General features: G+C 28.9%; 52 protein-coding genes and 1 riboswitch (2 of these 53 cut by a window edge). Of the genes, 41 read left to right on the forward strand and 11 right to left on the reverse strand.

The annotated features are described in order from the left end of the window. From uraA to J1C67_RS08535, 12 genes are all read left to right on the forward strand, one after another. A protein-coding gene (gene uraA / locus J1C67_RS08480; protein ID WP_167865876.1) for a uracil permease crosses the window boundary here: on the forward strand, window positions 1–672 show its 3' portion. 624 nt of this gene lie to the left of the window's left edge; the window shows 672 of its 1,296 coding nt (coding positions 625–1,296); its start codon lies beyond the left edge, outside the window; it ends in the stop codon at window positions 670–672. A 227-nt stretch (window positions 673–899) separates the two neighbouring features. After that, on the forward strand, window positions 900–1,664 hold the full coding sequence (locus J1C67_RS08485; protein WP_167865875.1) for a transporter substrate-binding domain-containing protein: 765 nt from the start codon (window positions 900–902) through the stop codon (window positions 1,662–1,664). Window positions 1,665–1,738: 74 nt separating this feature from the next. Next, window positions 1,739–2,389 (forward strand): amino acid ABC transporter permease, encoded by a 651-nt coding sequence (locus J1C67_RS08490; RefSeq protein ID WP_167865874.1) that lies wholly within the window; start codon window positions 1,739–1,741, stop codon window positions 2,387–2,389. Beyond that, on the forward strand, window positions 2,386–3,114 hold the full coding sequence (locus tag J1C67_RS08495) for an amino acid ABC transporter ATP-binding protein (RefSeq protein ID WP_089966920.1): 729 nt from the start codon (window positions 2,386–2,388) through the stop codon (window positions 3,112–3,114). Before J1C67_RS08490 ends, J1C67_RS08495 begins: the two co-directional genes overlap by 4 nt. Window positions 3,115–3,391: 277 nt before the next feature. Beyond that, window positions 3,392–4,288 (forward strand): ROK family protein, encoded by an 897-nt coding sequence (locus J1C67_RS08500; protein ID WP_167865873.1) that lies wholly within the window; start codon window positions 3,392–3,394, stop codon window positions 4,286–4,288. Window positions 4,289–4,383: 95 nt separating this feature from the next. Beyond that, window positions 4,384–5,115 carry a MurR/RpiR family transcriptional regulator gene (locus J1C67_RS08505; RefSeq protein WP_167865872.1) on the forward strand — a complete coding sequence of 244 codons (732 nt, stop codon included), beginning with the start codon at window positions 4,384–4,386 and terminating at the stop codon, window positions 5,113–5,115. 191 nt (window positions 5,116–5,306) lie between these two features. Next, window positions 5,307–6,746, forward strand: a complete 1,440-nt coding sequence (locus J1C67_RS08510) for a glycoside hydrolase family 1 protein (protein WP_167866087.1) — start codon at window positions 5,307–5,309, stop codon at window positions 6,744–6,746. Between the two features lie 67 nt (window positions 6,747–6,813). Beyond that, window positions 6,814–7,113 (forward strand): PTS sugar transporter subunit IIB, encoded by a 300-nt coding sequence (locus J1C67_RS08515; RefSeq protein WP_167865871.1) that lies wholly within the window; start codon window positions 6,814–6,816, stop codon window positions 7,111–7,113. 28 nt (window positions 7,114–7,141) lie between these two features. After that, window positions 7,142–8,491, forward strand: coding sequence for a PTS sugar transporter subunit IIC (locus tag J1C67_RS08520; protein ID WP_167865870.1), 1,350 nt, complete (start codon window positions 7,142–7,144; stop codon window positions 8,489–8,491). A gap of 14 nt (window positions 8,492–8,505) precedes the next feature. Beyond that, a complete protein-coding gene (locus J1C67_RS08525; protein WP_089966908.1) occupies window positions 8,506–8,820 on the forward strand; it encodes a PTS sugar transporter subunit IIA in 315 nt (104 codons plus the stop codon). 124 nt (window positions 8,821–8,944) lie between these two features. Beyond that, window positions 8,945–10,354, forward strand: a complete 1,410-nt coding sequence (locus J1C67_RS08530; protein ID WP_167865869.1) for a glycoside hydrolase family 1 protein — start codon at window positions 8,945–8,947, stop codon at window positions 10,352–10,354. A 134-nt stretch (window positions 10,355–10,488) separates the two neighbouring features. After that, window positions 10,489–11,049: a beta-class carbonic anhydrase gene (locus tag J1C67_RS08535; protein ID WP_167865868.1), complete on the forward strand. Its 561-nt coding sequence runs from the start codon at window positions 10,489–10,491 to the stop codon at window positions 11,047–11,049. A gap of 69 nt (window positions 11,050–11,118) precedes the next feature. Here J1C67_RS08535 and J1C67_RS08540 read toward each other — a convergent pair whose 3' ends face one another. Then, on the reverse strand, window positions 11,119–11,970 hold the full coding sequence (locus J1C67_RS08540) for an AraC family transcriptional regulator (protein ID WP_167865867.1): 852 nt from the start codon (window positions 11,968–11,970) through the stop codon (window positions 11,119–11,121). 190 nt (window positions 11,971–12,160) lie between these two features. Here J1C67_RS08540 and J1C67_RS08545 point away from each other — a divergent pair, with 190 nt between their 5' ends. The 7 genes from J1C67_RS08545 to J1C67_RS08575 all read left to right on the forward strand — a co-directional run bounded on the left by J1C67_RS08545 (window position 12,161) and on the right by J1C67_RS08575 (window position 24,121). Further along, window positions 12,161–13,054, forward strand: a complete 894-nt coding sequence (locus J1C67_RS08545) for a carbohydrate ABC transporter permease (protein ID WP_167865866.1) — start codon at window positions 12,161–12,163, stop codon at window positions 13,052–13,054. A 13-nt stretch (window positions 13,055–13,067) separates the two neighbouring features. Next, window positions 13,068–13,964, forward strand: coding sequence for a carbohydrate ABC transporter permease (locus J1C67_RS08550; RefSeq protein WP_167865865.1), 897 nt, complete (start codon window positions 13,068–13,070; stop codon window positions 13,962–13,964). Between the two features lie 14 nt (window positions 13,965–13,978). Further along, a complete protein-coding gene (gene gnpA, locus J1C67_RS08555; protein ID WP_167865864.1) occupies window positions 13,979–16,135 on the forward strand; it encodes a 1,3-beta-galactosyl-N-acetylhexosamine phosphorylase in 2,157 nt (718 codons plus the stop codon). A gap of 19 nt (window positions 16,136–16,154) precedes the next feature. Next, entirely contained in the window at window positions 16,155–16,313 is a 159-nt protein-coding gene (locus J1C67_RS08560; RefSeq protein ID WP_167865832.1) for a DUF6903 family protein, read from the forward strand. Between the two features lie 103 nt (window positions 16,314–16,416). Further along, the gene (locus J1C67_RS08565) at window positions 16,417–17,760 is read left to right on the forward strand and encodes a carbohydrate ABC transporter substrate-binding protein (protein WP_167865863.1); all 1,344 of its coding nucleotides are present in this window, start codon (window positions 16,417–16,419) and stop codon (window positions 17,758–17,760) included. Window positions 17,761–17,859: 99 nt separating this feature from the next. Next, the gene (locus J1C67_RS08570; RefSeq protein WP_167865862.1) at window positions 17,860–18,810 is read left to right on the forward strand and encodes an N-acetylglucosamine kinase; all 951 of its coding nucleotides are present in this window, start codon (window positions 17,860–17,862) and stop codon (window positions 18,808–18,810) included. A 28-nt stretch (window positions 18,811–18,838) separates the two neighbouring features. Then, complete coding sequence (locus tag J1C67_RS08575) at window positions 18,839–24,121, forward strand: endo-alpha-N-acetylgalactosaminidase family protein (RefSeq protein WP_167865861.1); 5,283 nt, start codon at window positions 18,839–18,841, stop codon at window positions 24,119–24,121. Between the two features lie 184 nt (window positions 24,122–24,305). On the opposite strand, the gene J1C67_RS08580 is transcribed toward J1C67_RS08575, so the two are convergent. Then, complete coding sequence (locus J1C67_RS08580) at window positions 24,306–24,935, reverse strand: hypothetical protein (protein WP_167865860.1); 630 nt, start codon at window positions 24,933–24,935, stop codon at window positions 24,306–24,308. Beyond that, window positions 24,932–25,156, reverse strand: coding sequence for a helix-turn-helix transcriptional regulator (locus J1C67_RS08585; protein WP_167865859.1), 225 nt, complete (start codon window positions 25,154–25,156; stop codon window positions 24,932–24,934). Before J1C67_RS08585 ends, J1C67_RS08580 begins: the two co-directional genes overlap by 4 nt. A 425-nt stretch (window positions 25,157–25,581) precedes the next feature. Here J1C67_RS08585 and J1C67_RS08590 point away from each other — a divergent pair, with 425 nt between their 5' ends. The 3 genes from J1C67_RS08590 to J1C67_RS08600 are packed head-to-tail and all read left to right on the forward strand — an operon-like array spanning window position 25,582 to window position 28,596. Further along, window positions 25,582–26,727: an HlyD family secretion protein gene (locus tag J1C67_RS08590; RefSeq protein WP_167865858.1), complete on the forward strand. Its 1,146-nt coding sequence runs from the start codon at window positions 25,582–25,584 to the stop codon at window positions 26,725–26,727. Next, window positions 26,727–27,398: an ABC transporter ATP-binding protein gene (locus J1C67_RS08595; RefSeq protein ID WP_167865857.1), complete on the forward strand. Its 672-nt coding sequence runs from the start codon at window positions 26,727–26,729 to the stop codon at window positions 27,396–27,398. Before J1C67_RS08590 ends, J1C67_RS08595 begins: the two co-directional genes overlap by 1 nt. 1 nt (window position 27,399) lies before the next feature. Beyond that, the gene (locus tag J1C67_RS08600) at window positions 27,400–28,596 is read left to right on the forward strand and encodes an ABC transporter permease (RefSeq protein ID WP_167865856.1); all 1,197 of its coding nucleotides are present in this window, start codon (window positions 27,400–27,402) and stop codon (window positions 28,594–28,596) included. A 113-nt stretch (window positions 28,597–28,709) separates the two neighbouring features. Here J1C67_RS08600 and J1C67_RS08605 read toward each other — a convergent pair whose 3' ends face one another. After that, window positions 28,710–30,533 (reverse strand): LTA synthase family protein, encoded by a 1,824-nt coding sequence (locus J1C67_RS08605; RefSeq protein ID WP_167865855.1) that lies wholly within the window; start codon window positions 30,531–30,533, stop codon window positions 28,710–28,712. A gap of 255 nt (window positions 30,534–30,788) precedes the next feature. On the opposite strand from J1C67_RS08605, the gene J1C67_RS08610 reads away from it, so the two are divergent. Beyond that, window positions 30,789–31,712 (forward strand): hypothetical protein, encoded by a 924-nt coding sequence (locus tag J1C67_RS08610; protein ID WP_167865854.1) that lies wholly within the window; start codon window positions 30,789–30,791, stop codon window positions 31,710–31,712. An 80-nt stretch (window positions 31,713–31,792) separates the two neighbouring features. Further along, window positions 31,793–32,773 carry a S66 family peptidase gene (locus J1C67_RS08615; protein WP_167865853.1) on the forward strand — a complete coding sequence of 327 codons (981 nt, stop codon included), beginning with the start codon at window positions 31,793–31,795 and terminating at the stop codon, window positions 32,771–32,773. A 163-nt stretch (window positions 32,774–32,936) separates the two neighbouring features. On the opposite strand, the gene J1C67_RS08620 is transcribed toward J1C67_RS08615, so the two are convergent. Then, on the reverse strand, window positions 32,937–33,656 hold the full coding sequence (locus J1C67_RS08620; RefSeq protein WP_167865852.1) for an SDR family oxidoreductase: 720 nt from the start codon (window positions 33,654–33,656) through the stop codon (window positions 32,937–32,939). Window positions 33,657–33,806: 150 nt separating this feature from the next. Here J1C67_RS08620 and J1C67_RS08625 point away from each other — a divergent pair, with 150 nt between their 5' ends. From J1C67_RS08625 to J1C67_RS08645, 5 genes are all read left to right on the forward strand, one after another. After that, window positions 33,807–34,151, forward strand: a complete 345-nt coding sequence (locus J1C67_RS08625) for a winged helix-turn-helix transcriptional regulator (RefSeq protein ID WP_089966885.1) — start codon at window positions 33,807–33,809, stop codon at window positions 34,149–34,151. Between the two features lie 223 nt (window positions 34,152–34,374). After that, window positions 34,375–34,512 (forward strand): hypothetical protein, encoded by a 138-nt coding sequence (locus J1C67_RS08630; RefSeq protein ID WP_167865851.1) that lies wholly within the window; start codon window positions 34,375–34,377, stop codon window positions 34,510–34,512. Window positions 34,513–34,809: 297 nt separating this feature from the next. Next, window positions 34,810–35,451: a hypothetical protein gene (locus J1C67_RS08635; protein ID WP_089966878.1), complete on the forward strand. Its 642-nt coding sequence runs from the start codon at window positions 34,810–34,812 to the stop codon at window positions 35,449–35,451. A gap of 34 nt (window positions 35,452–35,485) precedes the next feature. After that, a complete protein-coding gene (locus J1C67_RS08640) occupies window positions 35,486–36,001 on the forward strand; it encodes an AAA family ATPase (RefSeq protein ID WP_167865850.1) in 516 nt (171 codons plus the stop codon). A gap of 267 nt (window positions 36,002–36,268) precedes the next feature. Further along, on the forward strand, window positions 36,269–38,329 hold the full coding sequence (locus J1C67_RS08645; RefSeq protein ID WP_167865849.1) for a methyl-accepting chemotaxis protein: 2,061 nt from the start codon (window positions 36,269–36,271) through the stop codon (window positions 38,327–38,329). A 92-nt stretch (window positions 38,330–38,421) separates the two neighbouring features. Here the strand turns inward: J1C67_RS08645 and J1C67_RS08650 are convergent, their stop codons facing one another. The 4 genes from J1C67_RS08650 to J1C67_RS08665 form a co-directional block, all read right to left on the reverse strand. Further along, window positions 38,422–39,219 carry a TPM domain-containing protein gene (locus J1C67_RS08650; protein WP_089966874.1) on the reverse strand — a complete coding sequence of 266 codons (798 nt, stop codon included), beginning with the start codon at window positions 39,217–39,219 and terminating at the stop codon, window positions 38,422–38,424. Between the two features lie 2 nt (window positions 39,220–39,221). Beyond that, window positions 39,222–39,791, reverse strand: coding sequence for a LemA family protein (locus J1C67_RS08655; protein ID WP_089966872.1), 570 nt, complete (start codon window positions 39,789–39,791; stop codon window positions 39,222–39,224). 134 nt (window positions 39,792–39,925) lie between these two features. Then, window positions 39,926–40,270, reverse strand: coding sequence for a hypothetical protein (locus tag J1C67_RS08660; protein ID WP_089966870.1), 345 nt, complete (start codon window positions 40,268–40,270; stop codon window positions 39,926–39,928). A 2-nt stretch (window positions 40,271–40,272) separates the two neighbouring features. After that, on the reverse strand, window positions 40,273–41,514 hold the full coding sequence (locus J1C67_RS08665) for a DUF1576 domain-containing protein (RefSeq protein WP_089966869.1): 1,242 nt from the start codon (window positions 41,512–41,514) through the stop codon (window positions 40,273–40,275). Window positions 41,515–41,842: 328 nt separating this feature from the next. Between J1C67_RS08665 and J1C67_RS08670 the strand changes: the two genes are divergently transcribed. The 9 genes from J1C67_RS08670 (at window position 41,843) to J1C67_RS08710 (ending at window position 52,880) form a co-directional block, all read left to right on the forward strand. Next, window positions 41,843–42,517, forward strand: a complete 675-nt coding sequence (locus tag J1C67_RS08670) for a beta/alpha barrel domain-containing protein (RefSeq protein WP_089966867.1) — start codon at window positions 41,843–41,845, stop codon at window positions 42,515–42,517. Window positions 42,518–42,747: 230 nt separating this feature from the next. Beyond that, a complete protein-coding gene (asnB, locus tag J1C67_RS08675; protein ID WP_167865848.1) occupies window positions 42,748–44,586 on the forward strand; it encodes an asparagine synthase (glutamine-hydrolyzing) in 1,839 nt (612 codons plus the stop codon). A gap of 209 nt (window positions 44,587–44,795) precedes the next feature. Beyond that, window positions 44,796–45,209 carry a hypothetical protein gene (locus J1C67_RS08680; protein WP_089966862.1) on the forward strand — a complete coding sequence of 138 codons (414 nt, stop codon included), beginning with the start codon at window positions 44,796–44,798 and terminating at the stop codon, window positions 45,207–45,209. Window positions 45,210–45,308: 99 nt separating this feature from the next. Further along, window positions 45,309–45,475: riboswitch (Lysine riboswitch) on the forward strand. A 236-nt stretch (window positions 45,476–45,711) separates the two neighbouring features. Further along, complete coding sequence (lysA, locus tag J1C67_RS08685) at window positions 45,712–47,004, forward strand: diaminopimelate decarboxylase (RefSeq protein ID WP_167865847.1); 1,293 nt, start codon at window positions 45,712–45,714, stop codon at window positions 47,002–47,004. Window positions 47,005–47,275: 271 nt separating this feature from the next. Beyond that, a complete protein-coding gene (locus J1C67_RS08690) occupies window positions 47,276–47,497 on the forward strand; it encodes a DUF3006 domain-containing protein (RefSeq protein WP_089966858.1) in 222 nt (73 codons plus the stop codon). Next, on the forward strand, window positions 47,485–48,132 hold the full coding sequence (gene lepB, locus J1C67_RS08695) for a signal peptidase I (protein WP_242873942.1): 648 nt from the start codon (window positions 47,485–47,487) through the stop codon (window positions 48,130–48,132). Before J1C67_RS08690 ends, lepB (J1C67_RS08695) begins: the two co-directional genes overlap by 13 nt. Further along, window positions 48,133–48,696: a signal peptidase I gene (lepB, locus tag J1C67_RS08700; protein ID WP_089966854.1), complete on the forward strand. Its 564-nt coding sequence runs from the start codon at window positions 48,133–48,135 to the stop codon at window positions 48,694–48,696. A 16-nt stretch (window positions 48,697–48,712) separates the two neighbouring features. Continuing rightward, window positions 48,713–50,689: an ATP-dependent zinc metalloprotease FtsH gene (gene ftsH, locus J1C67_RS08705; RefSeq protein ID WP_435575590.1), complete on the forward strand. Its 1,977-nt coding sequence runs from the start codon at window positions 48,713–48,715 to the stop codon at window positions 50,687–50,689. An 88-nt stretch (window positions 50,690–50,777) separates the two neighbouring features. Beyond that, window positions 50,778–52,880, forward strand: a complete 2,103-nt coding sequence (locus J1C67_RS08710; RefSeq protein WP_167865846.1) for a HelD family protein — start codon at window positions 50,778–50,780, stop codon at window positions 52,878–52,880. A 158-nt stretch (window positions 52,881–53,038) separates the two neighbouring features. Here the strand turns inward: J1C67_RS08710 and J1C67_RS08715 are convergent, their stop codons facing one another. After that, on the reverse strand, window positions 53,039–54,121 hold the full coding sequence (locus J1C67_RS08715; protein WP_167865845.1) for a PRK06851 family protein: 1,083 nt from the start codon (window positions 54,119–54,121) through the stop codon (window positions 53,039–53,041). A gap of 400 nt (window positions 54,122–54,521) precedes the next feature. On the opposite strand from J1C67_RS08715, the gene J1C67_RS08720 reads away from it, so the two are divergent. The 3 genes from J1C67_RS08720 to J1C67_RS08730 are packed head-to-tail and all read left to right on the forward strand — an operon-like array spanning window position 54,522 to window position 56,794. Then, a complete protein-coding gene (locus tag J1C67_RS08720; protein ID WP_089966848.1) occupies window positions 54,522–55,364 on the forward strand; it encodes a transporter substrate-binding domain-containing protein in 843 nt (280 codons plus the stop codon). 40 nt (window positions 55,365–55,404) lie between these two features. Next, window positions 55,405–56,085 carry an amino acid ABC transporter permease gene (locus J1C67_RS08725; RefSeq protein ID WP_089966845.1) on the forward strand — a complete coding sequence of 227 codons (681 nt, stop codon included), beginning with the start codon at window positions 55,405–55,407 and terminating at the stop codon, window positions 56,083–56,085. After that, a complete protein-coding gene (locus J1C67_RS08730) occupies window positions 56,072–56,794 on the forward strand; it encodes an amino acid ABC transporter ATP-binding protein (RefSeq protein ID WP_089966843.1) in 723 nt (240 codons plus the stop codon). Before J1C67_RS08725 ends, J1C67_RS08730 begins: the two co-directional genes overlap by 14 nt. Window positions 56,795–57,114: 320 nt before the next feature. Here J1C67_RS08730 and J1C67_RS08735 read toward each other — a convergent pair whose 3' ends face one another. Further along, a protein-coding gene (locus J1C67_RS08735; protein WP_167865844.1) for a ferric reductase-like transmembrane domain-containing protein crosses the window boundary here: on the reverse strand, window positions 57,115–57,671 show its 3' portion. The gene runs 115 nt beyond the window's last position; only the last 557 of its 672 coding nucleotides appear in the window; the start codon falls outside the window, past its right edge — the gene reads right to left on this strand; it ends in the stop codon at window positions 57,115–57,117.

The following is a 57,671-nucleotide window of genomic DNA, read 5'->3' on the forward strand; positions in this document are numbered from 1 at the left end:
TATTTTATGGGGTTAGTGGATTTTTCAGCTATAAGTAATGCTAGCTTCTTCACAGTTCCTAATATAAAAATGGCAAAATTTGATGCTACAGTAATATTAACTATATTACCAGCTACATTTGTAGTTATAGTAGAGCATGTAGGTCATTTAAAGGTAACAAGTAGCATAATAGGAAGAGATTTGTCTAAAGATCCAGGTCTTCATAAATCTTTATTAGCAGATGGACTTTCAACTATGATATCAGGTATGTTTGGTTCAGTACCAACAACTACTTATGGTGAAAACATAGGAGTTATGGCTTTAACAAAAGTATATAGTGTATATGTAATTTGTGGAGCAGGACTACTATCAATAGTATTAGGTTTCTCAGGGAAGTTATCAGCTATAATAACTACAATACCAACACCGGTAATAGGTGGAGTAAGTTTCTTATTATTTGGTACTATAGCAACTTCAGGGTTAAGAACTTTTATTGAAGAAAAAGTTGACTTTGCAAAATCAAGAAATTTAATTCTTACATCTGTAATATTTATAGTAGGCTTAAGTGGAATAAGGATAAATATAGGATTCGTAGAGTTAAAGGGAATGGGACTTGCGACAGTAGTAGCAATGGTATTAGGTATATCATTTATGATTTTTGATAAACTAGGAATAATGAATGAAGAAGAATAAAATAAATTTCGACAAAAAAATTGATATATATATATAAGTAGTGTATAATGAAAGTAATATATAACAGAAGCAAAGGCGTTTCTTAAGTATAAAATACTTAGGACGTCTTTGCTTTTTTTTAGTGAAATTGCAGATTCTATAAGGGATTAGATAGTTATAAGCGACTAATAATCAGACTTAAAGGAAAGGCCTTTCATTTGAAAGCAGATAAAAAGGGGGACTTTATTATGAAAAAAACAAAATTATTAAAAATGGCTATGGCTATAGTTACTCTAGGAACATTACTAGTTGGATGTGGGGCAAAAGATTCAAGTGAAGGTACTAAGTATTTGATAGCAACAGATTCTAAATTTGCACCATTCTCGTTTGAAGAAAATGGAAATTATAAAGGGATTGATGTAGATATTTTAGCAGAAGTAGCAAAAGCAGCTGGTTTTGAATATGAATTAAAACCTATGGATTTTGGTGCAATAATTCCAGCAATCAAATCAAATCAAATAGATGCAGCAATAGCTGGTATGGGTATAACTGATGAAAGAAAAGAATCATTAGATTTCTCAGAACCATATTTTGAATCTGGTTTATCAATGGTTATTAAAGGTGATAACACTGAAATAAATGGAGTAGAAGATTTAAATGGTAAAACAGTTGCTGTTAAAAAGGGAACTGCAGGAGAGAAGTGGGCTTTAGATAATGAAAAAAATTATAATTTAAAAGTAAAACATTTTGAAGATTCACCATCAATATTCTTAGAGGTACAAGGCAGAAACTCAGATTTCTTACTAGATGATTATCCAGTAATAGCATATAAAGTTAAGGTTGATGCTAATAATGAATTAAAAATTGTTGGAGATAAAGTAACTACTTCAAATTATGGTTTTGCAGTTAATAAAGGAAAAAATACTGAGTTAATGACAAAATTCCAAGCTGGATTAAAAACTATAAAAGAAAATGGAAAGTATGACGAAATATTATCTAAGTATATAAAATAGATAAAACATATTAAGACACAAATGAAAATACTAAAATTAAAATTTTAAAGTTAGTATTGATGAGGGGGATAATGATGGAGTTTATGGAACTACTTAAAAGAAATTTACCAAGCTTGATATCGGGACTTGGAGTAACTATAAAAATCGCTATTGTTGCACTAATTATTGCAACAATAGTGGGTCTTATTTTAGGATTAATGAGTATATCAAAATCAAAAATATTAAGAGGAATATCTACTGTATATATCTATATAGTTAGAGGTACACCACTTATGATACAAGCTGTCTTCATATATTTTGGAGTTGCACAGGCTTTAGGAGCAAGATTTGACCCTGTTTTAGCAGGTATATTAGTACTTGGATTTAATGCTGCAGCATATCTTTCGGAAATATTTAGATCAGGGATTGATGCTGTAGATAAGGGACAGATGGAAGCTGCAAGAAGTTTAGGGTTAAGTAACTCAAGAGCTATGATAAAGGTAGTACTTCCACAAGCAGTTAAAATTATGATTCCATCAATTATGAACCAATTCATAATTGCAATTAAAGATACATCTATATTATCAGTTATTGGTATAAAAGAATTAATGCAAAGTGGACAAATAATAGTTGGGACAACCTATAAAGCTTTTGAGGTTTATGGACTTGTAGCAATAATGTATTTTGTTATTATTACAATATTGACACTAATTTCAAAGAGAGTTGAAAGGAGATTGGTATCATGATAATAAAGGTAGATAATTTAAGAAAGCATTATGGCCAACTAGAAGTGCTTAAGGATATCAGTTTAGAAGTAGCAGAAGGCGAAGTAGTTTGTATTATAGGACCATCGGGATCAGGGAAAAGTACACTACTAAGATGTTTAAATGCATTAGAAGAAGTTACTTCAGGAGAAGTTGTAGTTTTAGAACATAATATTCTTGAAAAAAAAGCTAACATTAATAAGCTTAGAGAAGATATTGGGATGGTGTTCCAAAGCTTTAATTTATTCCCTCATTTATCTGTTATAGAGAATATTGCTATGGCGCCTAAATTAATAAAAAAAATAGGCAAAGATGAAGCAGAAAAACAGGCAATAGAGCTATTAAAAAGGGTAGGATTAGAAGAGAAAAAAAATGAATATCCGAATAACTTATCTGGTGGACAAAAGCAAAGAGTTGCTATAGCTAGAGCCTTAGCTATGAACCCTAAAGTTATGCTTTTTGATGAACCTACATCTGCATTAGATCCAGAAATGGTTGGAGAAGTTCTTAATGTAATGAAGGATTTAGCAAAAGAAGGTATGACTATGATAGTTGTAACTCATGAAATGGGATTTGCAAGAGAAGTTTCAGATAGAGTAATATTTATGGATGGTGGATATATATTAGAAGATTCAACTCCAAAAGAGATTTTTACAAATGCTAAAAATGAAAGATGTATTGAATTTTTAAATAAAGTAATAAATTAGTAAAAAGGAGTTGTTTTAAACAGCTCCTTTTTATAATGATTTGAAATAGTTATCAAAATAATATTATTATATATATAAGGTTAGGAATGAAAAACAACTTGCTATCTAAAAAAAACAAATTACGAATTATCATAATTTGTTACTAAAAGAATATAAACCCTGTAAATATTTACTGAATGTGATATTGTGAAAATATATAAATGAATTTTACTAAGATACTATAAAATAACGGCTTGAATTTATTAAGAAACTATAATTAGTATTAAGGAGAATTATCATGGGAAAATATAATTTAGGAATTGATATCGGTGGAACTTTTATTAAATATGCATTAGTAGATAAAGAATATAATATTAAGGAGAAGTGGAAAGTAGAAACAGTAAAGTTTGATTGTAAGGATGAACTATATGATTATATATGCTTAAATATAAAAATGATAGATGAGATAGAACTAATAGGAATAAGTGCACCAGGACTTATTGATGAAAAGTCTAATGTTAAATCTTATGCGGCACCTAGTGTTTGTATTATGTATGGTACAAATATAAGTGAAGAAATAACAAACAGAACAAAGAAAACGGTTTCGGCTATAAATGATGCTAAATCAGCGGGGTTATGTGAATTGAAAATAGGAAATGCGAAAGGTAGTAAATCGTCAGCCTTCTTAATTTTAGGAACTGGAACTGGAGGGTGTGTATGTAATGAGACTGGAGTTATATTTGGACAAGATGCTTTTGCTGGTGAATTTCATAATCTACCATTTATAAATTTAAAAAGTGGACAAATAGATAGGCTAGGGGATTATGCATCAATAACAGCATTAATAGAAATATATAATGGTAAAGTAAATAAAGGAGAAGAGGTTAAATATGGGAATGATGTATGTAAAAGATATTTAGAGGGAAATGAAATAGCAGAAATTTCAGTTGAGGAATGGATAAATAATATAATAATTCAGTTAATAACTATAACTGTTTTTTATAATCCGGAAATTATATGTATAGGTGGAGGAATATCAGAGGAGGATTGGTTTATAGATATGGTAAGAGAAAAATATAATAAGACCTGTATAAATTTTTTTAACGTAGATATTATAACTACTAAAATAGATAGATGCAAGTATAATAATGATTCAAATATATTAGGAGCTATAATAAATACTTATAGACAATAACTAAATATTTATTTATATTACAATGGAGATAGATTATAAATAGTGCTTGAAAACATAGAGGAGTTTTATTATAAATATTATATTGAGGTGAATAGATGTTTAATTATGAGATTATACAAAGTTTAAATCATTTAGAGTTATCTGTATATGACTATATAATGAAGAATAGTAAAAAAGTAATGTATATGAGAATAAGAGAACTTGCAGATGAGGCACATGTATCTACTACTACTATTTTAAGGTTTTGTAAAAAATTAAAGTGTGAAGGGTTTTCTGAATTTAAAGTTAAATTTAAAATGTATATAGAAGAAGAAAATATTGAAAAGATAAGTGATGATACTTCAGAAATAATTAACTTTTTGAAGACAATAGAAAATAGTGATTTAGATAAAAGGTTAGATGAATTATGTGATTTAGTTAAAGTGGCAAGTAATATTATATTTATTGGAATAGGTTCTTCGGGAATATTATGTAAATATGCTGCTAGATATTTTTCTTCAATTGGTAAGTTTACAGTTCATATTGATGATCCGTTTTACCCAACGAATTTTAAACACTATGATAATTGTCTAATAATAGCTTTATCTGTATCGGGAGAAACACCAACTACAATTGATAATATAGTTAGGCTAAAAAGAGAAGGCTGCTCAATTGTAAGTATAACTAATAGTGAGAACTGTAGTATATCTAAAATGTCAGATTTAAATTTATCATATTATGTACAACAAGTTAAAGTTGGGTATAGTGATATAACAACTCAGTTACCTGTATTGTATATGATAGAGAGAATAGGAAAAAAATTATATAACGAATATAGAATTGAATAGTTAAATGCCTATGCTTTGAGTCTATTATTGACTTTAAGGTATAGGCATTTATTTGTTATATAAAAAAACACGATGGTACTTTTATGTATCAAATTATTAAGTGAGTAACATGTTTTTTAAGGTCGTGAAACTGATTACAAAGCTAATATTATATGTATAATAATATCATGACACAAAGAGGAGATGAAGAAATGATATATGAAAGCTTAGATAAATTTAGATGTGATTTCTTATGGGGATCAGCATCAGCAGCTTATCAAGTTGAAGGGGCATGGGATAAGGATGGAAAAGGTCCAAGTGTATGGGATATATATACTAAGGAACCTGGCACAACTTATAAAGATACAAATGGAGATATAGCAGTAGATAATTATAATAAATATAAAGAAGATGTAGCATTAATGGCAGAGATGGGATTAAAGGCTTATAGATTTTCAATTTCATGGAGTCGTATTTATCCGAAAGGTAGAGGCGAAGTAAATGAAGAAGGTTTAAAATTTTATAATAACTTAATAGATGAGTTAATAGAAAATAATATAGAACCAATAATAACAATATATCATTGGGATTTACCGCAACATCTACAAGATTTATATGGTGGTTGGGAATCAAGAGAGATAATAGAAGATTTTAATGATTATTGTGTAACACTTTATAAGCGATTTGGACATAAGGTTAAACATTGGGTTACATTAAACGAGCAAAATGTATTTATAGGATTAGGTTATATGACAGGACTACATCCTCCAGGCATTAAGGATAATAAAAGAATGTTACAAGCAAATCATATAGCAAGCCTTGCAAATGCAAAGGCAATTCAATCATTTAGAACTTATGTGCCAAATGGAATGGTAGGACCTAGTTTTGCTTATGGACCAACATATTCATATAGTTGCAAACCAGAAGATATCTTAGCGGCAGAAAATGCAGAAGATATAAATTGCAACTGGTGGCTGGATGTTTACTGTAAGGGTACATACCCATCATTTGCATTAAAATACTATGAGAGATTAGGGGTAGCTCCAGTAATTGAAGATGGTGATCTTGAATTATTAGAAAAGGGAAAGCCTGATTTTATAGGTATAAATTACTACAGAACAGCGACTGTACAAATGAATGAATTAAATGGTGTAGGCGTATCCAATAGTATGAACACTATTGGAAAAAAGGGTACATCAAAAGATAGTGGTATTCCAGGAGTTTATAAAAGTGTTAAGAATCCTAACTTAGAAGCAACTAATTGGGATTGGGAAATAGATCCTATAGGATTAAGAACTGGGTTAAGAAGGATAACAAGTAGATATGGATTACCTATATTAATTACAGAGAATGGGCTAGGTGAATTTGATACTTTAGAAGATGGTGAAGTGGTAAATGATGAGTATAGGATAGACTACTTAAGAGATCATATACAAGCTTGTAAAGAAGCGGTAACAGATGGAGTAGAACTTCTTGGATATTGTACCTGGTCATTTACAGATTTATTAAGTTGGTTAAATGGATACCAAAAGCGTTATGGATTTGTATATGTAGATAGAGAAGAAGATGATATTAAAGAGTTAAAGAGAATAAAGAAGAAAAGTTTTTACTGGTATAAAGAGGTTATAAACAGTAATGGAGAAAAGTTATAAATATTAATTTTAAATAGTCTAAATTTAGGTATTAAATATTAGAAAATAATTTTAAGGGGTTGGTATTATGAAAAAAATATTATTAGTATGTGCAGCGGGGATGTCAACAAGTTTATTAGTTAATAAAATGAAACAAGCAGCAAAAGAAATGGGTATAGAAGTAGGTATTGAGGCGTTACCTGTATCAGAATGTTCATCTGTAATTGATGAAGTTGATATAGTTCTTTTAGGGCCTCAAGTTCGTTTCCAAAAACCACAAGTAGATAAATTAGTTGATGGAAGAATACCTGTAGAGGTAATGGATATGAGATTATATGGAACTATGAATGGTAAGGCTATTTTAGAAAGCACACTAAGTAAGATTTAATAAATTATTAGAGGGAGGGGATTCTACAATGAATATTATGGATAAGTTCCAAGCTGGAATTGAAAAAATACTAGTACCTATTGCATCAAAGTTAAATGCACAAAGACACATTTGTGCAATACGGGATGCGTTTATATTAACATTCCCATTAACTATGGCAGGATCATTAATGATATTACTAAACTTCGTTTTATTATCACCGGATGGGTTCGTTGCAAAAATATTTAAATTAGGTGAAATATTCCCTAATTTATCAGATTATCAAGCTATTTTCAGTCCAGTATTAAAAGGGTCTACAGATATATTAGCAATTTTAGTAGTATTCTTAATAGCTAGAAACCTTGCAAAACAATTAAAAGCTGATGATTTATTATCAGGGTTAACAGCAGTTTCAGTTTACTTCATAATTTACCCAAATTATGTATCAGTAGAAGGTACAAACCATTTAGTTACAAAGTATATGGGAGCTCAAGGGTTATTTGTAGCTATTATAGTTGGATTAGTTGTCGGTGAGTTAATGTCTATATTATCAAAATCTGATAAATTAGAAATTAAAATGCCAGAGCAAGTACCTCCAGCGGTAGCAAGAACCTTCAAAGTATTATTACCAATAATTATAATAACTATTTCATTTTCAATACTTAACTTTATAATTCAAAAAGTTGCGCCAGGTGGGTTGCATGAATTAGTTTATAACGTAGTTCAAAAACCATTAACGTCATTAGGTAAAAATGTAGGATCCGTAATTGGATTCGCGCTTGTATCTCAATTACTTTGGATTATGGGAATACATGGACCAAACACTATAGCAGCAGTTCGTGATACTATGTTTGCAGAAGCTGGTAATGCAAATCTTGCATACGTTGCGTCAAATGGTAGTGCATGGGGAGCTCCATTCCCAGTAACTTGGGGTGGTTTAAATGATGCTTTCGCCAATTATGGAGGGTCAGGATGTACACTAGGTTTAATAATTGCAATATTTATATTTAGTAAAGCTCAAGATCAGAGAAGTATAGCAAAACTTTCATTTGCTCCAGGTTTATTTAATATTAATGAATCAATTATATTTGGATTACCTATAGTATTAAATCCAATTTATATAATTCCATTTATAATAACACCTATAGTAAATATTTTAATTGGATATACAGCAATTGTAATTCTCGAAATAATTCCACCAATAGCATATGGTGTGCCTTGGACAACACCAGGTCCGTTAATACCTTTCTTAGGAAGTGGTGGAAACTTTATGGCATTATTAGTAGGTATAGTATGTCTTGTAGTTAGTGTATGTATATATGCACCATTTGTAATAGCGTCAAGTAAAGCTACGCAAAAAGAAATGGAATTGAAAAGAGAAAAAGAACAAATTAGCTAGTAGGAGTGGTGAAAATGGAAGGAATGGAATTAATAGCATTTGAAATTATAAGCAACGTAGGAATGGCTAAATCATTAACTATTGAAGCATTAAGAGATGTTAGAAGTGGTAAGTATGAGGAAGCAGAAGGGAAACTAGCCGAGTCATTAGAATATATTACTAGGGGACATCATGCACATGCTTCATTAATACAAAAAGAAGCGGCAGGCGAAAAAACAGAGTTTTCATTAATATTAATGCATGCAGAAGATCAGATGATGAGTGCAGAAATTATTAAAAGTCTAGCTGAAGAAATGATAGAAATGTATAAGGACTTAAAGAAGTCATAATTTTAATAGGTAACTTAAAATATATAATTTATTTTAAGTTACCTATTTTTAAACACTTTAAATAAAATAATAGAGTAGGATATGTAGCCTATGATACAGAAGATATATAAAGGAGATAGTGAATATGAAACATAAGTTTAAAGAAGGATTTTATTGGGGAACAGCAATATCAGCACTACAAACAGAAGGAACTCATAGTGATGATGGAAAAGCAGATAGCACATTTGATGTATGGTTTAAAGATGAGCCAGAAAGATTTTTTGGAGGCGAAGGTAATGGCATAGCGGTAGATTTTTATCATATGTATAAAGATGATATAAAATTAATGAAAGAATTAAATCACAATTCATTTAGATTTTCTATTGCATGGTCTAGGTTAATACCCAATGGGGATGGAGTATTAAATGAAAAAGCTGTAGAGTTTTACAATGGCGTAATAGATGAATTATTAGCAAATGGAATAGAACCTTTTATATGTTTATTCCATTTTGATATGCCTTGGATAATGCAAGAGAAGGGTGGGTGGGAATCACTTGAAGTAGTTAATTATTTTGTTGAGTATGCTGGAATAGCATTTAAATTATTTGGAGATAGAGTTAAAAAATGGTTTACTCATAATGAACCAATAGTACCTATAGAAGGTTGTTATTTATATGGGTTCCATTATCCCAAAATAAATGATTTTAGAAGAGGCATAAAAGCTACATATTATACAATTTTATCTAATGCTAAAGCGGTTAAGAAGTTCAGAGAACTTAGAGAAAGAGGAGTTTTAAGCAAAGATAGTACTATAGGGGCTATTTTAAGCATGTCACCAGTTTATCCTAGGGATGAAAATGATGTAGAAGATGTTAAGGCAGCTAAAATATGTGAGCTATTCTTTACAAATAGTTTTTTAGATCCAATGGTAAAGGGGACATTTAATAAAGAATTATTAAAGTTACTTAAAACTCATAATTTATTATCGGAGTTTTATACAGAAGAAGAATTAACAATAATAAAAGAAAATACTATAGACTTTTTAGGGTTTAATTATTATTTCCCTAGAAGAGTTAAATCAAAGGATATTTTAAGTGAGGGAGAAGTAAATAATCCAGAATATTTCTTTGATCATTATGAATTACCGGAAAGATTATTTAATAAAGATAGGGGCTGGGAAATATATCCTAAGGGAGTTTATGATTTATTAATGCTATTAAAGGATGAGTACAGTAACATACCAGTTTATATATCAGAAAATGGTATAGGAAGACATAATGGAGATCAAGAAGATACAGATGAAAATGGATATATAAATGATGATGCAAGAATTGAATTTGTAAAAGGACATTTAAATTGGTTATGGGAGGCACAAGAATCCGGTTCAAATATTTGTGGATATCATATGTGGTCATTAATGGATAACTGGTCAATGTCAAATGCATTTAAAAATAAATATGGATTCTTATATGTGGATAGAGAAAATGGGTTAAAGAGATCAATTAAAAAGAGTGGTCATTGGATTGCTAAAGTAAGCGAAAATAACGGATTCTAGAATAAAAAATGGCAGAAGATATGTAAGTAAAGTATTATACATCAAAGCAAATATTATATTTATATTAAAAGTATAGGAAAGCAAACTGATTTATTGTAAAATAAGGATAAAGTCATAAAAGTGGAGGCGTCTTTATGAGTAAATTAAATGAAATATTAGAGTTTAATAATAGGTTTGTAGAAAATAAAGAATATGAACAGTATGCTACATCAAAGGATCCAAAAAAAAAGATAGTTATTTTATCTTGTATGGATACTAGACTTACAGATCTTCTGCCAAAAGCCTTAAACCTTAAAAATGGTGATGCTAAAATTGTAAAAAATGCAGGGGCCACGGTTATGCATCCTTTTGGGAGTATAATTAGAAGTATTATTGTTGCAATTTATGAGTTTAATGCAGATGAGATTTTGGTTGTTGGCCATCACGGTTGTGGAATGTGCAATTTAGATACTGATAATTTATTGAAAAAAGCAATTGATAGAGGAATACCACAGGAGTCTATAGATACACTTTTAAACGGTGGAATTGATGTTAAAAAATGGCTTCATGGCTTTGATTCTGTAGAAGAATCTATAAAAGATAGTGTTAATTTAATAAAAAAACATCCATTAATGCCAAAAGGAATATCTATTCATGGGCTTACAATAGATCCTAGAACTGGTAAACTTGAAGTGATTATTGATGGTTATAATTAAGATAAAGAATCTTCAAAAAATATAAAAAACAAGGTAAGTAATATAAATGTATTACTTACCTTGTTTTTATCATTTTAGTCTATAACTCCTTGGAGATTCGCCGGTCATTTTTTTAAAGGTCTGACTAAAATATGATGAATTTGAAAAACCAACTATTGTTGTAATATCTCTAACAGAGTAATTAGTAGTTTTTAGAAGGTTTTTAGATTCTTCAATACGTCTATTTATTACATAGTTAATTGGGGATAAGCCAACTTGTTTTGTAAAACTATGTACTAGGTGAAACTTATTAATGTAAGTAAGACCAGCAAGAAAATCTAATGTAATATCTTCGGAGTAGTGAGAATCAATATAATTTTTTATTTTCATACATTCTAAATTAAGCTTTTTTTGAGGTTCATCTTGAATAATAATGTTATTCTTAATTCCTCTTAATATTGTTATTATTAGCAATATTAAGAGGCTTTTACAAGCTATATCATAATTATATTCTTTAGTTGTTATCTCATAAATTAAAGGATTCAAATATTGTAATATGATATTTTTATCAGCATAATTTAGAATTGTATATAATTTAACGCTATCATTATCTTGTATTAATATTTTTGTTTCACTAAATGAAAGTAATAAATTATCAACTCCAAGAACAATATACTCTAATGGCTCCTTAAAAAAAGTGGATTTTTCAGTATGGAGACAATTTGGATTTATAATAATTAAGTCACCTTCAGAAACGTTTACAATTTTAGCGTCAAGATGAAAGCTTCCTCTACCGCTAGTTATAAAGAATATTTCTGTGAATGGATGGAAATGAGCAGTGCTATGCCAATCGTTTTCGAATTTTGATTTAGAAATATATAATAGCTCATAATTAACATTCAGCATGTTTTTATAATCTATTAAATATCGTGTGTTACTCATATTATTAAACCACCCCTTTTTTTTAACAATAAAAGGTTTTACTTCCTAATATTATAACATAATTTATTATTGTAGTATATTGTTATTAATAGCAATATTACTACAATTATTAGCAATAATGTTGTTGTGTAAAAGATTACACAAATGTACAATTTATGTATAGTTCAATTCTTAAAAAGGAGTGGGGGCAATGAAAAAGAAAAGCTCATCTAAAAATATTTTTATTGGGTGTTCAGTTATACCAGCATTAATATTATTCGTAGTTTTTATGGTTATACCAACTATAAATGTATTTTGGATGTCTCTATTTAAATGGGGCGGATTAACAAATAATAAGAAGTTTGTAGGGTTAGATAATTTTAAAATATTATTTCAAGATAAGAATTTTATAAAATCTTTTCAAAATACATTATTGTTATTAGTAGTAGTAACAATAATTACAATGGCATTAGCAATAATATCAGCAGCTATATTATCAAGAGAAGATATTAAATTTAAAAATTTATTTAGAGTAGTATTTTATTTACCTAACATACTTTCAGTAGTTGTTATATCAGCAATATTCTCGGCAATATTAGATCCTAACCAGGGTATATTAAATGCATCCCTAGATTTTTTAAATTTAGATTCATTAAAAAAAATGTGGCTAGGAGATCAAAAAGTAGTTATATGGTGTATAACTTTTGCAATGGTATGGCAAGCTGTTGGATATTATATGGTAATGTATATGGCGAGTATGTGTAGCATTCCAGAGAGTCTTTATGAGTCAGCAGAGTTAGATGGGGCATCAAAGGTTAAACAATTTTTTCAAATAACAATTCCATTAATATGGAATGTAATAAGAACTACATTAACATTTTTCATTATAAGTACAATAAATTTGAGCTTTCTATTTGTAAAGGTAATGACTTCCGGAGGTCCAGATGGTTCATCGGAAGTATTCTTAAGCTATATGTATAAACAAGCATACTCAAATTCAGCTTATGGATATGGGATGGCAATAGGTGTAATAATATTCCTATTCTCATTTGGATTATCTTTAGTAATTAACAAGATAACTAAAAGAGATGTAATACAATTTTAAAGGAGGAATTAATATGAAAAAGACATTAAAGAATATTTCAACAGATAAATTATTTAAGTTTTTCGTGTATTTATGTTTAACACTTTTTGCATTAAGTATATTAGTTCCTTTAGGATGGTCTATTTTAGCCGCATTCAAACAAAAATCTGAATTTTATGGTGATCCCTGGGCATTGCCAGCAGGATTTTATCTTGAAAACTTCAAAAAAGCATTTATTGATGCACAGATGGGAACATATTTTATAAACTCATTAATTGTAACGGGACTAGCTTTAGTTATTTTATTAGTAGTAGCTATACCAGCATCTTATGTATTATCAAGATTTGAGTTTAAGAGTAAAAAAATATTAAATATGATATTTTCAGCAGGATTATTTATAAATGTTAATTATATCGTAGTACCAATTTTTTTATTAGTAATAGATGGTGAAAAGTTGGTAAAAGAGATTTTTGCAATACCAATAGGTATGACTTTGTTTTTAGATAGCAGAATAGTAGTTGCAATAATTTATGCAGCCACAGCTCTACCATTTACAATATATCTATTATCAAGTTATTTAAAATCATTACCAAAAGCATATGAAGAAGCAGCACAAATAGATGGGTGCAGTTATTTAAAAACATTAACACATGTAATAATTCCAATGGCAAAGCCAAGTATTATAACCGTAATACTATTTAATTTCTTAGCTTTTTGGAATGAATATATAATTGCATTAACATTGTTACCGAATGGTGGAAAAACATTACCGTTAGGATTAATAAATTTAATGCAAGTGCAAAAAACAGCAACAGATTACGGTGCACTTTATGCAGGTTTAGTAATAGTTATGATACCAACAATAGTGCTTTACATTTTGGTTCAAAAGAAATTAACAGAAGGAATGACAGCAGGGGGAATTAAAGAGTGATGGAGGATACAATTATGAAAAAAGGAAGAGTAACTATTCCAACGGATGATAATTTTATAAAGGAGACCATTGATATAGTTGAAAAATGGGGGGCGGATGCCATTCGTGATTGTGATGGTTTTACGCTGCCAAAGGAAATAAAAGGAATAGCAGAGAAGGTATATTCAACTTACTTTGTAGCTCGTGGAGATAATAAGTGGGCAAAGGGAAATATAGAGGAACTGCAACAAACATATTTAATGACAAAGCATATTGTTGCAACGGAGGATATACTAGCTATTAATATAATGGCGGGATATTTTGACCAACAAGTAGAGCCGGATTCATATCATGATGTAAAAGAGTTCTGGGAAGTAATGGATAGAACAACTGGTGAGATAATTGAGCTAGATAAATGGACGTATAATAAAGAAAATAAAGAAGTAACTATAAAAGATGCGGAAAAATGGCATGAATATACAGTATCCTTCTTAGCTTATTGTTTATGGGATCCAACACAAATGTATAATCATATAACAAATAATTGGGGTGATAAGCCTCATGATATGCCTTTTGATGCGAGAAAGCCAAAAACTAATAAATATATTTATGAAGCTATGCATAAGTGGTTAGATGAGCATGAAGATATAGATGTAATAAGATTTACTACATTTTTTTATCACTTTACATTAGTGTTCAATAATTTAGCAAAAGAAAAATTTGTTGATTGGTTTGGATATAGTTCAAGTGTGAGTGCAGAGGCATTAAGAGAGTTTGAAAAAGAAAGAGGATATAAATTAAGACCAGAACATCTTGTAGACCAAGGATATTATAACTCAACATTTAGACTTCCTACTAAAGAATATTTAGATTACATGGATTTTCAACAACAATTTGTAGCTGAAAACGTAAAGAAATTAGTAGAAATAGTACATGAGCATGGAAGAGAAGCAATGATGTTCCTTGGGGATAACTGGATAGGTACAGAGCCTTATGGCAAATATTTTGAAAGTATTGGGTTAGATTCAGTTGTTGGATCAGTAGGTAATGGTACAACTTTAAGAATGATTTCAGAAATTCAAGGAGTTAAATATACAGAAGGAAGATTTTTACCATATTTCTTTCCAGATACTTTTTATGAAGGAAATGATCCAACTATAGAAGCTAGAGAAAATTGGATTACAGCTCGTAGAGCAATAATGAGAAAGCCAGTAGATAGAATCGGGTATGGTGGATATCTATCATTAGCATATAAGTTCCCTGAATTTATTGATTATATAGGGGGCGTATGTAATGAATTTAGAGAAACTTATAATATAATTGATGGTAATAAACCTTATTGTGGAATAAAGATTGGAATATTAAATTGTTGGGGTAAGGTAAGAAGCTGGCAAACTCACATGGTGGCTCATGCTTTATGGTATAAGCAAATATATAGCTATCTTGGAGTCACTGAATCATTAAGTGGTATGAGTGTAGATGTAGAATTTATAAGCTTTGATGATATAAAAAACAATGGAGTACCACAAGATATTGATGTAATTATTAATGCAGGTGATGCAGGAACAGCCTTTAGCGGTGGAGATAAATGGTTAGATACAGAAATAATTACTAAACTTAGAGAATGGATATATAATGGTGGCGGATTTGTGGGAATAGGAGAACCAACAGCTGCTTTAAATGAAGGTCATTTCTTCCAGTTAGCAGATGCTTTAGGCGTAGATAAGGAATTAGGATTTTCATTAAGCACAGATAAATACTATAAGACTGAATTAGATAAACACTTTATAACAGAAGATGTAATAGAACCTATTGATTTTGGCGAAAGTCAAAAAAATATCTATGCAACAAAAGAAAATACCGAAATAATTACTTATGAAAATGGAGAAGTATTAATGAGCGCAAACAGATATGGTAAAGGTCGCGCTGTATATATTGCAGGCTTACCATACTCACCTCAAAATTCACGTATTTTAATGAGAAGTTGTTATTATGCTGCAAATAAAGAAATCGAAATTAAAAAATGGTATGCGGACAATATTTATTGTGAAGTATCTGCATATTTAGCATCAAATAAGTATGCAGTTGTTAATAACTCAAGTGTTAAGCAAGAGGTTACTGTGTATAACGGGGAAGGCGTTGGAGAGAAGATGATATTAGAACCAGCAGAAATTAGATGGATGGAAATATAACATGTAGGGGGAATCTTAAGTGTTAAAGAAACTTATATATGCGGTGGTATTTATATTATCAATGGTATTAGTAGTTAAAGGAAATTTAATAGATGGATATACTGGTTTATTAACTATGATGATAGGTTTAATTGGAATATTATCAGAATTACATTTATATAACAAAAAATATCAATAGCAATATAATGGTATTTTAAAGCAAGAATAATATATGAAGAACGTTTACAAAGAAATATAATATATGTATAAATTATTATAAAAGGGAAAGGGAGGATATAATTATGAAAAAGAAAAAATTAGCAATTCTATTATGTGCATGTATGTTAGTAACAACATTAGCAGGCTGTGGAGATAGTGTTAAAACTAGCGGATCAGCAGATAATAAAGTACTTAAAATAGCAGCTTTTGAAGGTGGATACGGTAAAACACATTGGGAAAAGTTGAAAGAGAACTTTGAAAAGACACATAAAGGAGTTACTGTAGAATTAACAGTAGCACCAAATCTTGAAGAAGTTATAAGACCACAAATTCAAGCTGGTAACATACCAGATGTTGTATATTTAGCAACAAGTAGGAAAGATGCACTAACTGAAACTTTTATAAAAGAGCAATCATTACATGATTTATCAAATATGTTAGATAAAACAATTCCAGGAGAAAAAGTAAAAGTAAAAGATAAAATTCTTCCAGGGTTTTTAGAAACATCAGGAACAAATCCATATTCAGATGGAAAAACTTATTTAGCACCATTGTTCTATAGCCCAACAGGAATGTTTTACAATAAGGCGTTAATGAAAGAAAAGGGATATGATATTCCAAAAACTTGGGATGAAATGTTTACTTTAGGGGACAAAGCTAAAAAAGATGGGCTATCATTATTATCTTATTCAACATCAGGATATTTTGATTGTACATTAGGAGCAATGCTTGCATCGGCAGGTGGTGTAGATGCATTTAATGGAGCTATGAGTTATAAAGAAGGTTTCTGGAAGACTGATGAGGCTAAGCAAGTTTTAGATACAGTAGCAAAAATGAAAAATTACTTAGAGCCATCAGTTGTTGCAAATGCTAACAGCCAAGGATTTAAAAATAATCAACAATTAGTTTTAGATAATAAAGCATTATTTATTCCAAATGGAACATGGTTACCAGATGAGATGAAGGATGCTCCAAGAGCAGCAGGTTTTGATTGGGGATTCATGGCATATCCATCATTTAAAGCTAATGGGGGTAATTACTCATTAAACTTCTTAGAACAAATGTATATTCCAAAAGAAGCAGCTAATAAAGAATTAGCAGAAGACTTTATGGCATATATGTATAGTGATGAAGCAGTTGGGATTATTGCAGAAAATGCAAAAGCAGTTGTACCAGTTAAGGGGTCTATTGAAATAGCTAAAAAATATTTAGAACCATTACAAGTAGAAATGTTAAGTGTTTATGATAATGGAGCATTACCAATAATGGGTAACTTTGTAGCTACAACTCCAGTAGAGGGTGTTAACTTTGGAGATATTTATACTGGAACAGTAGATTCAATAATGACTGGAAATAAAACAGTTGCAGATTGGCAAAAGGCTTTAGAAGAAGCAAGTGATAAGCTAAGAGCAGCAATAATAAAATAAGAAAATTTCAAACAAATAGATGGGGATGTTTATAATAGAGCATCCCCATTGTTATAGAAAATTTTGAAAAATAAATAGGTGAAAAAGAGGTGGAATGGGATGTATTACTTAGGAGTTGACGGGGGAGGTACAAAAACAAGATATATTTTAATAGATGAAAAATTTAAAAAGCTTGTTGATGTAGAAAGAGGTACTATTCATATACACCAAGTAGGAATAGATACTTTAAGAGATGAACTAACAAATACTATAGAAAGTATTTGCATAGAAGCAAAGATAAGAAAAAACGATATAGATTATATATTTTTAGCTATACCAGGTTATGGAGAAAGCATAGAAGATAGACTAATTATAGATTCAACAATTTCAAAAATATTAGAAGGAATTCCATATTCTATAGATAATGATTGTGTAGCTGGATGGGCTGCAGGGACAGGGTGCAGTGAGGGAATTAATATAGTAGTAGGTACTGGAAGCATTGCTTTTGGTAAAAATAAATATGGGGAAACATCCAGAAGTGGTGGCTGGGGACCGGTAATTGGAGATGATGGTAGCGCCCATTGGATAGGTTTAAAAGTAATAAATGAGTATACAAAGCAAAAAGATGGAAGAAAATCAGAAACACAATTATTAGAAATTCTAGAAAGAGAAATGGAAATTAAACATTACTATGGAATAGTAGATTTAGTATTCAATAAATACAAGCTATCAAGAACCGAGATAGCTAGTTTTTCAAAGATAGCAGCTTTAGCTGCAGAAGCTGGCTGTCCTGTGTGTAAGGGGATATTTGAAAAAGCAGCAGAAGAATTATTTTTACACATTATTTCCTTATCAAAGGAATTAAATTTTGATGATGAATTTATTGTTTCGTATACAGGAGGTGTATTTAAAGCAGGGGAATTAATATTAAAACCTATGGCTGAAATGATAGAGAAGGAAAAATTGAAATGTAAGCTAACAGAGCCAAAGCTTGAGCCTTGGAATGGCGCAGCACTAATGGCATACTCGTTATCTGGTCGAGATATACCTGAAAATTATACATTTAAATAGAAAGAATTAATTAAGAGGGGTAGATTATATGGCAAAGCATGCAATGAATAAAAGAATTGCTATTATTATTGCAGCAACTATAGTAGCAGGGCAAATGCCGGTAAAAACTATTGCTAATCCATTGGAAAATGCAGTAGAAATACAATCCACAAAAGAAGTTAGTGGAGAAGAGCCTTATATACAAGATTATAATGATGACGCAGGATTAACATGGACAAGGTTAGTTGGTACTGGAGATATAAGTAAAAATAAGGACAGTGGTACATTAAATATTAAAAGAGGAAATGAAAATAACAACTTAGTATTTATAGAAGAACAATCTCCAAGTTTACAAGATGGAGAAGCAGAAATAAAATTTATGATTAATCCATCAGCATCAGATAATGTAGCAGGAAGATTTGGATTGGTATTTAGAGGGAAAAGTGCAACTGAATATGGGTTTATAGGGTATAACAATAATGGAAAGTGGTTAATAGAGACATCTACAGCTTGGAAAGATGATATTGATGGTCCTAAACTTAATGCTGGTGAATGGGTAACTATGAAGGTAAGGATTGTTGGAACTAAAATTACTTTAATAGTAAATGGAGAAAAAATATTTGAAGAGGCTGTTACAATGGATAATTGGCCTAAAGATGCAGGGAAATTTGGATATAGAACATGGTATGATAACAAGGATATAAAGATAGATTACTTAAAATGTGGAGTAGTAGGCTCCTTAGAAGATGCAGAGTTACCAGAAATGGTAATAGAAAGTGTAGAAAATGTTAAAGTAGAAACTTATCCAAGGTTGAAACCGAAATTACCGAAAAAAATTAATGTTAAATATACTGATGGATCTTTAGCTACTAAAGATGTGGCTTGGGATTATTTTGATAAGGAAAGATATAGTAAAGCAGGCACGTTTAATGTTACGGGAATAGTAGATGGAACTAAGATAAAAGCAGAAGCTATAGTAACTGTTAAGGGAGATGCTATTCTTTATGAAACAAACTTTGATACTGAAGAATCTAAAGGTGATTGGAAAGTAATTCAAGGAAAAGGAACTCCATTAATAGAAAATGGCGCTATTAAAGTGCCTATGAATGGAGTAGCGACAGCTGTAGATATGAATGCATCAAATGTAAAGGATTTTATATACGAAACTGATTTTACAGTTGATAGTGACCAAGGTAGAGTAGGCTTATTATTTAGATATTCTTCAGAATCACAATGGGGAGCTATTTGTTATGATGCTGGTTCTTGGATATGGAAAAATGGAGAAGGTCAATATGGTGGATTTCCAGGTACATTTAAATTAGAAAAAGGTATTAAATATAAAATGAAGCTAAAGGTAGAAGATAGCAATGTTGCTTTATGGATGAATAATGAACTTGTTGGAAAAGCAGCTATTCCTAATTTACCAAGTTCTCCAGGAAAAATTGGTTTAAGTGGATGGTTTGGTAATAAAAATGTAACTTTAGATAATATTAAAGTAGAAGAATTAGTACCTATAGCGCCACCAGTAATTGAGGAGTCTTATGGAGTAATTGAATCAGATAAAATGAAAGTTAAAATAGATAAAAACTTTCCAAGAGTAATAAATTATACTTGGAAAACTGATGGACAAGTGCTAGCAGGGGAAGAAGAACAATTATATGTTATGGAAGTTAATGGAGATAAATATATTCCTAAAGTTACATCAACAGTAAATGAAAATTCAGTGGATTATAAACTAAAGATAAATGAAATAGGAATGGAAATATCTTTAAAGATGATTATTAAAGAAAATAAATTAAGAATGGAAGTAACAGGGATAGAGGAAGGTGAAACTAAGTTACAATATTTAAACTTTCCAAATCAAAACTTAGCATCAGTAACTAGTAGAGATTTAGGAAAAACGGCTTCAGTAGTTACAACTGGAGATTGGAATAATATAATTGAAGAATTTGGTGATGTTAATGATTTAGAACCAGGAACTAAAGGGAAAACTTATGCATTTATAAATAATGATAAGTTTGCTGTAACAGTAGATAATAATACTATAGAAGGCGGAAATAGAGTAGTATTAAGTACTGAAAACAGAGGCGATGAAAGTGGTAACTTTAAAAAAACTGGTATAGCAAATGGTACTTGGACATATAAAGAGGTAGTTTCAGATAAAACAGATTTAGGAACTAACTACTTCCAAAAAGAGCTACCATGGTCAGAGGTAATAATTGCAAGAGATGAAAATAAAGATAGCAAGATAGATTGGCAGGATGCAGCAATATTATATAGGGATAATATGAAGATTCCAGTTGGTGGAACAGACATTAAAAATAATATGTCATATATAGATTTTAATATAGGATATACCCAAAATCCATTTCTAAGATCACTAGATACAGTTAAGAAATTATCTAATTATACTGATGGGTTTGGACAATTAGTGCTTCATAAGGGTTATCAAGCAGAAGGCCATGATGATTCACATCCAGACTACGGTGGACATATAGGAATAAGACAAGGTGGCACAAAAGATTTCAATAAGCTTATTGAAGAAGGTAAAAAATATAATGCTAAAATAGGTGTGCATATAAATGCTACAGAATATATGTTAGATGCATTTGAAACACCAGAGACAATTGTAAATAAAAATGCACCAGGATGGGGATGGTTAGATCAAGCTTATTATGTTGATCAAAGAAAAGATATAACAACAGGTGATTTATTTAGAAGATTGGACATGCTTAAAGCGGATGCACCAGATTTAAGTTGGGTCTACGTTGATGTATATACTGGAAATGGATGGAATGCACATCAATTAGCTGAAAAGGTTAACTCATTAGGTTATATGATAGCAACAGAAATGAATGGACCATTAGAACAAAATATCCCATGGACTCACTGGGGTGGTGACCCTGCATATCCAAACAAAGGTAATGCGAGTACAATTATGAGATTTATGAAAAATGATACTCAAGATTCATTTTTATCAGATCCTCTTATAAAAGGTAATAAACATTTATTAGCTGGAGGATGGGGAACAAAGCATACAATAGAAGGTGAATATGGAACTGAAGTATTCTACAATCAAGTATTACCAACTAAGTATATGCAAAACTTTAAGATAATGACTATGAATAAGGATGAAGTAACTTTTAAAAATAATTTAAGAGCAGTTAGAGAAGGTGAAAATATTAATTACTATAAAGATAGTAGATTAGTAGCAACTACACCAGAAAACTCAATAAATGAAAAAGGAATAGGGAAAACTAAATTATTCTTACCATGGAATCCGGTAGAAGAAGATGAAAAAATATACCATTGGAATCCATTAGGAACAACATCAATATGGGATTTACCAAGTAAATGGGCTGGGAAATCAAAACTATATCTATATGAATTAACTGACCTTGGAAGAACTTATGTTGAAGATATTGATGTAGTAAATGGAAAGGTTAAATTAGATGTTAAAAAAGATACTCCATATCTACTGTTAAAAGAACTAGATAAAGAAGATAGAATATCAGATTGGGGAGATGGCGCTCAAATTAAAGATCCAGGATTAGATTCACAATCATGGGATTATTGGAACAAGGATTCAACAAATAAAAATACAGATCATATTTCAATATATAATGAAGAGATTGCAACAAGAAAAGGAAATGATGTAATAAAAGTTAATGGTAATAATGGTGCAGATGCAACTATTAAGCAAGAAATTACAGAGTTAAAAGAAGGTAAGACATATTCAATTTCATCATGGGTTAAGAATGATGATAATAGAGAAGTTAAATTGGAAGTGAACTGTAATGGAGAAAAGGTTGAGAATGTAATAACTAGAGCAGGAAGACAAAGGCAAGGTGAAGGTGTTAAATGGTTTGATGATACATTTACAAGAATGGAAGTGGAGTTTAAAGTTCCAAAGGGAGCAAGTGAAGCAACTATTACTATGAATGTAGCTAAGGGGGATAAAGATTCTACAGTATTAATAGATGATTTTAGAATATGGGAACATCCAGGTCATACAAATAAGGATGGATATGTATTCTATGAAGATTTTGAAAATGTAGATGAAGGTATTACACCATTCTTCTTAGCACCAGGAAGAGGTTACTCAAATAGGTCTCACTTAGCAGAGAAAGATATGCAAGGAAGACAATATATGAACTGGGTTCTTGATGGAAGATTCTCATTAAAAACAAATCAAGAACCTGATGAAATAGGTGAGATGTTAATTACAGAAGAATCAACATTTAAGCTGGAGAAAAATAAAGAATATGAATTGGGATTTATCTACTCATTAGCGGATGCATCTCCAAATTATTCAGTAACTATAAAATCATTATCAAAAGGTAAACTTGTAAATATACCATTAAAGGCAACTACTGATGAGAAAGGTAAGATTACACATAAATTTATAACAGAAAATGTAGATGACTACTATTTATCAATAGATAAACAAAAGGGCTTTAAAGAGTTAATAGTAGATAATATTTATGTAACAGAAATAAAAAATGAAGTTAAAAATGTTGATATTAAATCAGTTAATATTGCAACATCACTTAATGAACTAAAAGTTGGACAATCTACAGAACTTTTAATAAATGGATTAATGGCTGATAACTCAGTAGCTAACCTAGATGGAGCGATTATAGATTATATTGTTGATAATAAAGAAGTTCTTTCAATTACAGATGGGAAAGTTAAGGCATTAAGTAGTGGAGATACTAATGTATATGCAACTGTTACATTGAATAATAAAACAGTAACAACAAATACTTTAGTAATTAAAGTTAAAGGTGAAGTAGTTGTAGATAAGGTTAAATTAGGATCAATAGTATCTGATGCAAATAAGTTAAATAGAGATGATTATACAGTGGAAAGTTACAATAGCTTTGAAGGTATGTTAAATACGGCTAAAGAAATATTAGTAAATGAAAAAGCTACTCAAGAAGAATTAAATGATGTAAATAAGAGATTAGTTGAGGCGATGTCTAGATTAGTTAAGAATGTAGATAAAGATAAAGAAGATATTAAAACTGTTAACAAATCTGAGTTAGAGGATTTAATTAATAAAGTAGCTAAGTTAGATGAAGGTAAATATACACAAGATAGCTGGAGTGAATATTTAACTGTAGTAAATAAAACAAAGGATATATTAGCAGAAGTAAATGTTAGCCAAGAATTAGTAGATAATTCTTTGGCAGAGATAGAAAAAGCTAGAGTAGAATTAAAAGAAATATCAAAGTTACCATCTACAGGTGGAATACCATCAGTAGCAGTAGGTGGTTTGGGCGCATTAGTAGCTGGATTGGGATATACATTATTTAAAAGAAAAAAATAGTATAGGTAGAAACTAAATAAAAATAGGAGTATTAATTTGATTTAATATTCCTATTTTATATATATAAAATTATAGTAATAGGTCATATCCAAATAAATAATAAGCGGGTAAGTGTTTATGCATAGCATATTTATATACACTAAGGTATTTACAAACTCTTTATTCAATCTAGTAACTTATAATATTACCTTAAGATAAATTTATAAATAACATATATAAATAATGATAAAAAAAATATCCCGTGTATTAAATACACAATCTTAGATAGTTTATTTAGCTTTTTCTCGCTTGTCTTATATTCGTGTCTAGTGAATTTTTCTTTTAGAGCAGGAGCCTGACTAAAAATAACTCCTGTGAAAATTACACTTACGTATAAAAGCAATTCATCGTATCTGATAAAACCTACATTGTTTTCGAAAAAATTAAATTTTAAAATTGCATTTAAAGTTGTTAGGATATTCATAATTATTGAAATATTAAATAGCGTATTTACAATTTTTTTACTCTTTATTTGTAATGAAATAACAATCCCTTTTGAGCTAAGAAAATTTAACAATAATGTTAATATACTTAAAGTTTCTATAGAGAAGAAAAGTACGTGAACACTAATGTTTTCCTTGCCAATTAGTAGCATATAATAACCATATCCAATTAAAAGTAAAATAGTTAGAACAATAGAAATTTTAAGTGCTTTATACAAATGATATTGCTCTAATTCATCTTCAGCACTTAATAAAGTAATAAAGAATATTAAAGTGATAGCAGCAACAAAAAGAGCATGCATAGATATTAATATATTTTCTATATTATTCATTCTTCTTCCTCCACTTTTTCAAAAATTTCATCAATACTTCTGTTGAAATATTTAGCTATAGAAAAAGCAAGCTTTAAAGACGGATTAAAAGTTCCGCGTTCAATTTCTAAAATAGTACTTCTATTTATTCCTAAATCAATAGCTAAGTCTTCTTGGGTTAAATTTTTTTCTGCTCTAAGAACCTTAATTTTTGTATTAAACAATTTTTCTCTTTTTGACATAGCACACCTCTTTATAAATGTATTATAATGTAAATGTTGATTATAGTCAACAAAAAGTTGTGTATAGTAATCTTTAGGTAAAAGGAAGATTATTATTGAGGCATTTAAATAGAAAAGTAATTATAGAATTTTTAAATACGAAATATTTAAAAATTAAATGATTAATTATTAGATATTTATTTTAATATGTATTATGTGGACGAAATGTTAAATTTATAACGATATAATGTTAAATTTAACTAATTGTTATGTTATAATAAACTTATTATGTATATTTTTTATAACACTTATGTTTGAATAATAGTAAATGATAAGGAAAATATTAAGAAAATATTAAGAAAGTTGAGTGCTTTTAATTAAGAAAACACAGGTAAAATTATAATCAATAGAAAAGAATTTAAAAAATAGAAAGCGGGGAAGTAAAAATGAAGAAGAAACTTTCAAAGAAGGCAAAAGTTGGTCTAATTGTTGCGGGGGCGGTAGTATCAATTGCTATTGTTGTAGCGGCAGGGCTTGCAGTGAAAAATAGTGCTAATAATAGTAGTTCAAAAACAGCAGATTTAAATAGTGAAGTTGTTTATGAAGTTACTGGGGAAGAACCATTAAAATTTAAAGGAAATAGTATAATAAGTAAAGAACAGAATATTGTTGTAGATAAAACTCAAGGAGAGGTAAAGGATTTAAAGGTAGAAGATAAGCAGGATGTTAAGGCAGGAGATGTTCTTTTTACATATCATTCAACTCAAGCAACTAATGAAAAGGAAAAATTAAATAGTCAAATTAATTCTAATTCAGAAAAAAGTCAAAGAAGTAAAAAAAATAAAGACGCGTTAAATAATGAATTAAACAGTTTGACAAAAAAAATAGAAACCGAAAAAAGTAACAGCCCTGCAGGGGAGCCAAGCCAAGCAGTTATGGGGCTAACTCAAAAGAATGAAGAAATAAAGGCTAAAATAGAGGGAGAGCAGACTTCTATTAATGCTTATAATGATGTTATAAGTGAGTTAACAGCTCAAAGAGATTTATTATCAAAACAGGAAAAGAAAAATATAACCGCTGAAATTGATGGGATTGCATATATTTATGAGAAAGGTTTATCAGATATTACATCTCCATATATAAGAATTGTATCTAAAGAACCTTTAATAAAGGGCGAAGCTTCAGAATTTGAGATAGAAGGTATTAAGGTTGGAGATAAAGCCATGGTTAAAGTTGTTAGTACAGATGAGATGATTAAGGGCATAGTTACTTCTATAGATGAGTTGCCAGCTTCTTCTATAGATGGCAAATCACTAAGTTATACATTTAATATCAAACAAGAGAAACCAATTAGAATAGGATTTAATGTAGAAATTAAATTAAATTATGATGGATTAATAATACCAAAAGAATGTGTAATAGAAGAGGATTCTAAGTTATATGTTGCAAAGAGCGAGGAGACAAGCTTTGAAAAAGTAGAAATTAAAGGGTTGTTAGATGGTGAAAATTATACCCTAGAAAATGATGCTATAAAAATTGGAGATAAGATATCAAAGACACCTATTGAATCTCTAAAAGTTGAGGTAAAATAATGATAGAGTTAAAAAATGTAAATAAATTTTATTCTACAGGTGAGGAAAAGCTACATGCCTTAAAGGATATAAACCTAAAAATTGAAGAAGGCGAGTTTCTAGCTATTATGGGACCTTCTGGATCTGGTAAATCTACAATGATAAAGATATTAGGGTTGCTAGACAATAGTTTTGAAGGCGAATATTTAATGCTAAATAAAGATGTTAGAAGCTTATCAGATGATGAGTTAAGTTCTTTTAGAAATGAAAAAATAGGGTTTATATTTCAGGATTTTAATCTTATAAAAAGATTGTCTGTTAAGGAGAATATTGAGTTACCAATGCTTTATAAAGGCTGTTCAATGAAAGAAACTAAGGGCATAGTAATTGAGGCTTTAAAGAAGGTTAAGTTAGAACATAAAATAAACAAATATCCAACACAGTTATCTGGAGGGCAACAACAAAGGGTTTCTATTGCAAGGTCATTAGTTAATAAACCTAAAATTATAATAGCAGATGAACCTACAGGGGCACTAGATAGTACTACTTCCAAAGAAATAATGGAAATATTTAAAGACTTAAACAAAGAGGGAATAACTATAATTTTAATTACTCATGATATTAATGTTGCAAGAAAGTCAAATCGAATTATGAGTATATTTGATGGGGAACTTAAGGAAGGGGAGATGTAAGATGAAGTTTAAGGTTTTGATTTTGTCCGCCTTAAGAAACTTAAATAGAAATAAAAAGAGATCATTTTTAACTATGCTTGGTATAATAATAGGAATTGCATCAGTTATTACAATAGTTGCTTTAGGAAATGCAACCAAAGATAAAATGATAAAAAGTATTACTGGAGAAAATAATGGGGAAATAAAGCTACAAGCAATGTTTGTAAATAAAGATGTAAATATTGATATATCTAGTCAGGGGACATTTTCTAATTTAGAGAAGAAATCTGTAGAAAAATTAGAACAGGTTGATAAGGTAGCGTTAGTATATGGAAACGGGGCTTCGATAGAATCAGTAAATATAAGAAATAAGGATTTTCAAGGCTATGTTAAAAAAGTAAAAAGTAGTAGTGAACCTAATATTATAGGAAGAAATGTTACAGAAAGTGATAATACAAATAATAGGAAAGTTGTGGTGATATCTGAAAGGATATTAGAAGAGAGCAAGTTTGATAATAATAAGATTGTAGGATCAATAGCTACAATTAAGGGTATTAATTTTGAAATTATTGGTATTATACCAAAACCAGAAGAGGAAGAGATAAGTTTTAGCCCCCCTTCTGATATATGTATTTCAGAGAATACATATAATAAGTATTTGGATAAAGAAAAAATACCACTAGGACTAGATATAACATTGAAAAAAGGAATGGATATAAAGGAATCAACAAAAGCTATTGAAGATAAATTAAATGATATTGGAAGTAAAAGACAGTATGGAAAATATTCTGTTATGGACTCAAGTGGAGGAATAAAGATGCTTGGAGGGATACTTGATAAATTAACGATATTTATAGCAACAGTTGCAGGGATATCCTTGTTTATAGCAGGGGTTGGTGTAATGAATATGGTATATACCTCTATTTCTGAAAGAACCTTAGAAATAGGAATAAAAAGAGCTATAGGAGCTAAGAAAAAGGACATAAGAAGAGAGTTTCTATTAGAAGGTATTGTAATCACTTTAACAGGTGGATTAATTGGTTATATAGTTGGTATTATTGTTGCAATGATAATTTCTGTATTTATAAAAATGAAAGTATCGCCAGATATATTTACAGCATCAATTGCAATAGGACTATCGGTACTTATTGGATTACTATCAAGCATATTACCAGCAAGGAAAGCTGCTAATGCAAATACAGTAGATATATTAAAATAAGAAATTATACTATTTTAAGATCCATTAATAGATTATAAAAAAATGAGTATAAAAAGATAGACCACACCTTTTACTAGGGTGTGGTCTATCTTATATAGATATTACTGCCATTGCTATTTATCTTTTAATGAATCAAAATAATTCCCTTCTATTATTGAATCTGCAACTTTAAATATGTCATTTAAATGTTGTATTTCTTTTTCATTTTTTGGAGTACCCATAATATCACCATTATTTAGAAGAGTTGCATCTCGTTCTGTGTTTACTAGAACTCTTCCCATAGAGGTATTTTCAAACTTGCTTCTATCTACACCTAATAAATATGATATTGTTGGTAGAAAATCTGATTGTCCACCAGCCTTAGATATTACTTCTTCTTTAAGTCCTTTTCCATATACAATAAATGGTATTTTTTTATTGTTATCTTTCCACCAATCACCTTCAAGTGGGGCATCTTGTATTTTATCTTCATAGAACTTATGAACACCACAGTGATCTCCATAAATCATAAGTACAGTATTATCTAACTGTCCATTTTTATCTAATTCTTCTATAAATAATTTTATAGCCTCATCTGTATATCTAACACTTTGGAAGTAGCCTCCAAGCATGTTTTCATCTAATTCCTTTGGTAAATCTAAATATTTTTTATCCTCTGGCATATCAAAAGGTCCATGACTTGTTAGCGTTGAGATGACAGTGTAAAAAGGTTCACTTTCGGATTTTAGTTTTTGTGATATCTGTCTTAAATATGACTCATCTGATAAGCCAGGTCCTATAAGTTCATCCTGGTTAAAGGTATTTAAATCCCATATTTTATCAGCACCGAATGATTTATGTGGTTCTGCCCAGTTCCAACTTCCAGGTAACTCTGCATGAGTAGATATAGAAGTATAACCTTCATTATTTACTATGTTTTGTAATGAGTTATATGAAACCCATGGATAAGAAAGGAAAGCGGTCCCTTTTCTTACTGGAAATATTGATGTATTAACTAGCAAATCTGCATCTGAACTAGTTCCTGAATTATTTTGTTCATATATATTATCAAAATATAAACTTTGTGATAATAGTTTATTTAAAGTAGGGGTTATTTCTTGTCCGTATACTTTTTGATTTATAACAAAATTTTCTAGAGATTCTACTTGAATGGCTATTAAATTTTTTCCCTTAACCATTCCCTTATATTTATTATCGGGAATATTTTCTTTATTGTTGTTCATCCAAGTTTCTATATCTTTAATATTTTCGCTACTTAATTCTCTAGTCTTATCACTGAAAAAAGTTAAATCATACCCATGAAACCCTAGTGGACTCATATCACTAAATGTTTGAAATGGTGCCCATGATAGTCTAAATAAAGATTGTCCAGGTATTTTACTTTTAATATCAATAAAGTTATGTGCTATACCTATAATAAATGCACTTATTAAAAATATTGAAATAGATTTTATTACCCTTAAACATAGTTTTGGAGTATATTCATATTCTTTTAAATTAGTGAATTTATAAACAATAAATAAAACTATAAAATCTATAAAGAATAATAAATCAACTATTTTAAAGTTGAATAAATTTCCGCTTATTGGATTGAATATATCCGGATGTATCAAATGTCTTATTGATAAAAATGTTCCATTACTTCTGTAATACCATATATCAGCAATGAAAATAATTGTTACAATAAGATCAATTATTATAGAGGCTCTTAGCTTCCCCTTTTCTTTAAATATATAAATTACACTTAGTATTAATGTTATTATAGCTAAATGTATTCCAATAGCTGGAACACCAAAATACATTTTAGTTATATTTATGCTAGCAGATCCTGGTGTTCTTAGTAGAGATAATAGAAACATTGATTTTATTTGAATTATTAATACCATAAATAAAAATAACCAGTTATTTTTAACTATTTTTTTAAGTTTCTCTTTCATTTTTATATCCTCCATTAATTTCCTTAATTATTTATTAGTTCTTTATATTGTATATCAAATTTTTATCCATATCTAGAAAAATAATAAATATATAGAGGATTATTTGTTATAATATAGTAATTAGTATAATAAACAGCGGTTAATTATATAATTAAGACAGATTTAGTTTGAATTTAGATATCGTTAAAGGATAGTTTGTTAACACTTATTATATATTGTAATAATATATAATAAGTGATTTGTGGAGAGGATAATATGAATACATTATCTAGTTTAGTATATATGAACATAGATTTAGTTCAGGATTTATCTTCATTATTAATTGATGGATATTTAGATAGTAAATCAATAAGAGAGGCTCATGATGAAACTACATCTAAAAAAATACAATCATTGACTAAAAATCAACTTACAAATGATTTAAAAAAGACAAAAAATGATAAGGACATTAATAAAGTTACAGATGAAAACTGCTTGGAATATGTGGATAATACAAAAGCTTTAGAAGGTAGAACTTATGGAAGAAATGAGGTTACTTATAAAAAGGTATATTCATTATTTTATTTTTATAATATTTTAATACCAACAATGAAAAGGTTGAATTTAATAAGATCTATTACAGCTAAAGATATAATAGATAATAATGTATATGATGGTGAATTTGTTGAATTTCATGGAAATATGAGTATTAACATACTATCAAATACTATTGAAAATACAATAAATATATTGAAGTCATATAATATTAAAACTTTAGATGAAAGAGTATATACTAAGGATATAGGCCCTTTAACCTATACTATGATAGTTGATATATTAACATATATAAATAAAGAGTTAGCTAGAAATAATACCTTTGATTGTTTAGTAAATATGGGCAATTCAAATGCAGTTTTAAATTTGAATTTTAATTATGTAGATAAAAAAGGCGCTTTATATGATATAGCACAGTGTAACTGCAAGGTTTTTGGAAAAGTATGTAAGGTTGCCACAAAAAAGACTGAACATATAAGTTTACTAAGGAAAACAGGTTTAGATTCATACTATGAGACTTTATTAACTTCTATTAATCCATATCTTATTTTATTAAATGATTCAGGATATTTAATTCCATTAGATATAATAACAGATATATATTCACCGGCAATTCAAGTTATACCGGTAGGTATAAGTGTATGACTTATTTTTTTGTATGATAAAATATTTTTTTGAAAATAGTAGTGAATATGATAATAATAACATTAGGAGATGAAATCAGAATGAATAAGTTAAAAAAAGGAGATGTTATTGGTATTTTTTCACCGTCAGCACCAATAACGTGTATTTGCCCTAATAGATTTAGTAGGGCAAAAGAATTTTTGAAAAATAAAGGATTTAATCTGTTAGAGGGTACTTTAACTGGAAAGAGTGATTTCTATAGGTCAGGTAGTATAAAAGAAAGAGCAGATGAATTAAATGAGTTAATAAGAAATCCTGATGTTAAGTGTATAATGTCAACTATAGGAGGTATGAATTCTAATTCAATAGTTCCTTACATAGATTATGATGCATTTAAGAAAAATCCTAAAATTATTATAGGATATTCAGATGTAACAGCAATTTTACTTGCTATATATGCAAAAACAGGAATAACCACCTATTATGGTCCAGCATTAGTTGCATCTTTTGGTGAATGGGAACCTTTTGTAGAAGAGACATATGAATATTTTGAAGATATTACTATGAATTCAATTGGAAAATCTAAAATATTAGAGATGCCTAAATATTGGACAGATGAGTATATTAATTGGGAAGCGCAATATAAGAGTAAAGAATGTAGAGAAAATCAGTGGATCACAGTATATGAAGGGGTTACTACCGGTAGGTTAATTGGTGGTAATTTAAATACTATGGAGGGCATATGGGGAACTGAGTATATGCCAGAAATAAAAGAGGGTGATATCTTATTTATTGAAGATTCATTGTTGGATGCTGCAACTATTGAAAGAAGTTTTTCGTTATTAAAACTAAGTGGAGTTCTAGATAAAGTGTCAGGAATAATTCTTGGAAAGCATGAATTATTTAATGATTTAAAAACTAGGAGAAAACCTTATGAAATATTAGTAGAAGTGTTGGGGGATAGAAAAATTCCATTTATTGCTGATTTTGATTGCTGTCATACTCACCCTATGATGACTCTTCCAATAGGATGTAAAATTAAATTAGATACTACAAAAAAAGAGGTGTCTATTATTGAATAGACAGTATGATTACATGTTTCAGATGATGAAACAATTTCTATATAAAAAGGATAGCTAGTAAAATTAATTATATTTTACTAGCTATTTTAAAATAGACAGTCCTATGAAACTTTCATTGGCCTATCTAAATGATGAATTAACATTTTTCGAGTTATTTCTAGAACTAATCTAATTGCTTTGTTTTAGCTATAACTATTTCTCTTATACAAACATCTTGTGGCTGACTATAAGCAAATTCTATACAATTTGAAATTTGTAGTGGGTCTAATCCACTTTCTATAGTTTTTTTCCACTCATCATAATTATCTTTAATTTCTTCATTTGTAGTATGACTTAATAATGGAGTGTCTACTACTCCTGGAGCTATGACAATAACTCTAACATTTGAATCTGCCACTTCTTTTCTTATATTTTCTGTTATTGCATGTACTGCAAATTTTGTACCACAATATATTGAATGGTTATCAAATGTTTTTCTTCCAGCTATTGAACTAATATTTATTATTGTTCCTTCATTTCTTGATTTCATATCACCAAGGACTATATGTATACCGGTAAGAATACCTTTTATATTTACGTCTATCATATTACTCCATTCTTCAAAAGCTTGTACTTCTGGATGACCTAAAAGCATTAATCCAGCACAGTTTATTAATAAATCTACCTTACCGTACTTTTCTTCAGCCTCTTTTATTGCTTCTCTCATTTTTTCTAAATCAGTTACATCTACTGATTTACATAATGAATTAGGTAGATTTAAATCTTCCATTTTATCTAAGCTTCTTGATAATAATAAAGTTGGATGACCTTTTTTAGAAAATTGAGTAGCTAAACATTTTCCTATTCCTGAACTTGCACCTGTGATTATAACTAATTTTTTCATAGTTTATCCTCCTGATTGTATTATTAAATAATTTGTACTATTATTATACTTAATAAAATATATAAATATAAGTAAGCACAATTATGTAACTTAGTTACATAAAGGTAACTAAAGACGCAATTAATTTAAAAATGTATTAATGGAGGGTTTATGAGTAAGCGAATTGTAACATGTGAAATGGAAGTCACACTTGATGTTATAGGTGGAAAGTGGAAACCTTTAATTTTATATATATTAATAGAGGAAGGAACTAAACGATTCGGGGAACTTAAATCGTTTATTAGCCACGTATCTCAAAAAACTCTTACATCACAGTTAAGACAACTTGAAGGTGATAAATTAATTTTAAGAGTAATATATCCTACTGTTCCACCTAAAGTAGAGTATTCTATAACAGCTAAAGGTAAAACATTATATCCTATTTTAGAAGCTATGTGCAGATGGGGTGAAGAAAATTCTGATGAGTATGAATTTATAAAGAAGCTCTGTGAATAAGGCATTGTAAAAAGACAAGAATACCTTATTTATTTAGAGATTCCTAAGGTATAGTAGAATATTGATCCTTCACAATACAAAAATATATTGTGAAGGATTTTTATTTGTTAAAAAGTAAAACCTTTTGGAGTAATGATTTGTCTAATTAGTGTAGGTACTTACTAGAAAACTATTGATAATAATTATCTGTAGATATATAATACAGATAAAAGGAAGTGGGAAAATGAATTCAGAAGAAATAAAAAATAAAAACGCAGAGGAAATTGAAGTAGATAAAAAGGTTAAATATCAATGTCTACACACTGAAGAGGTAAGAGAATGTACTTGCATCAGAAGTAAAGGGTTAGTTTTAGTAAAATAAATAATTAATGAATATATGTAAAAAAGCACAATTAATCTTATTAAGATATTGTGCTTTTTTTATTTAATTTTAAATAAGGCCCTTTGAAAAAATAGATGAAAAAATTATTAACTATATCTAAGATTACGGCTGTGCTCATATATTTGATTGCTATTTTTTGAACATGTATAAAGTGATATCTATATAAATTTTAATGGAAAATAGATACTAAGTTTTGATAAATTGACAATAAAATTAACTTCCTATAGAATAAAGCTATAATGTTAAACATGGTAGCTTTATGGAAGGATGATAAATATGAGTAGTGAAAATAGAAAGGATAAGTATTGTCTTAAAGGAGAGTTTTATGAAGCTCTTGAGATAGTAAATATGAATCTTGGTGGGGTTGTTCCTAATAGCTTTAGAAAAGAAGTTTATTCTGATTTAATAGATGTTTTTTATAGAAACCAAAGTGATAATAAGTCTTTTTCAGATGCCATGGGTTGTAGTTTAGATGATTTTATTGCTGATATTGTGGATACGTATTACTCAACTTTAGGTGGAGGAGAATATATAAATAACTTATTTCAAAATGCATTTTTATTATCTTTATTATGTGAAATTTTTTATATAGTAAATTCTTTAGTGGTGGGAGAATCAGGAGCACTTTCTTTTGCGACTATTATTATTGGAACAATTGGTTTTATATCAGGATTAATATGTTTTTATTGTAATTATAAGATTGTGTATAAACTTAAAGGTTGGAATAGACGTTTATTTAAAACATTTTTAATCTTGGCTCCACTTTATGTGGTTATTCTATTTCAAGATTCAATATATAATTTAACAAAACATATTCTAATTTCAAAAAAACTAGTATTAGGGATAATAATATTAGAAGCTATAATATATATTGTACTTATATTTAGGAATAGATTTTTTAAAAAAAATATAGGGTAGTATAAATGACATGGGAAGAACAGGGGGGATGTTTATGCGGAAAAAGTTAATAATAATAAATGGGGTTATGGGAGTTGGAAAAACTACAATAAGCAGAGCTTTATATAAAGAACTAGAACAATCTTTCTGGTTAGATGGCGATAATTGTTGGATGATGAATCCTTTTGTTATCAATAACGAGAATAAAAATATGGTTATAGATAATATATCATATATAATAAATAGTTTTTTAGACAATTCTAGTACAAGATATGTTGTATTTAATTGGGTTATACATACAGATGAAATAATGAAAGATGTATTAGATAAAATTAATAATAATATTGATCTATATAAGATAACATTAATATGTTCAGAGGAAGAACATATAAAAAGAATAGATAAGGATATTAAATTAGGCTTAAGAGATACACAAAATATACAAAGAAGTCTAGAAAAATTAGATTTGTATAAAAATATGAATACCATAAAAGTTAATACATCTAATAAATCTATAAAAAATATTGTAAAGGAAATTAAAGATATAGTAATAGGAAAAAACATGTTGTAAAAATAAAGATTTACCAATGAAAAGAAATAAAATATTTCAAAGAGAATGAATTAAGGTTGAAGCATAGAGATATTATTAGCACTATGCTTTTTTGAATATTTATCAAATTTTATATTAAAGCAGTAATTTATAATAAAAATTTTAATGAGTAACGAACTTTATTGCTAAAATACAAATAAAAGTCCTTGTTTTTTATGAATATACTTAAGAAATAGCTAATATAGACGATAATTAATAGATATAAGAATAACAGGAGGTAAAAAACATATGAAAAAAATTGCGAATAAAATAGTATTAGCAATAGTTACATGTTGCTTAATTACATCAGTTATCATAACGGGTATAGTTAGTATAAAAACTAAAAAAACGGTTAGAAATATAGCAGAGGATAATTTAATAGAAATTTCTAAAAATAATGCTAATTCAATTAATACAACATTAAACAAAACAGTTGCTTATGTGGATAGTATAAATTATTTGTTAAATGGTACACTTGATTTATCTAAAATAAAAGCAGACGATAAATATATTAAAGAGTATACAGAGTTCATAAATCCTGTTTTAAAGAAAATGGGAGATGAATTTCCAGAAGCTTTAGGGGTAGCATTTATAGCAAACCCAGAGTTAACAAATGAAGCATATCAAGTAATATATGAAAGAAAAGCTTTAGGGGAAAAATTAGAAAGAGTAACTAAGTTTACTAAGGCTAATTTTAAGGAAGATAAAGAAGATATGAAGTGGTATTACAACCCAATTAAAGCTGGAGTTGGGGTTTGGAGTGATCCTCATGCTGATGGGTTTTCTTCAAGTATGAGAATGTCATATACAACACCATTATATATTAATGAGAAATTAGTCGGAGTAATAGCAATGGATTTATTTTTCGACGAATACAAAAACATGATAAATTCTGTTAATGTATATAATAATGGGTATGCTTTTTTACTTAATAAAGATATGAATTATATAGTTCATAATAAGTATATAAATAATGAGAATATTAAAGATACAATAGGAGAAGGAATAAATTTATCAGAAAAAGATTCAGGAGTAGAATTGTGCAAGGAAGACGGGAAAAAGACAGTGCTAGGATATTCAAAATTGGTTAATGGAAATATAATGGTCATAAGTGCAGAAGAAAATGATATTTTTAGTGATATAAATAAAATGATAATAACTATTATTGTTATAACAATAATAACATGTTTATTAATTTCAGGAGCAGCATTTTATATAGGAAGTAAGATAAGTGAACCAATAGTATATGTAAGCAAAATTGTTGATAATATTGGACAGTTAGATTTAACAGAAAATGAACAACACAATAGAATAGATGAGCTAAAAGATGAAACTGGTTTAATAGGACGAGCAATACTAAATTTAAGAAAAGTAATAAGAGATGTTATTTTAGGAATAATAGAATTTTCTAATAAAACTTTTACAAAAGCTAATGATTTAAATTCAATAATGGATGATTTACAATCCTCAGTGCAGGAAATAAATCAAACTATTTTAGAACTAGCGAATGGAGCTCAAATCCAAGCGTCAGAAGCCCAGATAGGTTTTGAAAAATTAGAATTATTATCAAATAATGTTAAAAATACAGTTGTTATAACAGAAGATATTAATATTAAATTTATAGAAGTAAAAGAAAAGAATAAAAATGGTATGGAATCCATTAAGGAACTTGTTAATAGATTAGAAGAGACCACTGTAGTTGGGAATAAAACCAATGAAAGCGTTAATGAGCTAGAAGCTAAATCAAAATTTATAGGCGAGATAGTAATAAAGATAAATACTATTTCAGAACAAACTAATTTATTATCTCTTAATGCGGCTATAGAGGCGGCAAGAGCAGGTGATGCAGGAAGAGGTTTTGGAGTTGTGGCAGATGAAATAAGAAAGCTATCTGAACAAACCTCACAATTTACAAAGGAAATAGAAACTATAATACAACAAATATGTGGAGAAATAACAAATACTCAAAATAGTATTAAAGATTCAAACAAAACAATAAGTTATGCAAATAATTCAGTAATAAAATCAAATGTTATTTTTAATGATATACAAGTCTCCTTTGAAGAAGTAACAAATAAGATATCTGAGTTAAAAGTAAATATTGATGAAATGGATGGATCTAAAGATGATGCATTAGCATCAATCGAGGGAATAACAGCTATCTGTGAAGAATCAGCTGCTGCAATAGAAGAAGTATCAGCTACGATTCATTTGCAATCAGAAACAGTAACTAATGTAAAAGATATGGCTTCTGAATTAAAAGAAGTAGTTAATGAACTAGAAGAAATAATGAAAAAATTCAAATTATAGATAAGGACGAACTATTTTCTTATGAATAATAAAAAAAGTGTAAGTAGATTTTATAAAAAAATTTACTTGCACTTTTTTATTTTATAAAAAAATTACCAGCCACCAGAGGAACCGCCACCACCAGAAGAACCCCCGCCAAAACCACCGAAGCCTCCGCCACCACCAGAAGAACCACCACCAGGACCATTTCTTCTGCCTAAACTACTTAAAAACATAAGTTGAATTAATGTAGAAGAAACTCTTCCTCTATTTAATATCATATCTAGTAAAAATAATATTGCCAGTATTCCGGCTCCAATGCCAAGACCTATGTTGGAGGTTGAATTAGCAATAGGCTCATTAGGTAGTGTTATATTTAAGGATTTATCTAAAGTAACTCCGTATTCTGTAGCTATGTAATCAGAAAATACGCTATATGATTTAAGTAATCCTTCAGCATAGTTACCGTTTATAAAGCTTGGTTTTGCAATAGAATCCATAACTCTGTTGCTTAATGCATCGGGAATAGCACCTTCAAGACCACGACCAACTTCTACTCTCCAGGCCTTGTCATTTATGGCTAAAAGAATTAATAAACCGTTATCTTTGTTCTTTTGACCAAGCCCCCAGTTCCTAAATAGGTTAAGCGCATAGTCTTCAATTGGAATTCCGTTAGTGGAATCTATTATAACTATAGTAGCTTGTGCACCAGTTTTATCTTCTAGTTCTTTTCCTATAGATATAATATTTTTGGCATCTGAATCATTTATTACACCAACATAATCATTTGAATATTTATAGTTTGTTGGGCTAGGGAATTCACTTGCAGCAGTTACAGGAAAAGAAAAAATTAAGAACACTAAAAAGAGAGAAGATAGAAATATTTTTGAAAATTTATTTTTAGTAATCATTTTTAACTACTAAAATCAACAATCGGAACTTCATTTGCGCCCTCACTTGCTTTGTAAAGTGGTCTTTCTTGAAAACCAAATAATGAGGCTGTTATATTAGTAGGAAATCTTCTTCTCTTTGTATTATATTGAGTTACTGCAGTATTGTAATCTTGCCTTGATACAGCAATTCTATTTTCAGTTCCTTCTAATTGAATTGATAAATCACTAAAGTTTTGATTTGATTTTAAATCTGGATAATTTTCAACAACTACAAGTAGTCGTGAAAGAGAATTAGAAAGTTCTCCATCAGCAGCAGCTCGCTCAGATACATTAGAAGCACCAGCTAGCTTACTTCTTGCATTAGCTATGTCTGTGAATATATCTTTTTCTTGAGTTGCATATCCTTTTACAGTATTAACTAAGCTTGGAATTAAATCCGATCTTCTTTGAAGTTGAGTATCAATGTTTGCTTCGCTAGTATTTACAGTTTGTTCTAGTGAAACTAATTTGTTATAGCCTCCAATTGCAGGCATAACTAAAATAACAAGTACTAAAATTAAGCCAATTAATATTTTAAAACCATTCTTCATCTAAAATCACATTCCTTTCTACATTTATTTTAGTATATGTAGATTTCAAATTATTATGAAATGATTTAAGGCACAATCAAATAAATAATAGACCAATATGCTAGCATATTGGTCTATTATTTATTTTCAAGTGCCTAATTTTCTTTTCTAAACATTTTTAGTGTTAAAATATCACCTATATATGAAATGTCAACTTTATCAATCATCATTCCAACTAGGGTTAGTTCGCAATCATATTCACTTTCTCCACTAAGGTGCCAATAATATTGTTCAACTTCATGTTGTCTTTTAGTATTTAATATCATATTTAAATTTTCAAGTTCACCTTTTGGTAAAGTTTCAACTATACCTGATATATAGAAATATGAATTATTTTCGTCAGTTCCCATATCTATATGTACATCATCAGTACCAAGTTTGTGAAAATAGGCTATAAGTTCACTTATTATTCTTATATTTTTTTCTAATTTAAATTTCATGTTTAAAGCTCCTTCTTAAATGTAGTTATTAACGGAATAAGGATCATAGCTACAAAACCAGCCGCTAAACCATTGTTATATAAATTAAGACCACCGTGAAGGTATCCAATATTAGTCACCATATTTAAATGTAGGAATCCTGCGAGTAGTCCAATTTTCCATCCAAATTTACCTGAAATAGGAGCAAGTGCTGTTGAAAACAGGATTGATAAAATTATATTTGGAGAGTTAAGTGGATCAGTACGTATAAAAGCTGCAAGGCAAGCTCCTATAATAACAGGACTTATATTCTTTAAATGTTTTCCAAAACATCCAAATCCCATAATAGTAAAAATAGCACATATAGTAGGTCCGTTTAAATCACCTTTGATAAATAGTACAAAGGTAGTAGATGCAAGACCAAGAATCCCCATGTTTATATAGGTAGATGGCCCAAATAAAAGATAAAAATCACTAACTAATCTACCAGATTGTTTACTAATTCCTTTAAGGTTAAGCTTATTATTTTCTCCGTAAATTAATCCAATAGCAATTAAGTAAATGCATATAATAAATAAAAATATTGTAAAAATACCATTAGAACCTGTGTACCAAATGAGTCTAGTATCGAAATCAATTCCAACGCCTCTTAAAATAGACATTAATAAAGTTGCAAGTAACCCACTAGCAAATCCTATATTATATAAATTATAACCATTATGAGCTTTAATACAATGGGCAGCTATAGGAGCTAAAATGAATCCTGTAAATATTCCTATGATATTTCCAATTATAAATCCACCGCCTGGAGTAAATAGTCCAGTAAAACTAAGCTGACTAACAGTTGGTGCAAGAGTGGTGGAAAGTAGTGCAACAAGTGTATAGTTTAAAAAAGGTTCTTTTTGATATCTTGAAAATAAATATACACCAAGCATAATTGGCCATATATTTAAAATGTTTTTTCCAAAGAAAGAAAATCCAGTCATTAGCCAAAGTGCCATTATAGTAGAACCGTTTGGCTTTATCCCTATGAAAACTAAGATAGCAATGGAAATAATACTTGTTAAGGCGGCATTTACAAAAGCTGCTCCAATTCCTCCTATTTCCATATAATCAGTAATTAAAATATCGGGGGTTAGAATTATTTTTTTTAATCCTAAAAGTATATTCATTGGAGAATCAACTATTAATGCAAAAACTATGAACATAATATACATTATTAAAAGAACAGTATAAGGTGGATATATTTGCCTTTTTATTGTCATAAAATTTATCTCCTTTATAAACTAAATTTAAATAAGATGCTATCAAAAAAATAATAAGTTCGAAATATTTCTAATATTTACTATTTTAACATGGATTTAAATAGTAAAAAATGTTTTTATTGAAAAGAATTACAAAATAAAATTTATTAGGGGTATATAAATATAAAAATAATGGAGTATAATTATATTTAAATAGAAAATGACTTAAGAGATAGGGTTAGTTATTTTTTTGAAGATCACTAACATAAATAAAAATAGGCAGGTTAAAAGATACTATAATATGGGTAGTATCTATTTTAGTGTGCCTTAGGTGGAGGATGGACATATAATGCAAGTTAAGAAGATAAAACATGTTCCGGAAATTAAAGGCGCATTAAGAAATCATGTAGTTGAAGTGCCCACGTGTATTAGGGAATGTAGTGGAATAAAAATATTTGGTAAAAGAATAAAATCCTTATTATTTACAACGGATGTTGCAATTATAAGAAATACAAATGCGGATGCAATTATAGCTGTATATCCATTTACACCGCAACCATTAATAACTCAAGCTTTAGTTATGGCAGCTGATGTACCGGTGTTCTGTGGAGTAGGAGGAGGAATTACTCAGGGAAAAAGAGTAGTTAACCTCGCATTAGATGCAGAATTTAAAGGGGCTATGGGCGTAGTTGTTAATGCACCAACCTCAAATGAAATAATAAGAAGAATTAGAGAAACAATAGATATACCTTTAATAGTTACAATAGTTTCACAATGTGAAGATATAAATGAAAGAATAGGAGCTGGAGCAACTATATTTAATGTATCAGGTGGAAAAAACACACCAGAAATAGTTAGGAAAATAAGAAAAGAGTATCCTGAATTTCCTATTATTGCAACAGGTGGACCAACTGAAGAATCTGTAATGGAAACTATAGAAGCCGGTGCAAATGCAATAACGTACACGCCACCAGCAGCAGGTGAGATTATGGGTGAACTTATGGACAAATATAGAGGAATTTAATATTTATTTTACAACGGCTTAGTAATGTTAAGAGTGATGAAACTGTGGAATTAAAACCGCAATTTTATCACTTTTTTATTAATTAATATATGTGTATCTACAATAATAAAAAAATTTAATATATACAAAGAATTATATGTAATCGTATAAGTTGATTTTTATATTAATTTAACGAACCAATAAATAAAAAATAACATATTAATATATATATATAGAAAGAAGGTATTGATATGTGTGGAATAACTGGTTTTGTTAATTTTAATAACAATATAGGAAAAGAAGAAAATATATTGAAAAATATGACTAATACATTAGCTTATAGAGGACCAAATGCAGAAGGGTATTTTGTGTCTAACAATGTTATGCTTGGACATAGGAGACTTGTAGTTGTTGACCCTGAAGGTGGAAAACAACCAATGAAAAAAACTGTAAATAATAAAGAATATATTATTGTATATAATGGGGAGCTATATAACACAGAAGATTTGCGCAAGGAGTTATTAGAAGATGGATTTAGGTTTGAATCATATTCAGATACAGAAGTTTTGTTAACATCATATATTAAATGGGGTTATGATTGTGTATCTAAACTTAATGGTATATTTGCTTTTGCAATATATGATAAAAAAGATAATAGGGTTTTCTTAGCTAGAGATGCAATGGGAGTTAAACCTTTATTTTATACAATTAAGAATGGCAACTTCATATTTGGATCAGAAATTAAAAGTTTATTAGCGCACCCAAAAGTAGATGCAGAAATTGATAAAGATGGATTAACAGAATTATTTGCTTTAGGACCAGCTGTATCTCCAGGAAGTGGACTTTATAAAAATATAAAAGAAGTTCCTCCAGCTCATTATGTAGTTATAACTAAAGAAAATATACTGGAAAAAGAGTATTGGAAACTGATTGCTAAAGATTTTACTGAAAGTGAAGATGATGCAGTAGAACATGTTAGAGAGTTATTAACGGATGCTATTAAAAGACAACTAGTAGGTGACGTGCCATTATGTACATTCTTATCGGGTGGGTTAGATTCATCAGCTATTTCTGCAATTGCAGCAGAGGAATATAAAAAGAAAAATAAACAGTTAACAACTTATTGTATTGATTATGAAGATAATGATAAATATTTTGAAAGCTCATTGTATGAACCAACATCGGATAAATATTGGGCTAGAAAAATGTCTAGATTTCTAAATACAGATCATAGAAATGTTGTTTTAAAGCAAAAAGATTTAGTAGATTATTTAAAAGAAGCAACAATAGGTAGAGATATGCCGGGTATGGCTGATGTAGATTCATCATTATACTTATTTTGTAAAGAGGTTAAGAAAGATTTTGTTGTGGCGCTATCTGGAGAATGTGCAGATGAATTATTTGGAGGATACCCATGGTTTACTAATAAAGAATTAATAAATGCTAAGACATTTCCTTGGTCAAGATTTATAAATAATAGAAAAGATATTTTAAATCCATCACTTAAAGGTTTGAAAATAGAAGACTTTGCAAACGAAAAATATAATCAAACATTAAAATCAGTGCCTCATTTAGATGGCGAAAGCAAAACTGAATATAGAATGAGAGAATTATTTGCATTAAATTTAAAATGGTTTATGGTTAATCTTTTAAATAGAAAAGATAGAATGAGTATGGCAAATAGCCTAGAGGTTAGAGTTCCTTTTGCAGATATTAGATTGGTAGAATATGCTTTTAATATTCCTACAGATATAAAATTGTTAAATGGTAGGGAGAAGGGGCTATTAAGAAAGTCATTAGAAGGACTTTTACCAGAGGAAATAATTTATAGAAAGAAAAGCCCATTCCCAAAAACTCATAACCCAATATATACAGATATGGTATGTGGAGTAATGAATGGTATTTTGAAAGATTCAAATTCACCTATTTTAAGTATTATAGATGAAAAGAAAGTTAAAGAAATAGTAGATTCAAGGGGGAAAGCATATAAAACACCTTGGTTTGGACAATTAATGACTGGGCCACAATTAATAGCATATTTAATTCAAATTAACACCTGGTTAGAAGAATATAAAGTTAAGCTGGTTTAAAAACAAGGCATCTTCAAAAAAATTAAAGCCTAACTAAAATAAATTTAGTTAGGCTTTAATCCTATTATTAATTAAGTTATCTTAAAAAACTATAAATAATGCAATTTAAAAAAATGATTAAAGAAGTGGTTACCTATCCTAATAACTATACATATTATATAAAATGAAAATAAATTTTTAAAAACACAAAAGAAGAGGGTGGTTAATAGGTGAAATGGATTAAGCATAGATTAGAATATTCTCTGAAAAAATGGCAATCTATCTATATAACCTATAAAATATTATTCATTATAGCTATGTTAAGTTTTGGTTTAATAATATTTTCTGTATTTAATCCAGATTTAAAAAATGTTGATAATTTAGTTGCAATTAGAACCATATTTTCTTCTATAATAGGTTTCTTATTAGAAAATTGTAGTCAAAATAAGACGAATTGTAACGAAAAAGTTATGTTTTTTAGAAATTTAGTGGTTGGGATAATATCAATTACTATAACTATAGTAATAATGGTAGGTTATATCTATATAGTTGATATAGATAATGCATCAATGTTATTATTAAAAAACATTTTATTTTCTTGTATAGGCTTTTTAATTAGTGCAAGTAAAAATTGTGGAAAGTAAAACAATAAATGGATGCTGTTTCTAAGATAAAGATTGATTTTTCTGAAAATTATGGTATCATAAATTGTAAAGTATCATATAATAAGATTAAAAGATAATTACCAAGGTAGAGGTGCCATATTTAAAGAGTACTTATTAAGAGCTAGCAAGCTAAGACTAATAAGGAAAGGTAAAATGGCCGAAGAAATAAGTGTTGCAAAAACTTGTTTTTGGGTGTACATATAATATGTGTATGACTGTCACGTAAGTGAAGCGCTAGCGAGGTTTGCTAGGTTTAAATATTTTAATTCAAAGATAAATTCTATTTTATTAATTTTTAGAAAAATAGAACAAATTAAAATTTTAAGCAAAATGCATATAAGCCTTAAATAGTATCTACCACCATGGAATTATTCCATGGTGTTTTATTTTACAAAAAAATAAAGAATAAAAAATAAGGACTTAAGGCATCTTAAAAAATAACGACTTAAGATGATTAAAGTAAAAATTAGGAGGAAAAATCATGAAATTATTTGGGGCAATGGAATGTAAAGAAAATGATTTATACATAGGAGGTGTTAAAGCAGAGAGTTTAGCTAAGGAATTTGGAACACCTCTTTATGTTATGGATGAGCAATTGTTAATAGATACATGCAAAGGATACTACAGAAACTTTAAATGTGAAGAAGGAAATAGAGTAGCATTTGCAGGGAAAGCATTCCTTACAGTAGAAATGTGTAAGCTAATAAATAAAGAAGGGCTATATTTAGATATTGTTTCAGGTGGAGAATTATATACGGCTTATAAAGCTGGATTTCCACTAGAAAAGACTTATTTCCATGGTAACAACAAAACTTTGTCAGAAATGACTTTAGGAGTAGAACTTGGGGTTGGAAGATTTATTGTTGATAATTTATATGAAATGGAAGAGTTAAATAAAATAGCAAAATTAAATAATAAAATTCAAAAAATATATTTAAGATTAACACCGGGAATAGAAGCTCATACTCATGATTACATTAAAACAGGTCAAATAGATTCTAAATTTGGATTTGCGCCAGTTGGAGATACAATAATGAATGCGGTAAAGCATGCTTTATCTTTAGAAAATATAGAACTTGCAGGAGTTCACTGTCATATAGGGTCACAAATATTTGATTTAGAACCATTTGCAGATGCAGCAGAAGTAATGCTTGGATTTATAGATAATATAAGGAAAGAAACAGGTCATTTAATAACAGAATTAGATTTAGGTGGCGGGTTTGCAATTCATTATACTGATGAAGATGAGCCAAGAAGCACTGAAGAATATTGCCAAGTGATTATAAATAAAGTTAATGAAGTATGTGAAAAATTATCACTTGAAAAACCAATATTAACAATAGAGCCAGGTAGATCAATAGTTGGAAATGCAGGTATGACATTATATACAATTGGAGCTATTAAAGAAATAGAAGGTGTTAGAACTTATGTTGCAGTAGATGGTGGAATGACAGATAATATTAGACCAGCACTTTATAGTGCAAAATATGAAGCTTGTATTGCAAATAAAATGAATATGACATTAGATAAGAAGGTAACTATAGCAGGAAAATGTTGTGAATCAGGAGATATATTAATAAAAGATATAGAACTTCCAAAGGCTCAAGGTGGAGATATATTAGCAATAATGACAACAGGGGCATATGGATTCTCAATGTCAAATAATTACAATAAAAACTTAAGACCAGCAGTGGTATTTGTTAAGGGAAATAGAGCAAGAGTAATATGTAAAAGACAAACTTATGAAGAGTTAATAGAGAATGAGCTAGTTTAAGGCATTTCCCAAAAAAGACTAATTTAAATAGTATATTATTTTCTATCAGCTACCTATATAGAAATGAAAACCTCTTCTCATGTTAATATACTTTGAAAAGTAAAATTAGCATGAGATTTTTTTATTCAATAAATTTTTTTAATATTAGCTAATACTAGTATTAAAAATTTAAAAAAATGTGATATACTATAGTATAAAGAAATAAACGGGATATATATAAATTTAAAGATATATAAAAGCGAGGTGGAAGCAACAAAAGTTGCTATTATTTATGTGTGAATATTTTATTGTAGATAGAATACATGAGGAAAACATAACTATAGAATCACCGGGAGGAGAAATGAGTATAATAACTAAAAATGAGGCCTTAGAATTTGTTAAAGAGGGCGATGTTTTAGTTGGAAAAGATAACATATATGTTATTGATATTAAAGAGACAAAAAATAGAAAAATTAAAGTAAAGAAATTTATGAAAGGTATGTGGCAGGAATAATGATTGGTGAAGAAAAATCTAAAGCTAAAAGCGAAATATATATATCTAATTCTGTTGATGTAAAAATAGAAGAAGATAATATAGATGATAATGAATTAGAAAAAAGATCTGAAAGGTTAGCTGAAAATAAGAAAAGTGGTTTCTTCTATGAATGGGGACTTCCTATAATAGTAGCTGTAGTACTTGCAATATTAATAAATAAATTTGTAATATTTAAAGTTAAAATACCCTCAGAGTCTATGGTTCCAACTTTAAATGTAGAAGATAGATTATTTGTAACAAGAGTGTATAATGAAGATAAATTCAAAAGAGGAGATATATTAGTATTTGACTCAAATGAACTTGGAGAAAAATTAATTAAAAGACTTATGGGACTTCCAGGAGATAAAATAGTTATTAAAAATGGAGAAGTATCTATTAATGGAGAAAAATTAATAGAAGATTATATAGGAAATGCAGATAGATTCAATGGAGAATATGAAGTGCCTGAAGGAAAATATTTTTTCCTTGGAGATAATAGATTATGGTCAAAAGACTCAAGATATTGGATTAATCCATATATAGATGCAAAAGATATAGAAGGAAAAGCTCAATTTAAGGTATATCCATTTAGTGATATTGGAAAAATAAAATAGATGCTTGAAAAGTTTCAGCAAATACTAGGCTATGATAATAAAAAATTAAATAATAAACTAAAGAAAAATACTATAATACTATTTATAAAAATAATATTAATAGCCGTAGTATTTACATTACTAATAAATAAATTTTTTATTTTCAAAGCAAATGTTCCTACAGCCTCAATGGCACCAAATATAAATATAAATGATAAACTTTTAGTAACTAGAGTGTATAATTTAGACACCTTACAATTTGGAGATATAGTAGTATTTTACTCAAAAGAATTTAATGAATATATGGTAAAGAGATTAATAGGATTACCGGGAGATTTTATATCAATGGATGAAGGCAGTTTATATGTAAATGGAGAATATAAAAGAGAATCATATATTCAGAATGTAGATGATTATACAGGCAAATTTAAGGTGCCAGATGAGGAATATTTTTTTTTAGGAGACAATAGGCTTATATCATTAGATTCTAGATTATGGGACAAAACCTGTGTAAATGGACAGGATATTATAGGGATAGTAAGATTTAGAATATATCCATTTAAGAATATAGGAAGTATAAAGTAAAAAGGGAGAACTTAAGATGGAAAATAAAAATAAAAAAAATATGAATAATAATCCAGAAGAAAGTAAAGATAAAAAAATAAAATCTATATTATTATACACAGTTATGACTTTTTTAATTGTATATGCATTTAACACAGTTAAAACTTCTATGGGATTAGAAGAAATAACATATAATAAATTTATAGAAATGGTAGAAAATAAAGAAATTGAAAAAGTGTTAATAACAGATTCAGAAATAAAAATAACACCAATATTAAAAGATGAAAAAGATAAGAAAGTATTATTTACAGGGAATATGAGAGATCAAAATTTAACATCTCAATTAACAGAAGCTGGTGTAGATTTTAATAAATCTATCGTGGAGCAAAATTACATAATAGAATTTATAATGGGATGGATAATTCCTGCATTATTAATGTTTGTAGCATTTAAATTCATATTTGGAAGAATGGGTAAGAAAATGGGCGGTGGCTTAGGTGGCGGCATGATGGGAATGGGAAAAAGTAATGCTAAGTTATATGTTGAAACTGATATAGCAATTACTTTTGATGATGTTGCAGGTCAAGATGAAGCTAAAGAATCTTTAAGAGAAATAATAGATTTTTTAAATCATAAAGAAAAATACACAGCTATAGGAGCTAAATTGCCTAAAGGTGCATTATTAGTTGGACCTCCAGGAACTGGTAAAACTCTGATTGCAAGAGCAGTTGCTGGTGAAGCTAAGGTTCCTTTTTATTCAATGTCAGGATCTAACTTTATAGAAATGTTTGCAGGTATGGGAGCTTCAAAAGTAAGAGATTTATTTAAAGAAGCAGAGAAAAATTCACCTTGTATAATATTTATAGATGAAATAGATTCAATAGGTAAAAGCAGAGATGCTCAAATGCAAAGTAATGATGAAAGAGAACAAACTCTAAATCAACTATTAACACAAATGGATGGATTCGATTCATCAAAAGCAGTTGTTGTTTTAGCAGCAACAAATAGACCAGAAATATTAGATAAAGCACTTTTAAGACCAGGTAGATTTGATAGAAGAGTAATTGTGGATAAACCTGATTTAAAAGGAAGAATAGATATACTTAAGGTTCACAGTAAGGGAGTTAAGTTATCTGAAAAAGTTAATTTAGAGCAAATAGCAAAGGGAACTCCAGGAGCTGTAGGAGCAGACCTTGCAAATATGATTAATGAGGCAGCACTAAGAGCTGTAAAACATGAAAGAAAAGAAATTATGCAGGAAGATTTGCAAGAGGCGGTTGAAGTTATAATAGCAGGTAAAGAAAAGAAGGATAGAATACTTTCACCACTAGAGCGAAGAATTGTTGCTTTCCATGAAGTAGGGCATGCGTTAGTAGCAGCTTTAATTGAAGGTACAGATCCAGTTCATAAAATAACAATTGTTCCAAGAACAATGGGAGCTTTAGGGTATACAATGCAATTACCTGAAGAGGAAAAATACCTTGTGTCTAAAGATGAGTTATTAAGCCAAATAATGGTTATGTTAGGTGGAAGAGCTGCAGAAGAAGAAGTATTTAACTTAGTTTCAACAGGCGCTTCTAATGATATAGAAAGAGCAACTCAAACAGCTAGAAGTATGGTAACTATTTATGGAATGTCAGATAGATTTGATATGATGGCTTTAGAATCAGTAACAAGCAGGTATTTAGATGGTAGAGCTGTTAGAAACTGTAGTGAAGAAACATCAGCAATTATAGATGAAGAAATACTAAGGATAATTAAAGAAGCACATAACAAAGCTAAGGATTTATTAAAAGAGAATAGAGATTTATTAGATGAGGTATCAGAATATCTTCTAGAGAAAGAAACAATATATGGAGATGATCTTAGAAGCTTTATATATAAAAAGTATCCTCATTTAAAGAAAGAAAAAAAAGTAGATGAATTAGCTATTGATAGTGATGTGCAATTAGAATTAAGTTTAGACGATAATAAAGGACAAATAATAGACATTACAACAGATGAGAAAATGTAAGACATTGTAAAAGAATAATAGGCATCGTAAAATAAATAACTAGTTATTTATTTAAAGATGCCTTAAAAGAAGTTGGAGGGGATTTAATTTGGATAAAATAGAGTTAATAGGTGAACAACAGAACTTAGATAGAACATTAGAAGTTTTAAACCTTGAGATATTAAATTATATAAAGAAAAGAAAGGGTATAGCCCAATATATACTTGATTATAGAAAGAAATTTATTGAAGATCATAAAGATGATGAAGATAATATAATGGAATATTTTGATCATGAGAAATATGTAAAAGAACAAGCTTATAGCACAATAGATAGAAAACTTTCTGAGTTTACAAAACTAAAAGAATCACCATACTTTGGTAAAGTTACTTTTACTGATGAAGAAGATAAAGAAGAAATATATATAGGTAGATATGGGTTAACTCCAGAGGAAAGTTATAAAGAGTCAGTGGTAGATTGGAGAGCTCCAGTAGCTTCATTATTTTATAAGGGAATGATAGGAGAAACTTCATATAAAGCACCAAATGGAGAAGTTCCAGTAGAAATAACAGCAAGAAGACAACTTATGGTTAAAAAAGGTCTATTAGAAGGTTATTTTGATTCGGATGTAGATGTTAAGGATGAAATTCTTCAAATGATACTTTCATCAAATGCTGGAGAAAAGTTGAAAGATATTGTAATTAGTATACAACAAGAGCAAGATGAAATAATAAGAGAAGAAAGAACTAAGGTTGTTGTTGTTAATGGAGTTGCAGGTTCAGGTAAAACTACAATTGCACTTCATAGAGTAGCATATCTTTTATATAATTTTAGAGAACAATTAACTAATAAAGTTTTGATTTTTGGACCAAATGATATATTTATAGATTATATTTCAGATGTACTACCTACCCTTGGAGAAAGTGGAATAAGCCAAGAAACATTTGTAGGATTTGCTTATGATGAAATTGGGTTAGATGAACCTATAATTGATTCTCCTACATATTTAGAAGATGTATTAAAGGGGAATGAAGAGGTAATAAATAAAATAAAATATAAATCATCAAAAGAATTTATAACATTCTTAGATGAAAAAGTAGCTCAATATGAAGATAAATATTTCACTATTACTCCTGTTAATTTTATGGGAGAGGAAATAGTTACAGTAGAAGAAATAGAAGTGTTATTTAACAAGCATTATAAATATATGCCTTTATTTAGAAGAAGCCAAAAGGTTAAATTAATTATAATTTCTAAACTTAAAGATAAGAGAGATGAAAAAGTAAGGACTTTAAATGCAGAATTTAAAGAAAAGCTAGCTAGTTTAACACCAGAGGAACTTTTAATTGAAGAAAATAATATGGATTTTGAAAGAAAAAATAAAATAAGAGATATAGTTAAAGAAGTAGTTAAATCTAAAGAAGAGTTAGAGCAATGGATAAGTAATGAAAGCATAGTTGATATGTATAAAGAGTTTATGGATGTTAAAACACTAACTTATTTAGATTTGCCAGCTATATTATATTTAATGATTAAATTAGATGGTAAAAAAGTAAAACAAGATATAAGACATATAGTAATAGATGAGGCTCAAGATTATAGCTTCCTTCAATTCTTAGTTTTAAAAGAATTAACTGGATGCAAGAGCTATACCATTGTAGGAGATTCAAATCAAAGATTAATAAAAATTGAAGAAATCCCTCCAATGCTTAAGCTTAAAGAATTATTTGGTGGATTTGTTAAAGATTTTAGTTTAAATAAGAGTTATAGATCAACTTATCAAATAATGGAATATGCAAGTAAGCTTCTAGATGAAAAAGCAGTTGTTCCTTTTGTTAGAAAAGGAGAATTTGATGTTTTAGAAACAGAAGTTCCAGAAACTGATAAGGAAGGTTTAATAGATGTATTATTAAATCTATTAGAAGAATACCAAGATGAAAAATATGAAAATATAGCTATAATAACTAAAGGTAAAGAACAGCTACAAAAAATAGCGCCAGAATTAAAAAAACATACAAAGATAGTAGCCTTTGATAGAGAAGACATGATATATAAAGGTGGGAAAGTATTAGTACCATCATATTATGCAAAGGGACTAGAATTTGATGGAGTTATAATAGTAGATTTTGATGATAATACAGATGATTTAGTTAAATATATTATGGCAACAAGAGCATTACACAGATTATCAATAGTAAAAGTAACTAGATAGATATAATATTTATAAAGAGAGTTGTGAAATATTTAAATTCCTAAAATATCATAAAATACAAGAATACTGATTAACTATTTATTTAAATATTCCTAAGAAAAATGAGATATAAGTGAAAACTTATATCTCATTTTTTATAGAAACAATTAATTTTAATATTATTCGAATTTCTCGAACTTCTTTACTACTTTATCAAAAATATCATTTGCTACATCAAAATTCATAGCAGAGATATAGAAGGTTTCTAACTCATCATGAATAGTGTGAGCATCTGTAATTAAAGACAAACCTTTTTCTATTAAGTCATAGAATATTTTGCTACAGTATGCAACTTCTTCTTTATTTGCAGCTATAACATCAGCTTTACAAAAATCTTCAATATTATAAACTTTACCTGTGAATGATGTTTGACTAATTTCATTAGTAGTTAAAACGCAGGTTGATAATTCAGGAATAAGTAAGTGCTCAATTCTTTCAGGAATAAGAGGATCATGCATATACTCTACAAAATAACCTTTCCTTTGTGCTGTGCTTCCTATTTTTTTTAATATTTCAGTTTTTCCAAAACCAGGACCACCATTTAATATAAATTTATTTTCAAAACCGAATACTAAATCTTCAGCGAAGGTAACTATTCCGTTTGGAGTAAAAGCAGTTGCAAATAAGTGTCTATCAGCTCCGTAGCCAGATTTTTGTGTGTGGAATATCTCTTCTTTTAATGATTCTGTAACTGTTGAAATCTTATCAGTACTTATGGATTCAGCATTTAAAGAACTCCAATCATCATGAATATCTTTCGCTGCGGCAAAGTAGCGATATGCTCTTTCAAAAGTCTTACTAATCTTCTTTTGAACTTCCATAATTTCTTTTTTATTTAAGAAAAGGGCATCCATATCAAGAGCTTCACCCATATTTAGAACTTCATCAACAGCACCAGGGTGAATAGGATCAACCATGTGAGGGGCAGTTCCGTCAAGAATTGCAAGTTTTAGTTCTTTAATAACAACAGCATCTAGTGAGTTATTATCAGAAGAACAATGATGATATTCTATAGTGTATCCCTTAGCGGCAAAATGAGCTCCGATTTTTTTCATGAAATAAGATTTACCGCTACCTGGAGAACCTTTCATACATAAAATTCTATTTCCATCTTCTTGTGAAAGTATATATTTATAAAATGAGTAAAATCCTTTAGAAGTATTACCTCCTGGAAATAGATGCCTTTCTTTTAAATATGCCAATTATACCACTCCTAATTATATTATTTGTTTTAATTATATTATTAAATCTTTATAGTTTATGGATAGATATAACATTATGAGCCTGTCCAATGTAAGGTAAATTAAATTCTATTTTTTTAAAGATATTTAACATATGAATTATTCAAATGAATATTAGGTATACTATATTCGTTAGAACACTATTATAAATAAAAAATATGCAGTTAATAATAAATATGCAATTTAATGAATAATATATAGTTAATATGCATAAAAAATAGAATTACAACTAAATAACTGTATAAAACATCGTAAATATGAAAAATATTAAAAAAATTCAAAAAAGACTTGCATAAATATGATGTTATAACGTATAATTATGCTAATAAATAAGCGGATAATAAAAAGGGGGATTTTAATAATGAAAAATTTTAATGTTATACCAAAGGCGGGCAAAGCCAAAAAAATATTTGCAGCGGCAATAGTAGGAGTAATGGCACTGGGGTTAATTGGATGTGGTAGCACTAAGGAAAATGACATGTTAGATGTTATTAAAAAAAATGGTAAGTTAGTAGTTGGATTAAGTGCTGATTATAAACCTTATGAATTCCATGCAATGATAGATGGTAAAGATCAGGTTGTAGGTTTTGATATTGATCTTGCTAAAGCGATAGCTAAAGATCTTGGAGTAGAACTAGAAATTAAGGAAATGGAGTTTGATTCATTAATAACAGCACTTCCAGCAGATAAAATAGATTTAATAATTTCAGGGATGAATCCTGATGAGAAAAGAAAGAAAGCAGTAGATTTCTCAGATATATATTATGTTTCACAACATGGGATTTTAGTTAGAGCAGAAGATAAAGATAAATATAAAACAGTTGCAGATTTAGCTGGTAAAAAGGTTGGGGCACAACTGGGATCAACACAAGAAGCCTTAGCAAAGGAAAAAATTGAAAATGCAGATATGCACTTGTTAGCTAATGTTAATGATTTAATATTAGAACTAAAAGCTGGTAAGGTAGAAGCTTTAATAATAGAAGCGCCAGTTGCTGAAATGGCAATTAAATCTAATCCAGAGCTTGCTCTTGCAGAACAAAGATTTACAGATGAAACAGGCGGAAATGCAGTAGGAATTAAGAAAAATTCACCTAAATTAGTAGCAGAAATAAATAAAACTATAAAAACACTAATGGATGATGGATCAATGAGCAAGTTTATAACAGATGCAATTAAGTTAACAGATAAAGAAGTTAAGGAATAAAAGTGATTTATTCACTTTTTAACACCAAGGGGGAGTAGGCATGAAATTAGATTTTAGTTTTTTATCAGAGTATTTATCATATTTTGTTGATGGAGCAAAAATGACATTACTTATATCTTTAATAACTGTAATAGTTGGATCCCTTTTAGGGTCTCTTTTATTCTTTATGAAGAGTTCAAATATACAAATAGGAAAAATTAAACCTTTAAAAATTATAGCTTCTATTTATATAGAAATAATTAGAGGAACACCAATGTTACTACAAATTATGATAGTTTATGCTGGATCTGATATAGTATTTGGATTAGATTTATCGCCATTAACATCAGCAATAGTAGCAATATCTTTAAATTCAGCAGCATATGTTTCAGAAATAGTAAGAGCTGGAATAGAAGCGGTTGATAATGGGCAAATGGAAGCAGCTAGAAGTCTTGGAATGAAGAAAACACAAGCTATGATACTAGTTGTTATACCTCAAGCTATAAGAAATATATTACCTGCAATAGGTAATGAGTTTGTTACAATTATTAAAGAATCATCAATGGCATCAGTTATTGGAGTTGGAGAGCTTATGTTTGCAGCTAAAGTTGTTACAGGAGCAACATATATACCATTAACACCACTAATTGCCTCAGCCATGTTCTATTTTGTTATGACATTCTCACTTGGAAGACTTATGAGTTATATTGAAAGGAGGCTTAAAGCTGGTGATATACGTTAAGGATTTACACAAAAGTTTTGGAAAAAACGAAGTTTTAAAAGGTATAGATGAGCATATTAAAAAAGGTGAAGTTGTAGTTGTAATTGGACCTTCCGGATCTGGAAAAAGTACTTTCTTAAGATGTTTAAACAGACTAGAAGAGCCGACCTCTGGAGAAATAATTTTTGAAGGAATAAATATAACAGATAAGAAAAGTGATATAAATAAAATTAGAGAAAAAATGGGTATGGTGTTTCAACAATTTAACCTATTCCCACATAGAAGTGTACTACAAAACCTAACAATGTCACCTTTAAATGTTAAGAAAATTCCTAAAGAACAAGCTGTCAAAAAGGCTATGGAGCTTCTTAAGAGAGTTGGATTAACAGAAAAAGCAGAAGCATTTCCAGCATCCTTATCAGGTGGTCAAAAGCAAAGAATTGCAATTGCAAGAGCACTAGCTATGGAACCGGATGTTATGCTTTTTGATGAACCAACTTCAGCCTTAGATCCAGAAATGGTAGGGGAAGTTTTAAATGTTATGAAGACACTAGCAAAAGAAGGAATGACAATGGTTGTTGTAACACATGAAATGGGATTTGCAAAAGAAGTTGGAGATAGAATTCTATTTATGGATGGCGGAGTAATTGTGGAACAAGGAAAACCAGAAGAGATATTCACAAACCCAAAGAATCCAAGAACAATAGATTTCTTATCTAAAGTTTTATAAATAGACAGAGTACTATAAATAATAGGAACTATATTTAGTGTATAACTAGGTGCTACAAGATGATTTATAAAATCATCTTGTAGCACCTAGTTTTTTCAAGTTGTTAAGAAATCATTTTAGATATCAAAAGAAGAATTTGATATGATTATTTTAAGTATGGTTGAGATTGCACATAGATTATTACTTGTTTATACATCTATCCTTTTAACTTTTTTATAACACTTATTTTTTTGAAAGTGACTTAGTTAATTTATTAGTATGACTTAATTGTATGTTGTTTTATATATGTTAATGGAAATAGTAATATGTAATAGTATAAGTTAAGCTTGTCTAGTATTTTTATATTTTATTAATCTTAATATTGCATATAAGGTAAATATTGTAGTGTAAGTGATTAACTTTATCCAATCTATATTTTTTTTGCTTAACAATATAAGTAAAATATGAACATATGTTATAAAGTAAAAAAGGTAAGATGTTCTTTGCAATTTCTTCCATTGATGCCAGTCCATTTTACTCTTAACTTTTTTTAATGAAGTGATAAATAATGGTATCATTATAATAAATCCTATAATTCCAACAATCACGTATGCAACATAAATTGCAGATAATTTTTGATCAATTATTTTCATTATAAAACGAACTAGGTATATGACTCCATGGGGCAATAGAAGGATAGCTGCTATAATAGCTAACTCGCCTCTAATAATTAATAGTTTTTTTGTTATTTTCCACCTCGATTGTAAAGCGCCTGCAAACATAACTAAAACAAAAATTGATATTGAAAAAATACCTTTTATAGATGCTTTTTCAATATAAGAAATAGATCCATAAAGCTCCATATTAGAAGTTATTTTTAAAATCTCATAAATTGTTG

Origin of the sequence: Clostridium gasigenes, from assembly GCF_017348895.1 — a bacterium.
GTDB lineage: Bacteria > Bacillota > Clostridia > Clostridiales > Clostridiaceae > Clostridium > Clostridium gasigenes.

Bases quoted from the DNA above. Each gene is read 5' to 3' on its own strand.
- J1C67_RS08665 (WP_089966869.1), bottom strand. From the start codon at position 41,514: ATGACAATAAAAAGGCAAATATATCCACCTTATACTGTTCTTTTAATA.
- J1C67_RS08660 (WP_089966870.1), bottom strand. From the start codon at position 40,270: ATGAAATTTAAATTAGAAAAAAATATAAGAATAATAAGTGAACTTATA.
- lepB (WP_089966854.1), top strand. From the start codon at position 48,133: ATGCTTGAAAAGTTTCAGCAAATACTAGGCTATGATAATAAAAAATTA.
- J1C67_RS08485 (WP_167865875.1), top strand. From the start codon at position 900: ATGAAAAAAACAAAATTATTAAAAATGGCTATGGCTATAGTTACTCTA.
- J1C67_RS08595 (WP_167865857.1), top strand. From the start codon at position 26,727: ATGATAGAGTTAAAAAATGTAAATAAATTTTATTCTACAGGTGAGGAA.
- ftsH (WP_435575590.1), top strand. From the start codon at position 48,713: ATGGAAAATAAAAATAAAAAAAATATGAATAATAATCCAGAAGAAAGT.
- J1C67_RS08670 (WP_089966867.1), top strand. From the start codon at position 41,843: ATGCAAGTTAAGAAGATAAAACATGTTCCGGAAATTAAAGGCGCATTA.
- J1C67_RS08515 (WP_167865871.1), top strand. From the start codon at position 6,814: ATGAAAAAAATATTATTAGTATGTGCAGCGGGGATGTCAACAAGTTTA.
- J1C67_RS08725 (WP_089966845.1), top strand. From the start codon at position 55,405: ATGAAATTAGATTTTAGTTTTTTATCAGAGTATTTATCATATTTTGTT.
- J1C67_RS08540 (WP_167865867.1), bottom strand. From the start codon at position 11,970: ATGAGTAACACACGATATTTAATAGATTATAAAAACATGCTGAATGTT.
- J1C67_RS08570 (WP_167865862.1), top strand. From the start codon at position 17,860: ATGTATTACTTAGGAGTTGACGGGGGAGGTACAAAAACAAGATATATT.
- lysA (WP_167865847.1), top strand. From the start codon at position 45,712: ATGAAATTATTTGGGGCAATGGAATGTAAAGAAAATGATTTATACATA.
- J1C67_RS08535 (WP_167865868.1), top strand. From the start codon at position 10,489: ATGAGTAAATTAAATGAAATATTAGAGTTTAATAATAGGTTTGTAGAA.
- J1C67_RS08640 (WP_167865850.1), top strand. From the start codon at position 35,486: ATGCGGAAAAAGTTAATAATAATAAATGGGGTTATGGGAGTTGGAAAA.
- J1C67_RS08575 (WP_167865861.1), top strand. From the start codon at position 18,839: ATGGCAAAGCATGCAATGAATAAAAGAATTGCTATTATTATTGCAGCA.
- J1C67_RS08505 (WP_167865872.1), top strand. From the start codon at position 4,384: ATGTTTAATTATGAGATTATACAAAGTTTAAATCATTTAGAGTTATCT.
- J1C67_RS08565 (WP_167865863.1), top strand. From the start codon at position 16,417: ATGAAAAAGAAAAAATTAGCAATTCTATTATGTGCATGTATGTTAGTA.
- J1C67_RS08580 (WP_167865860.1), bottom strand. From the start codon at position 24,935: ATGAATAATATAGAAAATATATTAATATCTATGCATGCTCTTTTTGTT.
- J1C67_RS08620 (WP_167865852.1), bottom strand. From the start codon at position 33,656: ATGAAAAAATTAGTTATAATCACAGGTGCAAGTTCAGGAATAGGAAAA.
- J1C67_RS08720 (WP_089966848.1), top strand. From the start codon at position 54,522: ATGAAAAATTTTAATGTTATACCAAAGGCGGGCAAAGCCAAAAAAATA.
- J1C67_RS08495 (WP_089966920.1), top strand. From the start codon at position 2,386: ATGATAATAAAGGTAGATAATTTAAGAAAGCATTATGGCCAACTAGAA.
- J1C67_RS08530 (WP_167865869.1), top strand. From the start codon at position 8,945: ATGAAACATAAGTTTAAAGAAGGATTTTATTGGGGAACAGCAATATCA.
- gnpA (WP_167865864.1), top strand. From the start codon at position 13,979: ATGAAAAAAGGAAGAGTAACTATTCCAACGGATGATAATTTTATAAAG.
- J1C67_RS08690 (WP_089966858.1), top strand. From the start codon at position 47,276: ATGTGTGAATATTTTATTGTAGATAGAATACATGAGGAAAACATAACT.
- J1C67_RS08500 (WP_167865873.1), top strand. From the start codon at position 3,392: ATGGGAAAATATAATTTAGGAATTGATATCGGTGGAACTTTTATTAAA.
- J1C67_RS08490 (WP_167865874.1), top strand. From the start codon at position 1,739: ATGGAGTTTATGGAACTACTTAAAAGAAATTTACCAAGCTTGATATCG.
- J1C67_RS08600 (WP_167865856.1), top strand. From the start codon at position 27,400: ATGAAGTTTAAGGTTTTGATTTTGTCCGCCTTAAGAAACTTAAATAGA.
- J1C67_RS08625 (WP_089966885.1), top strand. From the start codon at position 33,807: ATGAGTAAGCGAATTGTAACATGTGAAATGGAAGTCACACTTGATGTT.
- J1C67_RS08645 (WP_167865849.1), top strand. From the start codon at position 36,269: ATGAAAAAAATTGCGAATAAAATAGTATTAGCAATAGTTACATGTTGC.
- J1C67_RS08510 (WP_167866087.1), top strand. From the start codon at position 5,307: ATGATATATGAAAGCTTAGATAAATTTAGATGTGATTTCTTATGGGGA.
- J1C67_RS08545 (WP_167865866.1), top strand. From the start codon at position 12,161: ATGAAAAAGAAAAGCTCATCTAAAAATATTTTTATTGGGTGTTCAGTT.
- J1C67_RS08610 (WP_167865854.1), top strand. From the start codon at position 30,789: ATGAATACATTATCTAGTTTAGTATATATGAACATAGATTTAGTTCAG.
- J1C67_RS08630 (WP_167865851.1), top strand. From the start codon at position 34,375: ATGAATTCAGAAGAAATAAAAAATAAAAACGCAGAGGAAATTGAAGTA.
- J1C67_RS08590 (WP_167865858.1), top strand. From the start codon at position 25,582: ATGAAGAAGAAACTTTCAAAGAAGGCAAAAGTTGGTCTAATTGTTGCG.
- J1C67_RS08650 (WP_089966874.1), bottom strand. From the start codon at position 39,219: ATGATTACTAAAAATAAATTTTCAAAAATATTTCTATCTTCTCTCTTT.
- J1C67_RS08615 (WP_167865853.1), top strand. From the start codon at position 31,793: ATGAATAAGTTAAAAAAAGGAGATGTTATTGGTATTTTTTCACCGTCA.
- J1C67_RS08655 (WP_089966872.1), bottom strand. From the start codon at position 39,791: ATGAAGAATGGTTTTAAAATATTAATTGGCTTAATTTTAGTACTTGTT.
- J1C67_RS08550 (WP_167865865.1), top strand. From the start codon at position 13,068: ATGAAAAAGACATTAAAGAATATTTCAACAGATAAATTATTTAAGTTT.
- J1C67_RS08525 (WP_089966908.1), top strand. From the start codon at position 8,506: ATGGAAGGAATGGAATTAATAGCATTTGAAATTATAAGCAACGTAGGA.
- J1C67_RS08520 (WP_167865870.1), top strand. From the start codon at position 7,142: ATGAATATTATGGATAAGTTCCAAGCTGGAATTGAAAAAATACTAGTA.
- J1C67_RS08635 (WP_089966878.1), top strand. From the start codon at position 34,810: ATGAGTAGTGAAAATAGAAAGGATAAGTATTGTCTTAAAGGAGAGTTT.
- J1C67_RS08605 (WP_167865855.1), bottom strand. From the start codon at position 30,533: ATGAAAGAGAAACTTAAAAAAATAGTTAAAAATAACTGGTTATTTTTA.
- asnB (WP_167865848.1), top strand. From the start codon at position 42,748: ATGTGTGGAATAACTGGTTTTGTTAATTTTAATAACAATATAGGAAAA.
- J1C67_RS08585 (WP_167865859.1), bottom strand. From the start codon at position 25,156: ATGTCAAAAAGAGAAAAATTGTTTAATACAAAAATTAAGGTTCTTAGA.